Raw genomic sequence first — 57,069 nt, 5'->3', positions numbered from 1 at the left:
TGAATGCGACCGAACTCGGTGGGGCAGGTGACGCGCAATACGCCGGTAGGGCGAGTCGCGGCGCCGCTGACGCCATCCTCCGCTGCCTGAAGCTCCGCCAGGATGCGCCGTGCATCCGCCAGATACCGCTCGCCGATCTCGGTCAGGCGCACGCGCCGAGTGGTGCGCGTGAAAAGGCGCGCACCCAGGCGGGCTTCCAGAGCATTGATGCCGCGTGTCACCGAGGGGGCACTCATGCCCAGCGCGCGGCTGCCTGCCGCGAAGCTTTCGGTATCCGCCACGGCCACGAAGACCTCCAGTGTCTGCAGTCGGTCCATTGCTGGCTCCTGTTCACGGCGATTATTGTCATCGGATGGAATAATGAATTCTATTTGGTGAGGATTCTAGCGCCATGTCGGGGAGAGTACCGTGGAGATGCGCCTATCCAATATGTGTCTGATCCCCCCAATCGCTGGAGTCGATGCCATGTCTGCCAATCTTCCACGTCATCCCTTGCCACCGTTCACCCCGGAAAGTGCTGCTCAGAAGGTGCGTCTCGCCGAAGACGGCTGGAACAGTCGCAATCCCCAGCAGGTTGCGCTGGCGTATACCCCGGATACCTGTTGGCGCAATCGGGCCGAATTCGTGACCGGGCGTGATGAGGTCGTGGCCTTCCTGACCCGCAAGTGGGCAAGCGAGCTTGAGTACCGCCTGATCAAGGAACTGTGGGCGACGACAGACGACCGCATTGCCGTGCGTTATGCCTACGAGTACCGCAACGACAGCGGCCTGTGGTTCCGCGCCTACGGCAATGAAAACTGGCAGTTTGATGAGCAGGGCCTGATGACCCACCGCCACGCAAGCATCAATGAACATCCGATTGCTGAAAGCGAGCGACAGTTCCATTGGCCGCTCGGGCGGCGTCCCGATGACCACCCGGGGTTGAGCGATTTTGGCTTCTGATTCGTCATCGCCAGTCACGTTTCCTGCAGCGCACTGCGCTTGCCGCTCTCGGCTCTTTCCTTACATTGTCAGGTGAATCATGAACCCACGCTTTGCTGCTACGTCAGCTCCCATCCGTCTGTTCCGCAATCCCAAGTCCGGCCACTGTCACCGCGTCGAGCTGATGCTGACGCTGCTGGACATTCCCTATGAGACGGTGGATCTCGACATGGCTAACGGCGCGCACAAGGCGCCCGATTTCCTCAAAATCAGCCCCTTCGGGCAGGTGCCGGTCATCGAGGACAATGGCGTCTTCCTGAGTGATTCCAACGCCATCCTCGTCTATCTGACCCAGCGCTATGACGGCGAGCGACGCTTCATACCCAGTGATGCGCTGGCAGCGGCCGAAGTGCAGCGCTGGCTGTCGGTGGCGGCAGGTGAAATCGCCGCTGGCCCCTGCACGGCACGCCTGGTAACCGTGTTCGGCGCCCCCTTTGACCACGAGCAGGCCATCGCTCGTGCCCATGCCCTGTTCGCCGTCATGGAGACCCATCTGGAACAGTGTCACTACCTGGTGGGGGAGCGTCTCACCTTGGCCGACATCGCGGGCTACAGCTATATCGCCCATGCTCCGGAGGGCGGTGTCAGCCTGAGTCCTTATCCCGCCATTCGTGACTGGCTTGCGCGTATCGAAGCCGAACCGGACTTCGTGGGCATGCCGACGAGCCCGATACTGGCCTGAGCCCCACCGTCATCTTGAGGGTTTATTCATGAATGAACATCGGCAGATGTTTCATGCAGGTGAGCGGCGTGTCCAGGCACGCGCAGGTGTGCCAGAGCATTATGTCGAGCAGGTCGCCCCCTATGTACGCGACCGAATGACCGAACAGCATGTCACGTTCTTCGCGAGCCTGCCGGTACTGTTCATGGGCGTGCCTGACAGTGACGGCTGGCCGTGGGCGGTGGTGAGCTTTGCGCCGCCCGGGCAGCTTTGCGCTGCCACGCCCGGTGAGCTGCAGGTGCATGCACGGCCGGCGCTGGAGGAATTGCTGGGACTCGAGTTCACTCCCGGTACCAAGATCGGCGTGCTGGGATTGGACCTCGCCACTCGTCGGCGCAATCGTCTGAATGGCACCTTGCTTGACTCTGACGCGGTGGCGGGCGTGGCGTCGGACGGGCTGCGGATCGGGGTCGATCAGAGCTTCGGCAACTGTCCGCAATACATCCAGCAACGTGAGATCGACTGGGCTGCCGAGCAGACCAAATCGCTCGTCAGCCGTGAGGTGGCACTGAACGATGAGGTGTCGCGTGTCTTGCTGGCCCAGGCGGATACCTTCTTCATTGCAACCCGCGCAGGTGAGCTGGATGACGCTGCGCCCAACGGCGTGGATGTCTCGCATCGTGGCGGCAGGCCAGGCTTTCTGCACATGAATGCCGATGGCAGCCTGTCGTTTCCCGATTTTGCCGGCAACCGCTTCTTCAACACCCTGGGCAATATCGAGCTGGATTCGCGGGTCAGCCTGTTGATTCCTGATTTCATCACGGGCGAGGTGTTGTTGCTCAAGGGGCATGCTCGGGTCGACTGGAACCCCCAGCGGGCAGCACTGGTCGAGGGCGCCGAGCGTATCGTGGATGTGGTGCCTGAGCAGGTACTGCATGTCGAAAATGCCTTGCCCACCCAGGCGCGACTGATCGAACGCTCGCCATCGCTTGCGCTTACCGGTGACTGGCCGGCAACGCGCGATGAACCATCGACGCTGCGACGTCTGCGTGTCATCGGCAAGGTGCGCGAAAGCGAGACGATCACCTCCTTTTATCTGACGCCATGGCCGCAAGCGGGGCAGGTTCGCGAATCGGCGGAAATCGCTGCCTATCAAGCCGGCCAGTTTCTGACCCTGCGTCTTGCTTCCACACCACAGCATCCTCTGTCGTCAGGCGAGATTGCGGTGATGCGCAGCTACAGTCTCTCGCAGGCTTGGCGGGCGGGACAGAATGCCTACCGCATCTCGGTACGCCGCGATCCCAAGGGGATCGCCTCACGACTGCTACATGATGAATTCGCGGTGGGCGATGTGCTGGAAGCGACACGACCGGCGGGGGATTTCATGTTGCAGGACTCCCCCGCGCCCATCGTGCTGCTGTCATCGGGTGTCGGCATCACGCCGATGATCGCCATGCTGGATGGCCTGGTTCAGCTGGCAGACGCGGGGCATCCTCCGCTCGGCGAGGTGGCCTTCGTACACGCCGCGCGCAATGGGCGTGAGCTGGCGTTTCTCGACACGCTGGAGCGCTGGTCGCGCGTGCATGCGTGGTTGCAGGTACATATCGCCCTGTCACGCCCGAGTAAGGCGGATCTCGTGGCCGGGCGGCATCAGTCAGTGGGCAGGCTGGAGCCAGTGAGTCTGGCGGGCAATCTGCCGGGCCTTGCCTCCAGCCATGTCTATCTGTGTGGCTCCGAGGGCTTCATGCGCGCCCAATACGCCGCCCTGATGGCGCTGGGCTTGCCGCGTGAGCGACTGCATCATGAATTCTTCGGCCTTGGCTCGCTGGAGGAGGAAAATCCCCTCGCGGTTGCGCTATCGGCAGACTTTCAGGCGAGCTTGCCGGAACGTACCCAAGTCACCTTCACGCCGCGCGGGGCGCCTGGCCAGCCGTCCTCCAGCGATGTGGACATTACACGCCAGTGGACGCCCGAACAGGGCAGCCTGCTGGAGCTGGCCGAGCAGTCAGGCGTGAATGCCATGTCCAGTTGTCGTTCCGGGCGCTGTGGTAGCTGCGCATTGCGACTCGTCGAGGGGCAGGTGCAGTATCCCGAGTCGCCACAGGCCGCCGTGGCTCAGGGACAGGTGTTGATGTGCTGTGCCTATCCGGCGGGAGAGGCGCCTCTGGTCATCCAGACGCTGTGAGCTATGTCGTCAGGCGCGAATGGCTCGGTGTGAATGACTGAGATTGAATGACTGGGCTCGATGACTCGCGCGGCTGACAAGCCTGATGGGAAACAATGAGATAGCGCCAGCGGGGTTCATGGTCCTGACAAGTGGTCAGCGGTATAGTGCGAGGCTTGTGTCATTTGTCCCGAGCCTCGTGCAGCCCGCGGCCTGCTCGGCATCACAGACAAGGATTCCCCCGATGGCTTCATTTCGTATTCTGACGCACCCCGAACACGGGACGCGTGCCGTCAAGATCGGCTGGTCCTGGCCGGCCTTCTTCTTCGGCCTGTTCTGGGCACTCTACAAGCGAATGTGGTTGCTGGCGGCGAGTCTGTTCGGCTTCATCGTGCTCAGCTCGGTCTTCATTCCCGCGACGATGGAAGGGCAGCTGATTTCCAATGTCCTGTTCCTGGGTTTAAACCTGACCATCAGCATGAAGGGCAATCAGTGGTACGCGAGCCTGCTGGAAACCCAGGGCTTCACCCAGCAGACCCAGGTCGAGGCGCGCAACCCCGGGGATGCGCTGGCCGTGCATGCCAACTCGCAGAAGGCGTCTGCGGCTGACATCCGCGACCATGAACAACGCGACACTCACGAGCAGGACCTCCCCGTGGATCACCGTGATGAGCAGGAAAACAAGCCCGACCGTAATGATGGCAGGGGTGATGACGATAACGGTGATGGTGGCGCAGGCGGCAAGGGGGGCGGCAACACCTCTGGTACCTTCATCGGCTAGGGGTCGGACCAGGAAGAGATGAGACAATGAACCTTCAAGGACGATTGACGCGCTGGAACGATGACAAGGGCTTCGGCTTCATCACGCCTGAGTCGGGGGGCAAGGATGTCTTTGCCCATATCAGTGCGTACCAGGGGCGCGGACGGCCGAAAGCCAGTGCGCAGGTGCAGTATCAGTTGGGCATGGATGAGAACAACCGCCCACGTGCCACACGCTTTCGCACGCTTGGGGTAGGAGCTTCCACTACTCCTGCTGGAGTGGGGCTTGCATGGTTGATGCTGCTGGTCGTGATAATCGTGCTCGGGGCAGGCTGGCAGCAGGGGCGTCTGCCCTGGATGTTGCCAATGGCGTATCTGGGCATGAGTTTGGTGACGTACCTGGCCTATCGAATCGACAAGCAGGCCGCGACATCAGGGGAGTGGCGCGTGTCCGAGGGGAAATTGCACCTCATGGAGTTGCTGTGTGGCTGGCCGGGCGCGCTGATCGCCCAGCAGAGCCTGCGCCACAAGACGCGCAAGACAAGCTACCGAGTCGTGTTCTGGTGTGTGGTATTGATCAACATCGCTACCGTGAGCTGGCTGACGCTCTCGCCGGAAGCCGCGTCCCTTCGCGATCTGCTTGGCTTTCCTGTCATTGCCAGAGAGGCCATGATCCGCTGGTCATGAGCGGGTATCGTCTGTACCTATCAACGACAAAGGGGCCTTGAAAGGCCCCTTTGTCGTTGTGGATCAACCCCATCCAGCACACCGTTGTCTGCGTCTCCACGGTAGCTGCTGAAGTGCCTGTTCTAGCGCATCAAGCCATCCACCACGCCCAGGCCATGGAAGGCGATCATGCCGATGATGCCGGCGAAGATCACGTAGTAGAGCGTCGGCAGGATCGTCTTGCGCAGCGTGATGCCTTCACGCCCCAGTAGTCCGACGGTCGCCGAAGCGGCGACCACGTTGTGGATGGCGATCATGTTGCCGGCAGCAGCGCCGACGGCCTGGAGGGCGACCATCATGGCGCTGGAGATGCCCAGCGCGCCTGCCACGTTGAACTGGAAATCCGCCAGCATCAGATTGGAGACGGTGTTGGAGCCGGCGATGAAGGCCCCGAGGGCCCCGACGCTGGGAGCGAACAGCGGGTAGATGTCGCCCACGCTATCGGCGATGAATTGCGCCATGGCCACCGGCATCGATACCAGATCTGCCTCGTTCACGCCGGAGTTGATCAGGATGCGCACCATGGGGATCGTGAACAGCAGCACGAAGCCTGCGCCCAGAATCGTGCGGCTGGATTCCGTGACGGCAGCACTGACATCCTGCATGCGCATGCGGTGCAGCACGACGGTCAGCAGTACCACGACCACCAGGATACCGCCGGGTAGGTACAAGGGCTGCAGACTGCCGGAGATGTCACCTTCTCCGAGAATGCCGCTCCAGCCGAAGCTCCATGAGGTCAGCGCTTCCTTGATCGGGGCGATGACGCGCGACATCACCAGCAGCATCGCGAGCAGCACATACGGCAGCCACCCCATGCCGACCGAGAGCGGCTTGCGACCCTCGACGGGATCAAGTGTCATGTCCAGCTTGCCCACCCATTCCTCGGGCCAGCTGTCTGCGTTCGGGAAGTCCCAGGTCCGGCTGGGTAGCAGAAAGCCCTTGCGCGCCGCGGGTACCACGATGGCGAGGCCCACCATGGCACCGATCATCGAGGGGAACTCGGGCCCGAGCAGCAGGCCGGCCAGTACATAGGGCACCACGAAGCAGACACCCGCGAACAGCGCGAAGGGAGCGACTTCGAGTCCCTCGCGCCAGGAGCGATTGGCCCCGAAGTAGCGCACCATCACCGCCACCATGATGAGTGGCATGCAGATACCGATGATGCCGTGGGTAATGGCGACTTCCGAGGTGATCAACTGGAAGTAGCTGTCCCAGCTTGACCCGTTCGCGGCCAAAGCGTCACTGACGCCAGCCTTGTCGAGCCCTCCCGAGACACCGACGACGATGGGGGTGCCGACAGCACCGAAGGAGACCGGAGTGGATTGCACCATCATCCCGACCACGACGGCGGCCAGTGCCGGGAAGCCCAGCGCCACCATCAAGGGGGCAGCGACGGCAGCGGGTGTGCCGAAGCCTGAGGCACCCTCGATGAAGCAACCGAACAGCCAGGCGACGATGATGGCCTGTACTCGCCGGTCTGGGCTGATGCCGGAGAAGCCATTACGGATCGCGGCAATACCGCCGGAGTGCTTGAGCGTATTGAGTAGCAGCAGGGCACCGAAGATGATCCACAGGATCGCCACCGTCAGTATCAAGCCTTGCAACGATGAGGCCATGACGCGTGTGAAAGTCATGTCCCAGGCAAGCAGGGCGATCAGGGCCGTGACCACGAAGACGATGGGCATGGCAATGCGGGCAGGGATTCTGAACCCTATCAGCAAGATACCAGCCAGTATCAATGGCGTGAACGCCAGAAGCGCCATCCATGATGCATTCATGTCAATACTCTCCTTCGCATGAAAGGGTGATTGTCTTTTTGTTGGTTTTTGTCACGGCAATGTGAAGGTTGATCCAAAGTTTGGCGTTGAGCTTTCATCCACACTGCGGGAAATCACCGTAGGGCTCACCAGATCAAGGTAAGCGAGGAAAACATTCTTGGCGACGTCATGTTGACTGGTAATACCAGTGTCAAACACCGTTTTAAAGACGAGAATATTCGAAGTTTTTCATGAGGTTATGAAAGCCCTGGCTAGGCAGTCATGGAGTTTCAGAGACTCTGGTTACGACCAATGAGGGATGGGTTTATGTGTCTTGAGGACTCTTGTTACGCTGCGATTGCGGCTGATAAATCATCGAAGATCTGATTTTTCCTGAGACAAGGGAGCATGAATGGCAAAGCTGGGTAGTGTGTTGGTCGTATTGGCCGCTTTTCAATGGGGGCTGACAGGTGGGATTGGCAGCTTGCTGATGTCCTGGGGCTGGGAGGCTGAAGTCATTTCCTTCTGGCGTGCCCTTGTCGGGTTCATCTGCATGCTGGCCTGGATGGTATTGCTGGGCTACCACAAGGTGCCGGCCAGAAAACCGCTCGCGTTGATGGGGTGGTCGCTGCTGGCGGGGGTAGGGGTCGCCGGCAACTTCATGTTCTATTTCACGAGTGTCAGCATGAGTGGTGTCGCCGTTGCCGCGACTCTCATGTATAGCGCGCCGATTTTCGTCTATATCACGTCATTCCTGGCCCGGGTGGAACGCCCGACACCGGTGAAGCTGATTTCCATCGTCGGTGTGATGATCGGCATCGTACTGCTGACGGGGGTGCTGCAATCCGGGAGTGGCAAGGTGACTCCCCTGGGTGTCCTGTTCGGACTTCTGGCGGGTGTGTCATACGCCATCTTCATCTTTGCCTTCAAGTCAGCCACGCGTAATGGCAGCACCCCTGGGGTATTGGCCATCGCGTTGGGCGTGAGCAGTCTGGTGATGTTGCCGTTGACGAATCTTTCACAGGCAGTGGCGGTCCCCTTCGCCGATGAACTGTGGCTGATTCTGATATTCGGCCTGGTGGGGGGAGGGTTCTCCTTCTACTGCTATGTGATCGGCCTGAAGAATACCTTGCCGTCGGTGGCTTCCATCATCGCCATGATAGAACCGATCACGGCCACCTTGTTCGGGGTGTTCGTGTTGGGAGAAGGCATGGACATGATGCAGCTGGCAGGGATGGCGCTGATTCTCGTGGCGATCACGACCCTGAGCCTGGCGCAGAATGGCCCTGAGGTATTGCTTCGCCTGCCGTTGGGCTTGCGGGGCGGAAAGCCGCGCAACATGACGGCCTCCACCCGTGAGGAAGGTGGCGGTACTCAGGACAGCTAGAGATGAGGCTGTCGGAGACTAGCCTGGCCCGACGATGTCGCTTGCCAGGATGAAATGATCTGAGCGAACCAATGGATGGCATGGCCATGCAAGAACGCCTCGACCCATGTGATCGAGGCGTTCTTGTACAAGAGGCTGACGGCAGGCTCAGACGGCGGGTGAAGAAACGACCGCGACGTGCCTCAGTGAGGGTTGGCTGGCCTGGATGAAGAAGTCATTCATCGTCAGCTGAAGGTATTTCTTCATCATGTCGCGGGCAGGCATCAGCATGCGATCCCCGAGATCAAAGTTGCCGGTCTGATGAGGTACGGAGTCCTTGACCGTGTAATCCTTGCGATAGAGGAGTTGATCATCCTTGTCATAGAGGCTGTACACCACCTCGAAATCGGCAATCACATCGAAGTCTTCATTGGCGATGCCGAAAGTGAGCAGATTCATCGGCAGATTCTTTGCCATCAGATAGTCGAGGTAGACGGGGCCACGGTTCTCGTGGGCCTGAATCTCGACCTTGAGGCGATAATCCTTCTCGCGGGCATCATGCGTGATCATCGAGGTGCTGGGTAACTGTTCGCGCAGCAGCAGGTCGAAATTCTTCATGGGCGGTGAAGAGGCGCGCGGCAGTTTCGCGCTACCCAGTGGGCGCATGGCCTGGGTCGCGGCACCCGAGAACAGATTGGCCTGAGGCTGGCTGTAATAGATGTCGGGATAGAACGTCTTGTGTTCATAGGCCAGAGACTGCACCGGCTGGATGATGGGCATATCGATCTCGGCACGCGAGGCGCAACCGGCCATCATCAGCAGCGCGAGACCTGCCGTCGCGAATTTCAACATTGTCATGGAGGCATCCTGCGCTTTCGGGGGCTCGTAGGCATGAAGATATGACTTCACGGTAACACGCACGGTGTCACCCGCTAAACGAGCGCTCTACACGGCATTCAACACTGTTGTCACCCTGTACATCACGAAGAACTCATGGCCAGTAGGCCGTGTGCCGTCACGAGGGGGGCGCTGCCAGGCGCGTCGCCTGCCGTCAATCGAACCAGCGCTTGAGCACCTTGTCCGCGCGTGCGCGATGTTCCGGCTTGATATGGGCCGCTACGATGGCCACTGCGCCCGCCATCAAGGTGATGTCGTCGGTGTAACCCAGCAGGGGGGTGAAGTCCGGCAGGGCATCGATGGGGGAAATGAAGTAGCCCAGCGCGCCATAGATGGTGGTTCTGGCCCAGACAGGGGTATCGGAGTCCTGCGCCGCGAAGTACATGCGCAGGGCGGGATTGAGTGCTGTCTGGCCGGCCTTGCGGGCGACCGACGAGACCTTGTGCCAGAAACCTTCCTCGCTGTACTCGGAGGCGTGGGCCGTGAGGGGCTGTGCATCCGGTGCCGGCAATCTGGGTGTCTCGGGTGGAGTGGACGTGATGGTCGTGTCCTTGCTCATGGGGTTTCCTCCGTCAGCTCACGAGGATGTCGATGACGACCAGCCTCGCGCTTGATCGTATCATGCCTCCCTATGACAGATGTCGCCCAGCCACGTTCCCTGCCAGGTGTCCTCCCATGCGGACGTGCCATAACGACGCCTCCCCGCCGACAGTGATGTGGGCGGGGAGGCGTCGTGGGTCTAGAGGCCATCGGAGGCCGGCTCAAGCGGGCAGGTCGAACAGCAGCGCATGCAGACCTCGCGCCTCAGCGAGAGTGGCCTCGGGTTCATGGTCCAGCGTGACGGCATCCCCCGCGGACAGGGGCAGGCTCTGCTGATCCTTGCCCTTCAGTGTTGCCATCCCGTCGATGACGTGCAGGTAGTAGCGGCGCTTTGCGTCCAGTGGCAGTTCCAGTGCTGTGGGCTGCTCGTCATCCCCTTGCAGGCCGATGCGATACATCCGGGCATCCTGATTGATGGACAGGATGCCGTCCACGGCCTCTTGTGGCGGGGCTATCAACAGGTCGAGTCCCTCGCGTGCCGTGAAGGGTTGCTGCTGATAGCGCGGCGTCAGGCCCCTGGCATCCGGGGTGATCCAGATCTGCAGGAAATGCAGTGGCTGACGAGTCGAGGGATTGTACTCGCTGTGCTCGATGCCGCTGCCGGCACTCATCAGCTGGACTTCGCCCACTCCCAGGGTGCGATGTGAGCCCATGGTGTCACGATGCTCGATGCTGCCTTCCAGCACATAGCTGATGATTTCCATGTCACGGTGCGGATGCGTCTCGAAGCCTGCGCCGGGTGCCACGGTGTCATCATTGAGCACGCGCAGTACGGAGACGCCCATGTGATTCGGGTCATAGTAGCTGGCGAAGGAAAAGCTGTGGCGGCTCTCCAGCCAGCCAAATCGAGCATGACCGCGTTCTGCCGCTGGACGTAACGTGAACATGGCAACCTCCTCAGAGTGTCGTGGTGTCTGCCGGTGAGTGAAGCAGGCTTCAGTCTTCGCGCACGGCGTTGCTGCCCGGTTGCAGTACCCGATCAAGGGACAGCTTGCCGCCGCCTGTGATCATGAGGCTGGCCGCGATGGTCAACAGGGCCAGCGCGTACTCGAAGCCGTTGTTGCTCATGAACAGGCCATTGCCGATATGCACGGTCAGGATGGCGATCAGCATCGTGAAGACCAACACGGCAGCTGCCGGGCGCGTCAGCAGGCCGATGAGAATGGCCAGTCCGCCGAAGAATTCACCACTGCCGGACAACAGTGCCATCAGGTAGCCGGGCTCGATGCCCATGGAGGCCATCCACTGCCCCGTGCCTTCCAGACCGTAGCCGCCGAAGGCGCCGAACAGTTTCTGTGACCCGTGGGCCATGAAGATGATGCCGGTGGGCACGCGCAGCACCAGGCTTGCGAGGCTCGTGTCAGTGGACATCAGGCGAGAGAGGGCGGACTTGAACATGAGTGGCTCCAGTGATCAGGTAAGGGGTGGATTTTCAAATCAGTGTGTCTGATCGATGGCGCTACTATAAAATGCGGTGTCACAGAAAAATAACGGAGGATTCTGGTCTGATTGATCAGAATTTTTGAATCATGGTCTCACCCATCACGCTGGACGCGCTGCGCGTACTGGATGCCATTGACCGACGTGGCAGTTTCGCCGCCGCCGCCGAGACACTGCACCGCGTGCCCTCGGCGATTTCCTACTCGGTGCAGAAGCTGGAGGAAGAGCTGGGCGTGCCGCTGTTCGACCGTTCGCGCCGCAAGGCCGAACTGACCGATGCCGGACGCCTGGTGCTGGAGCATGGGCGACGCATTCTGCTGGCCACCGATGAGATGACGGCGCTGGCGCGTCAGGCGGGGGCGGGCTGGGAGGTCGAGCTGCGTATCTGTGTCGATACCATTCTTGATCCGGACGCGCTCTATCCGCTGTTGGAGGAATTTCAGGCCATTCAGCCGCGTACCCGGGTGGTACTGGGTGAGGAGGTGATGGGAGGCGCCTGGGAAGCGTTGCATGACAACCGCTGTGATCTGGTGATCGGAGCGCCCGGTGAGGCACCGGTGTCGGGGTTGTCGAGCCGAGTGTTCGGGGCGATCGAGCCGGTCTTCGCCGTGGCGGCCGGCCATCCGCTGACGCATCTGCCACAGCCGCTGTCCGCCGCCGCCCTGCGTGACTATCCCACCGTCATCGTGGCCGACAGTTCGCGCAGCTTGCCCGGGCGCTCTTCGGGGCTGCTGGATGGTCGCAGTCAGATCATCGTTAAGACCACAGCGCAGAAGATAGACGTCCAGCGCAGGGGGCTTGGCGTCGGCTATCTGCCGTTGCACCGGATTCGTCAATCACTGGAAGACGGCAGTCTCACGGTGCTGCCACTGGAGACGGATCGTGCGCCGATCGATCTCTCCCTTGCCTGGCGCAGTGGCCGTCAGGGCAAGGCGCTCAAATGGATTCTCCAGCGTCTCTCGGCTCCCGGCATGGGCGAGGCCTTCGGGCTGTTGCCCCGCGAGGCGACGACTGACCGGCACGCGCTCTGACGATCGGGGGCAGAAGATCGGGAGCTGACAGGCGTTGGGGAGCAATCGAGCAAAAGCCCTCAGTCCCAGTCGAGCACCACCTTACCCGACTGACCGGAACCCATGATCTCGAAGCCTCGCTGGAAGTCACCGATGGGCAATCGGTGCGTGATGATGGGCGAGAGATCCAGCCCTGACTGGATCAGGCTGGCCATCTTGTACCAGGTCTCGAACATCTCACGGCCATAGATGCCCTTGATGGTCAGCCCCTTGAAGATGACCTTGGTCCAGTCGATGGCCATCTCGCCGGGGGGAATGCCTAGCATGGCGATCTTGCCGCCATGATTGATGACATCGAGCATCTGACTCACGGCTGACGGCACGCCGGACATCTCCAGCACCACATCAAAGCCCTCATGCATGTCGAGCTCCGCCATCACCTCCTTCAGGGATTCGCGGCTGACATTGACGGTGCGGGTCGCGCCCATCCGCTCGGCCAGTGCCAGTCGATAGTCATTCACGTCGGTGATCACCACGTGGCGAGCCCCGATATGGCGGATGACCGCCGCCGCCATGATGCCGATGGGCCCGGCGCCGGTGATCAACACGTCCTCGCCGACCACATCGAAGGCCAGCGCCGTATGCACGGCATTGCCGAAGGGGTCGAAGATGGCCGCCAGGTCATCGCTGATCTCATCCGGCAGCTTGAAGAGGTTGTAGGCGGGCAGGGCGAGATATTCGGCGAAGGCGCCCGGACGGTTGACGCCCACGCCCTCGGTATTGCGACACAGATGGCGACGCCCCGCGCGGCAGTTGCGGCAATGGCCACAGGTGATGTGCCCTTCGCCTGAGACACGGTCACCGATCTCGTAACCCCGCACCTCGCTGCCCAGCGCGACGATTTCCCCCGCATACTCATGACCGGTGACCATCGGCACCGGCACGGTCGCCTGTGACCACTCATCCCACTGATAGATGTGCATGTCCGTGCCGCAGATCGCGGTCTTGCGGATCTTGATCAGCACATCGTTGTGGCCGATTTCCGGCACGGCCGTCTCGGTCATCCAGATCCCGGGTTCGGGCTTGAGCTTGGCCAGCGCCTTCATGCATCACCTCCCGTCGCAGACCCGATTACGCCCATCTCGCGGCCGATGCGCGTGAAGGCCGAGACGGCCGTGTCGATCTGCTCCGGGGTATGCGCCGCCGACAGCTGGGTGCGAATGCGCGCCTGTCCCCTGGGCACCACAGGATAGGAAAACCCGATCACGTAGATGCCGTCCTCCAGCAGGCGATTGGCGAAGTCGCCCGCCAGGCGCGCATCGCCGATCATCACCGGAATGATGGCGTGGCCGGCACCCGCGAGGGTGAAGCCGGCGGCCTGCATGCCGGTGCGAAAGCGTTCGACGTTCTCCCACAGCTTACGGCGCGGCTCGGCGCTGTCCTCGATTCTGTCCAGCGCCTTGAGGGTCGCCGCCACGATCGGCGGCGCCAGCGAGTTGGAGAACAGATAAGGGCGCGAGCGCTGGCGCAGCCACTCGACGATGGGTCCGCGCGCGGCCGTCACGCCTCCCGAGGCACCGCCCAGCGCCTTGCCGAAGGTGGTGGTGATGATGTCGATCTGATCCATCACGTCATGATATTCGTGGCTGCCACGCCCGTTGGTGCCGACGAAACCGGTGGCGTGGGAGTCATCCACCATCACCAGCGCGTCGTAGCGGCGGGCGAGCTCGCAGATGCCCTTGAGATTGGCGATCACGCCATCCATCGAGAAGACACCGTCGGTGGCGATCAGCTTGAAGCGTGCACCGGCGGCGTCCGCCTCCTTGAGACGGGCCTCGAGTTCACTCATGTCATTGTTGGCATAGCGATAGCGGCTGGCCTTGCACAGCCTCATGCCGTCGATGATCGAAGCGTGATTGAGCGCATCGGAAATGATGGCGTCTTCAGGGCCGAAGAGTGTCTCGAACAGGCCACCATTGGCATCGAAGCACGAGGAATAGAGGATGGCATCGTCCATGCCGAGAAAGGCCGCGAGGCGCTTTTCCAGCACGCGATGCTGATGGTGAGTGCCGCAGATGAAGCGTACCGAGGCCATGCCGAAGCCATCACGCTCCAGTGCCTGTTGCGCGGCCGCGATCAGCTCGGGGCTGTCGGCCAGGCCCAGATAGTTGTTGGCGCAGAAGTTGATGACCTGGGCGCCTTGTCCCTCGTCTTCATCACTGGCGGAAACCTGGATGCTGGCACGCTGGGGCGAGGTAATCTCGCGCTCCTGCTTGTAGAGGCCTTCTTCATGCAGCGCATTGATCTGACGGCTGAGGTGGTCGTGGAAACTGGCTGGCATGCGTCGCTCCTGTCTGTCGTGATCCTGTTCGCTTCCGGTGGACGCTGTACGCCTTGGGGAAACGTGGTGACACACACTTCAGCCTAGTAGCTCGTTGTCAGCACAGCAGGGCTCTGTCGGTGTCGAGGGCGCAAGACCCGCCATTCCATTCCTGGCAGGTGACGAAAAAAGGCGGGCATCAGACGTGACACGGCCCTGCACCTCATTCGAGGGCAGGGCCGTTGTGCTGGACAGATTGCGTCGCGCCAGATCGTTGTCCCGGATTGCGTCGGCACGCGCTGCGGCGTACCTCACGCCATGGCGGTTCAGCGCTGGGTAAGTGGCACCGATGCCGGGATGGCCTGGGAGGCGCGATCACGGCGTACGCGGACCACGAAGGCGATCACCAGGGCGAAGATGCCGAAGGCGACCGGTATCGCGGCGACCGAGATCAGGCTCAGCAGGGTCTTGTAGACATCGCCGCCCAGCCAGCTGACCACGATGGCCAGGGCGGCCATGGCGATGATCCAGAAGGCGCGTGAGCGCTTGACGGTCAGCATCTCGCAGACCAGTCCTGCCGAATCGGCACTGGTGATGAAGAACAGCAGGATGTTGAGCGTCAGTATCACCGAGAGGATGCCGGTGGTATCGATGGTATCGATCAGCTTGAACACGTCCTCGACGCCCAGGCTGAGGCTGCCGAGACCGAACACCACGAACCACAGGCACGAGAACAGGGTCGGCACCAGCATCACCCCCAGCACCATGCCACGCAGGGTACGGCCCTTGGAGATGCGCGCCACGAAGACGCCGGTGAAGATGAACCAGCCGTACCAGGCAGCTTCGAAGGCATACAGCCAGTCGGCCAGCCACGCCTTGCGCTCCGGATCACCCAGGCCGATGTCGGTGGCCATCGCCGGGTACTTGAGCAGGTATTCCGGCACCAGACGCACGAAGGTGGAAACGATGTCGCCGGGGACGGTCAGCACCAGCACGCCGATCATCAGAATGATGGCGAACAGGGTGTTGTAGTTGCTCAGCCACTTGATGCCGCGCTTGAGGCCAGAGGCGGAGGAGATGATGGCGCATACGGCCAGCACGCTGATGATCAGGGTCGGGCTGAACTCGATGCCGACCAGCTTGACCAGCCCCTGCTGGATCGGGGTGGTCGCGTAGGTGAAGGACAGCGACAGGCCGATGACGGTGGAAACGACGAGGCTGACCAGGTTGAGCTTGCTCCACAGGCCATTGCCCAGCAGTTCTTCGGCGGGCTTGGTCATCTTCATGTTGTACATGGCATGCGCGAACAGCGCGCCGATGGCCAGATAGCCCGCCCAGGCAAGCAGGCCCCAATGATTGAAGGCGTTGAGCAGTGCCATGTCGGTGCTCTGTCCGGCATCGGTATGGTACTTGGGTTCCAGCACGCCCCAGGTGAGCAGGCCGATGCCCATGCCGGTGGCAAACAGCATGCCCATCCAGCTCAGGGTGTGGAATTCCGGTTCGCCTTCACCGAAGCGCAGCTTGCCCAGCGGCGTGAAGCACACCGCGACCATCACCAGCGAGATGGCGAAGGCCGGCCAGGTGAAGATGAAGCCGAGATTGCCGATCACCGAGGTCTTGACGGTATCGAGGGCCGCGAGGAATCCCGTCGGGAAGAGGGCGGCGGCGCCGATCAGCAGCATGATGACCGCGACGGTGGCGATCGAGGTCAGGTACTTGCCCTTGGCGGAGTCTGTGTCCCCCAGGCCGCAGACGGAATCCGTGGTGGCCTCGGGCTGGCGGGAGGAGGAAGTGTCGGTCGTCATGAGAGCGCGATTCCTGAAGTTGTTGTTGTCGAACTGGCAAGCTGACGGCAGCAAGAAGTCGTCAAGAGAGGGCAGATAACGATGGCTGACTCCTGTGGGTGGCAAGGACCTCATAAGCCTATCTTGCCCTCTGGTTAATTTTTGGTTATTGGCGACCAGTATTTGCCATAACACGACATTATGAGTCTCGTGGGACGCCTGACGTGAAGGCATGCCTCAAGGCCCGTCGTTGCCTGTTGGCACGACGGGCCCGGGTCGAGTGAGGGGCTTTGAGCGGGCTCAGGGGCCTGTGTGATGCTGGGCGGGTTTCTTGAACCTTTTCAGTGCGTTGCCGGATTCCTGATAGAGCGCCACCAAAAGGCCCATCGTCATTGCCACGATCACGAAGCTCATCGGCAAGGCGGCGGCCATCAGGATGGTCTGCAGTGCCTTGAGGCCGCCTGCCATCAGCAAGGTACCGGCCACCAGTCCGATGCAGATGCCCCAGAAGATGCGGTGACGCGCCAGCGGCTCCTCATCGCCCAGCGACAGGATGGTGGTGACCACCAGGGTGCTGGAGTCTGAGCTGGTCACGAACCAGCTGATCAGCAGGAAGATCAACAGCGAGGAAAGGATGACTCCCAGCACGCCGTTGCCGGCCAGGGCATCGGCGGTGGCGAACAGGGCTTCCGGCAGATTCCAGTTGCGCACCAGCGTCATCAGCTCGCCGGTCCCCGGGCCCATGGCGGCCGTCAGCTCCTGATGCAGACCGGTACCGCCAAACAGCGCCTGCCAGAGGAAGATGATCAGCGGTGGGGCGATCAGCACGCCGAGGATGAACTCGCGCAGGGTGCGTCCCTTGGAAATACGCGCGATGAACAGGCCGATGAACGGGGCCCAGGCCAGCCACCAGGCCCAGTAGAAGATGGTCCAGCCTTCCTGCCAGCTGCTCTCGCCCGGGGTCTGGGCGACCCAGAGTCCCATCGGCACCACGTCGCGCAGATAGGCCAGCAACGTCTCGCCGAACAGCGAGATCAACCACAGGGTGGGGCCGCCGATCAGGAAGCTGCCGACCACGAGCACCGAGACGCCGATGTTGAGCTCGGAGATGAAGCGGATGCCGCGCTTCACGCCGGAGACGGCAGATGCGATGGAGATCACGCTGATGACGGCGATCAACGCCAGCTGAGTGCCGAGCCCGGCATCCAGTCCGGTGAGGCGGTTGAGCCCGACGGCGATCTGGCTGACGCCGAGGCCCAGCGAGGTCGCGATTCCGAAGACACAGCCCAGTACGCCCATGATATCCACGGCGTGACCGATGGGGCCGTAGATGCGCTCGCCGATCAGTGGATAGAGCGCCGAGCGCAGCGCCAGGGGCAAGTGATGGCGGTAGGCGAAGTAGGCGAGTGTCATGCCGACGACGCCATACACCGCCCAGCCATGCAGGCCCCAATGGAAGAAGGCCACCTTGAGGGCCTCGACGGCGCGGGCATGGTCCATGCTGGTAGCGCCGGCCAGATCCGCGTGCGGGTTGTTGGGGTACCCGAAGCCACCGGAGTCGTCGAAGTAGAACAGTGGCTCGGCGACCCCGAAGAACAGGATGCCGATCCCGACGCCTGCCGAGAGCAGCATCGAGATCCAGGTGAAACGCGAGAACTCGGGTCTGCTGTCCCTGGGGCCGAGTCGCAGGCTGCCCCAGGGAGACACCACCATGACCAGTGACAGGGCGATCATGCCCACGACCAGGATGAGATAGTAGGTGCCGAAGGTGTTCTCGATCCAGGCGCGGGCGGCGCCGAACAGGGCAGAAGAGGCCTGCGGACTCAGGCCGGCACCGACCACGAAGGCCAGCAGCAGGCCGGCAGCGGTGAGTGTCATGCCCTTGTGCATGCCCTTGAGCGGGCCGCGGGTCTCAAGGCGCTGCGTCAAATCAGGGGGGATGCCGCGGTGAGCGGACTCTTGCGAGTCCTGTTGGGCGGGTGTCATGGGAACACTCCTTTATTGTTGTGATTGTTGTCTCGCACTACCTGTGTGGAACGTTCTGGACATCAGACATCGACACGTTCTAAGGCTAGAGCGTCGTCCCCGATCATTTTCTCCTCAAACGAAGTCCAGTTAGCTGAACGCGTCATGCGGCAAGCGTCAGGCCGGCTTTTCGGATATTTTCTCGCTGGAAGCCTGCAGTGCCTCGGCGCTCAGAGGCCCTCCGGGAGAGGCTGGAAGAGGATGTCCGGGAGCCAGAAACGCCAATCCCCGCCGGGCCTTGTGGCCTCAAGCGGGGATTCGTGTCATGCGGGTGCCGGCATCAAGTCATGGCAGGAGCCGTGACCGGCATTGGTCAGACTGACCGGCGGATCAATTCAGGCCCGTGTCGGGGGAGGCTCGGCGACGTGCCTTGAGCGCCATGCGCGATTCCTCGATCAGGGCGATCAGAAGACCCAGTGTCATGAGCAGAATCACCAGGCTGACCGGCAATGCCGCCGCCATCAGCACGGTCTGAAGGGCTTTCAGGCCGCCGGCCATCAACAGGACGGCAGCGACCGAGCCGATGCAGACGCCCCAGAAGATCCGGTGGCGCGCCAGCGGCTCCTCATCGCCCATCGACAGGATGGTGGTGATGACCAGGGTGCTGGAGTCGGAGCTGGTCACGAACCAGCTGATCAGCAGGAAGATCAGCAGTGAGGACAGGATGACGCTCAGGGTGTCATTGGCCACCAGTGTATCCGCCGTGGCGAACAGCGCCTCCGGCAGGTTCCAGTCGCGGATCATGCCCATCAGTTCGCCGGTTCCCGGGCCCATGGCTGCGGTCAGTTCCTGGTGCAGCGCGGTGCCACCGAACAGCGCCTGCCAGATGAAGATGATCAGCGGCGGCGCGATCAGCACGCCCAGCACGAATTCACGCACGGTGCGGCCCTTGGAGATACGGGCGATGAACAGGCCGATGAACGGCGCCCATGCCAGCCACCAGGCCCAGTAGAAGATGGTCCAGGCATCCTGCCAGTCGCGTTCCAGCGGCGTGCCCGCCACCCACAGGCCCATTGGGATGACGTCACGCACATAGGAGACCAGCGTCTCGCCGAACATGCTGATCAACCACAGCGTCGGCCCCCCGATCAGGAAGCTGCCCACCACGATGACGGAGACGCCGACGTTGAGTTCGGAGATGATGCGGATACCCCGGCTGACACCCGAGACGGCAGACGCGATGGAGATGGCACAGATCACGGCAATCAGTACCACCTGGGTGTAGATGCCGGAATCCAGCCCGGTCAGACGATTGAGGCCGACGGCGATCTGGCTGACGCCCAGGCCCAGCGAGGTGGCGATACCGAACACGCAGCCCAGTACTCCCATGATGTCGACGGCGTGGCCGATGGGGCCATAGATGCGATTGCCGATCAGCGGATACAGCGCGGAGCGCAGGGCCAGCGGCAGGCCGCGGCGATAGGCGAAGTAGGCCAGGGTCATGCCGACGATCACATAGACCGCCCAGCCATGCAGGCCCCAGTGGAAGAAGGCCAGCTTGAGCGCATCCACGGCGCGCGCATGGGTCATGGCGGTGTGGCCGGCGAGGTCCGCGTGGGGGTTGTTCGGGTAGCCGAAGCCGCCGGAGTCATCGAAGTAGAACAGCGGCTCGGCGACCCCGAAGAACAGGATGCCGATGCCGACGCCTGCCGAGAGCAGCATCGAGACCCAGGTGAAGCGTGAGAATTCGGGACGACTGTCCGGTGCGCCGAGGCGCAGGTTGCCCCAGGGAGAGAACACCAGGGCGATGCACAGCCCGATCAGTCCGACGATGGTGACGAGATAATAGGTGCCGAAGGTGGACTCGATCCAGGCGCGGGCGGCGCCGAACAGACTGGCGGACATGTCGGGTGCCAGGCCCGTGGCCAGGACGAAGAGCAGCAGCAGGCCCCCTGAGGTCAGGGTCATGCCCTTGTGCATGCCGGTCAGCCAGCCTGAGGTCTCGACCTGCACGCTGGAACTGGCGTTGGGATAGGGCAGAGGGGCGGTATTCGTGGAATCGGGAGAGGACGCGGGGTCGGATTGGGAAGGGGTCACGCAGTAACTCCTGTTCGAGCTGGTCAAAGGGCCAGCGATCCCTGTCTCGGTCGAGGCATCGGGGATATCGACCGCTCATCCGGCACCATTATTGTTGTCGTGTTGGCAACGAGAAGAGGTTAGGAACGCATTTTGGAAAGAGCAGTTCTTGGCTAACTGCCTAAAAACATTACGATATATTATGGATGGGATTGTTTTTGATGGCTACAGCTTCTGGAAAAATCACGCTACGCCAGAAGCGGGTCGGGCAAGCGGGACGCGAATCACCACGACATGATCACCAGACGCTCGCACTGAGGCCCTGGGGATGCCCGGGAGGCGGCATGGTGAAGTCTCGACGACAGGTAAATTTCAACAGTCTGTTTTGTCGTCAGGCGAATTATTGTTAACGTAATGCGTCGTTTTTGACGGACGTCGTCATGTCACGCTCTCGGGTGATGACCCATGACACCTCTCTTTCCCTGTCACGGAGGCTCTCGCGTCATGCGTCTCGACTATTCCGGCCCCTTGCCCGAAACGATCGGATTTCTGCTGCTGCCGCGTTTTTCGATGATGGCCTTCTTCGCGGCGGTGGAGCCGTTGCGCATCGCGAATCGCATCAGTGGCAAGCCGCTGTTTCGCTGGTTGCTGATCAGTGAGGATGGCCAGCCGGTCACGGCATCGAGCGGCATGACGCTGGTAGCGGATCACAGCATTCTGGATATCCGCTCGCTGCCTTCGCTTGCGGTATGCAGTGGCTTCGAGCCGGAAGCTCACCTGAATCGCGCTCTCACTGGCTGGCTGAATCGCCTCGATGCCGGTGGCTGTGTGCTGGGCGGGCTGGATACCGGGTGCTTCCTGCTCGCCGCGGCCGGACTGCTCAATGGTGAGCGCGTCACACTGCACTGGGAGAGTCTGCCGGCGTTTCGCGAGCGTTTCCCTGCCATCAGCACCTCGGATGAATTGTTCGAGCTGGGCGCACGGCGTTTCTCGTGTGCCGGGGGAGCGGCGGCGATGGACATGGCATTGGACGTGATTGCCCGGCGGCACGGCACGGCCCTGGCAGTCGATGTCTCCGAGCAGCTTGTCCATGACCGCATGCGGACGCGTACCGATCAGCAGCGCATGACGCTGGCGCGGCGACTCGGCACTCACAAGCGCCAGCTGGTCGATGCCGTCGCCTTGATGGAGCAGCATCTGGACACCCCCCTGTCGCTGGAGGAGCTGGCCCGACGCTGTCGCATCTCGCTCAGACAGTTGCAGCGTCTGTTCGAGCAGGAACTCGCCACGTCGCCGCGAGCCTGGTACCTGAGGCTGCGGCTGGAGCGTGCTCGGCATCTGCTCAAGGAGACGGATCTCGATATTCTCTCCATCGGACTGTCCAGCGGCTTCACGTCGAGCTCAAGCTTCTCGCGGGCCTATCGCAATCACTTCGGACACTCCCCGCGAGCCGAGCGCTAGGGCGACCGTTACAATCCTTACGGATTGTTGCCGTGTAAAGTATGGTGGTAACAAAGGGATAGGGAGGTCTCAAGGAATGGAGCACTTATGCCGTTCGTAAAGAATGCCAAGGAACTGGCGCGCAATCCGCTCGGCATCATCGCGCTGTTCATCTCGTTGATCTACGGCTTCGCGAGCCTGTTGCTGAATTCATCCGCAGACAAGCTGACAGAGGTCGAGCGTTCGCCGCTGATCGCCTTCATCGTCATCTTTCCGCTATTGGTGCTGGGCGTGTTCTATCGTCTGGTGACCAGGCATCATGGCAAGCTCTATGCCCCCGGCGATTACCACAAGGACCGCTCCTTCATGCGCACCCTGTCGCCCGCCGAACAGGAGGAGCGCCTGACGGCCGAGGTACAGGACTCACTGGGCGGAGAGCCTGGCATCGAGATGCCGCCAGCCAAGGCGTCGTCTGCCCAGCCACCCGTGGATGATGCCGACGTGGCGCAACTGCTCCATGACGACAGTGACGATACGTCAATGGCGTCACCCGCCGGTGGGGCGGTGACATCGCATGAGATGTCGCGGGAGAAGATGACGCGAGAGCATCGCCATGAGCTGCGCGCATTGAAGACCGCACTGGTAGAACAGATCGTCCGCGAGTCCGGGGCAGAGCCGTCCGGCGAGGTACGTCATGATGTCCAGGTAGGGGATACGCGGTCATGCTTCGATGCGGTGTTTGCCGGCAAGGCCTCCACGACTACCTTCGTGGATGTCAGAGTGCTCAAGCATCACGCCAGGGCCGAGCGTATTCTCGACAGCATTCTCTATGAAGCTCTCATCGCACAGCGGGCGCTGGAGGGTGATTTTCGTCTAATGGTCGTGGTCGTGATCTACGGAGACGCGAACCTGCGTGAGCGACTACAGGCTCGCTGGCAGCCGCGGGTCTCACACTGCCCGGCGGATGTCGAACTGCGTGTCCTTCGACGCGATGACGTGCGCTGTGAGTCAGCGTGATGTGCCGAGGTGTGAATCACCGTAGCCATGAGAATCTCTCGTCCAGACACGGCAGATGAGGGTGCACCTCGGGCCGGCCAGTGTTTGAGGTGGATCACGACGAAAAGAGGCCCGTACCGATGCCATCGGTACGGGCCTCTTTTCATGGCACGACCGCCCGGGGCGGCATCATGCCTCGCCAAGACGGCGCGTCAAGGCGTCACAGAAACCACGCCAGGCGATCCCCATCTCAGGCAATTCATGATGAGCGTGCAGGGCGGCGTGGACCATCCCCGTCGCGCAGTGATAGCCGACTTCCGCCCCCTGGGCCTTCCAGGTGGTGACGGCCGCCTCCAGCGGCGCCGTGAGAGGGTCATGCTCGACCGAGAGCACTTCGATGACCTGCGCCGGTGCCTGCCGTGAATGGGGTGGCGTCATGGCGTAACTGTGCGAGGGGTCACCCTCGGCCACCAGCTGCCACATGGCGACGATTTCTTCACGGCTCAGCAGTGGCGCCGTCGGCCCCAGTGTGGCGAGGTCTTCATTGTCGAGGCTCAGTACCGGGTCCATCGGCGGGTAGATGAGGCCCAGCACATAGGGCGATTGTGTCTCGTGATGCAGGCGTGAGACATCCATGACCAGGCGACCGCCAGCACTGTCGCCGACGACTGCGACAGGAGTCAGTTCACGCACGGCAACCTCACAATCCATCAGCGCCTGTTGATAGGACGCTTCCGGCAACAGCCGGTAATCCACGCTAATGACCTCACGATTGAGCCGTGACGCCAGGCTTGAGGCCACGCCCTGATGGCTATCCAGCGAACCGACCTGCCAGCTGCCACCGTGCAGATAGACGACACAGCCGTCCTTGCGTGGCGCCTCACGCGTCGGGCGGAAACGTCGCAGGGCAATGACGTGGCCATCATCGGAATGCAGTGTCTCGTCGCTTGGCGTGACGCCGTCTGCGAGTGGCGCGGCCAGGCGCGCGTAGAGGGCTTCGCACTGAGGCCGGCTCTCGGCGACTGACAGGCCTGCCAATTCGGCCATGCCGTCGGCGAAGGCGTCGATGAACGCCTGGCAACGCAGCGGTGAAGATGTCTCGTGTGTCATGGTCTCTGGCCCGAAAGGAAAAATGTCATGCATACGATAACACCCCGTCAGAAACTGACGGGGTGTCGGTCCATCCTTCGAAAGGACGATCTACCTCTTGATGCTGTCGGTGCGCGTATCAGGCCGTCTTGCGACGGATACCGATACGCCGGCCGGCGGCCTTGGGCCAGTCATCGTCGCCTGCCGGCTGGGGCAGGGCGGCAATGCGCTCCGCCACCGCTTCCGGGCAGGGGGTCGGACGACCGCCACTGATGCTCATCGCCATCAACATCTGCTCGCTGGTGGCAATCTCGCCGCCGTCGGCATCGGTCAGAGTGAACAGCACGTGCTGACGCTTGGGGTCGTGATCCAGCAGCAGGACCTTGACCTTGAGTGTCTGGCCTTCGTGCGCCTCCGCCAGGTAGCACAGGTGCGTCTCCAGGGTGTAGATGGTCAGGTCGTGTTCGCGACGACCCTCGGCATCCAGGCCCACGTGCTCCATCAGTGCCTCGACTGCCATCGAGAAGGCACGCGCGTATTCGGCATCATTCATGTGGCCGTTGTAGTCGACCCATTCATGCGGCACCGTGATCTTGAGCAGGTCCATCAGATACGTCCCTCGAGACCTTCGGCTTCCGGCCAGTACTTGCGCGTAAGCGTCAGCAGCTCGACCAGGAAGTCATCGCGACGACGATCCAGCTCGGCAACCGGGCGACCCGCTGCTTGGTATTCGCAGCCTTCCACGACCTTGTCGATCAGCTCGTCGGTCAGCTCCGGCGCTTCGAGTTTGGTCCACGGCAGTTTCAGGGCCGGGCCGAACTGTTCGAGCATGTGACGCATGCCCGGCTCGCCGCCGGCGAGGTGGAAGGTCAGGAAGGTGCCCATCAGCGACCAGCGCAGACCACAGCCATAGACGACAGCCGCGTCGATCTCTTCGGTGGTGGCGACGCCATCGTTGACCAGGTGCAGGGCTTCACGCCACAGCGCTTCCATCAGACGATCCGCGATGTGACCTTCGATCTCGCGACGCACGATCAGCGGACGCATGGCCAGTGCTTGATAGTCTTCGCGTGCGCCTTCCAGCAGCGCCGGGGAGGTGTGCTCGCCACCCACCAGCTCGACCAGCGGCAGCAGATAGACCGGGTTGAACGGGTGGGCGACGATGACGCGGCCCGGCGCCTTCTTGCAATCCTGCTGCAGATCGGTCGGCTTGAAACCGGAGGTGGAAGAGCCGATCACCACGTGCTCTTCTGCAGCGGCATCGATGGCGCTGAGGATTTCCTGCTTGAGCGGCAGACGCTCCGGCACGTTTTCCTGGATCAGATCAGCACCGACGACAGCTTCTTCGAGGGTCGCGGCGAAGCGCAGACGATCGACGGAAGCGCCTTCCGCCAGGCCATCCTTCTCCAGTGCATGCCAGGCATTCTCGACGAAGGCGCGCGTGCGGGCTTCGGCGTCCGGGGCCGGATCAAAGGCGACCACGTCCCAGCCATTGGCCAATGCACGGGAGATCCAGCCATTGCCGATGACACCGGTTCCTACGACAGATAACTGGCTCATGCGACACCTCCAGCGGTTTCGAGGGCTGCCACGTCGCCGGCGGTCTTGCCGGTGGACGGATCACGCAGCTTGAGGAAGGCGCGAGTCTCGGCCGGGGTCATCACGCTGGAGCCCAGGTTCTCGATGATGCCAGAGGACTTCTCGACCAGCTGTGCATTGGTCGCCATCACGCCCTTGGACAGATAGAGGTTGTCTTCGAGACCGACGCGAGCGTGACCGCCCAGCAGCACGGCCTGTGCGACCATCGGCATCTGCATGCGACCGATACCGAAGGCTGCCCAGTTGGAGTTGGTCGGCAGCTTGTTCTTCATGGTCAGCATGGTTTCGGTGTCGGCTTCGGCGCCCCACGGAATGCCCAGGCACAGCTGGAACAGCAGGTCGTCGTCGAGCAGGCCTTCCTGCTGCAGCTGGCGGGCGAACCAGACGTGGCCCAGATCGAAGCACTCGAGCTCCGGCTTGACGCCAGCCGCCTGGACCAGACGAGCGTGCTCGCGCAGCCAGTCAGCGGTGTTGATATAGACCATGTCGCCGAAGTTCAGGCTACCGCAGTCCAGGGTGCACAGTTCCGGCAGCAGTTCCTGGATCGGCGCGTGACGCTCGGCCGGGGTCTGGATGTCGGTGCCCGGGCCACCACGAGTCGGGTCGTTGACGTCCGGAATCCAGTCGCCGCCGCCACCGGCGGTGATGTTCATGACGATGTCGGTGTCGGCGGAACGCACACGGTCCATGACTTCACGGAAGTGCTCGGTGGAGTGGCTGATGCCGCCGGTCTCCGGATCACGCACGTGAATGTGGGCCACGCTGGCGCCGGCCTTGGCCGCCGCGATGCAGTCATCGGCGATCTGCTTCGGTGTCACCGGGACATTCGGGTTCTTGCTGGCGGTATCACCCGCGCCAGTGATGGCGCATGTCAGGATAGTCTTGCGATTCATCGTCGAGCCTCACGTATCAGGACACTTGTCTGCGGTAAGTCGCAGCGGCCATGTCACCAGACGTCAACCTGCACGCCCCGGTCGCATTGCCTCTGCGCCTTTGTTGAACACAGTGTCGTGAAGTTGGGGGTGGCGAGATGATCAGAACGCGCCGGATACTTTGCGTTTTACGTCAACTTTGACGAGGCTGGGTACCAGCCCGCCCTGAATGACGTAAATGCACCTTTGAGAGGCCTCAATCGTGAGTCAACCGGACTGCGCCTTGAGAAGCTTCGCGGCTTCAAGTGCTGTCACCGACCCGCAGCGTGAACCCCAGGTCATGACTCAGTTCCCCGACGGGGTCACCGTTGATGCGTGCCAGCAACTTGCGTGCGGCCACACGGCCTATCTGCTCCCGCGGTGAGACGATGGTGGTGAGGCGCGGCGTGACATGCTCCCCGATTGGCAGGCCATTGAAGCCGGCGATGGCGATATCCTCTGGGATGCGCACCCCAAGCCGCGCGGCGGCGAGAATCGCGCCACAGGCCATGTCATCGTTGGCGAAGTGGATGGCGTCGCAGTCAGGGTGGCTCTCGCGGATGCGCTCGAGCGCCTGCGCACCGCTGGTCATCTGCTGACGCACGGGCAGGTCGAGCAGGGGAGCCTCCTCGATGCCGGCCGCCGCCAGCGCCTCACGGTGCCCGGCGTAGCGCATCGCCGCACGATAGTCGCGATCGAGTTCGGCACCGGCGAATTGGATCGTGCGATACCCGCGTGCCAGCAGATGCTCGGTCATGGCGCGTCCGGCGGCGACATGATCCATCCCCACGTTCAGATCCAACCCTTCCCCCAGCTCCATGATCTCCACGATGGGCTGATTCCAGTGCTCGAGTATCTGGCGCGTCGCCTCGTCATGGTGCAGTCCCGTCACCACCAGGCCCGCGGCTGACCAGCCCAGAAAGGTTCGGATCAGCTGGGTTTCGCGAGCCAGATCGTAGTCCGTCTTGCCCAGCAGCAGCTGATAACCGTGCGCCTCGAATTCCTCCTGGAGCCCCTTGATCACGTCGATGAACACCACGTTGGACAGCGAGGGCACGATGACCGGAATCACGCGACTGGTGGCCGAGGCCAGGCTGCCGGCAATCAGGTTGCGCACGTACCCGACCTTCTCGATGGCCGCCTCGACCTTGAGGCGTGTCGCCTCGCGCACGCTGTCGGGACTGTTGAAGTAGCGCGAGACGGTGATCGACGAGACACCGGCTTCCCGGGCCACATCATTCAGGGTCGGCTGCATGGCCCCCTTGCGGCTGCGTCGGGATGATTCTGATTGATTAGACATTTGTCGCGTTTTCTCATCTGCCGCTTGTCGTGGCTTGGAGCCTAATCTATTAATGATGTTAGCGCTAACATGGTAGCGCTAACATTTAGGAGAGTGTTGATCGGTGTGCCGCATGAGGTCGCCTTGATCATCACTTGAACAGCTTCCGCGGGAGACGCCAGATGACAGCAGTAACGACTTCACCAGTGATCGGCCTTGTCGGCCTCGGCGCGATGGGAATGGGCAGTGCGCGCGCCATGCTGGAAGCAGGCCTGGACGTGATCGGCTGTGATATCTCGCCCGCCGCCTGTCAGGCCTTCGAAGCGGCAGGGGGGCGCACGGTGGCCTCGCCGCTGGAACTGGCGGCCGAGTGTCAGGTGGTGGTGCTGGTCGTGGTGAATGCCGATCAGGTCGAGCAGGTGCTGTTCGGGGCCCAGGGCGAGGGGGGACTGGCCGAGCGACTCGCGCCGGGCAGCCTGGTGATCCAGTGCGCCACCGTGGCGCCGAGCTTCGCGCGTGAACTGGAAACCCGCCTGAACGGCATGCAGCTGGAGCTGCTCGACGCTCCGATCAGCGGCGGTGCCGTCAAGGCACGCAGTGGTGAGCTGTCCGTGATGTCCTCCGGCAGCGACGCGGCTTACGTCAAGGCGGAACGCGTGCTGGCGGCGATGGCGGCCAATGTCTATCGGCTGGGCGACTGCGCCGGCCCGGGCTCCAGCGTCAAGCTGGTCAACCAGCACCTCGCCGGCGTGCACATCGCGGCGGCGGCTGAAGCCATGGCGCTGGGCATGAGCATGGGGATTGACCCCGACACCCTCTATGACGTCATCACCCACTCCGCGGGCAATTCCTGGATGTTCGAGAATCGCGTGCCGCACATCCTCAAGGGCGATTACACGCCGCTGTCGGCCGTCGACATCTTCGTCAAGGACCTGAACATCGTGCACAGCACCGGGCGTGAGCTGAAGCTTGCCATGCCGGTGGCGGGCAGTGCCCTGCAGCAGTTCACCGCCGCCAGTGGCGCCGGTTTCGGGCGCGAGGACGACTCGGCGGTCATCAAGGTCTATCAGCGTCTCGGCAGCTTCAGCCTGCCGGCCGCCAATGATGAAGGAGCGCAGTGATGCCGATCGTACTGGGCGGAATCGCCGATGACTTCACCGGCGCGACGGATCTTGCCAACAACCTGGTACGGGCCGGCATGCGCACCGTGCAGGTGATCGGGGTCCCTCAGGACGCGCTGCAGGAAGGGGCGGCGAACGGGCTGGATCTGACTGAGGTAGATGCCGTCGTGGTCGCGCTCAAGTCGCGTAGCTGCCCGGTGGATCAGGCGATCAGTGAATCCCTCGCGGCGCTTGAATGGCTGAAAGCCCAGGGGGCTCGCCAGCTGTTCTTCAAGTACTGCTCGACATTCGATTCCACGCCGGAGGGCAATATCGGCCCGGTCGCCGATGCGCTGCTGGAGGCGCTGGACAGCACACAGACCGCCTTCGTGCCGGCGTTCCCGATCAACGGGCGCAGTGTCTATCAGGGGCATCTGTTCGTGGGTGACCGCCTGCTCAATGACAGCGGCATGCAGCATCACCCCCTCAACCCGATGACCGATGCCGACATCGTGCGCGTGCTGTCACGCCAGACGCCCCATGGTGTGGGGCTGCTCAACCACGCCATGTTGAGTGAGGGAGCGCAGGCCGCTGGTGAGCGACTTGCCACGCTGAAGGCGCAAGGAGTGCGTCATGTGGTCTGCGACAGTCTCGACGAGCGTGATCTCGAGGTACTGGCCGAGACGCTGGTGGAGCACGCGCTGGTCACCGGTGGCTCTGGCCTCGCGCAGGCCTTGCCTGCCCAGTACCGCCGCAAGGGCTGGCTTGCGCAGATCGATGATGCGGCGGTCTTGGCCCCGGCGCAGGGCGCCGCGATGGTGCTGTCCGGCAGTTGCTCGCGCATGACGCTCAAGCAGGTGGCGCACTTCACCCAGCAGCATGCCGCCTTCGCGCTGGACCCCGTCAAGCTCAACGCGAGCGATGCCCACTTCGAGGCGGCACTCGACTTCGCCCGTGAGCAACTGGCGGCGGAGGACCCCAAGCCATTTCTGATCTACGCCTCGGCCGAGCCGGAAGGCGTCAAGGCGGCGCAGGCGTCACTGGGCGTCAAGCAGGCCGGTGAACTCATCGAGTGCGCCCTGGCCAGTCTGGCCAGCACGCTGGTCGCGGAAGGGGTAGGTCGCCTGCTGGTGGCGGGGGGAGAAACCTCCGGCGCGGTGGTCTCGGCACTCAACATCCGTGAGCTGCGTATCGGCGGTCAGATCGACCCCGGCGTGCCCTGGACACAGGCACCGCACCCGGCCGCCGGCCCCTCGCAGCCGGAGGCGATGCTCTCGCTGACCCTCAAGTCCGGCAACTTCGGCGGCGAAGACTTCTTTACCCGGGCATTCGATGTCCTCGATGCCATGAATCCTCGCGAGGAGACCGCATGAGTCAGTCACGGCACGACATCAACGTGTTGCGCGAGCAGATCGCCACCTACGGCAAGTCACTGTTCGACCGCGGCCTGACCATGGGCTCCAGCGGCAACATCAGCCAGCGGCTGGACGATGGCGGCTGGTTGATGACGCCGACCAATGCCTGTCTGGGGCGCCTGGACCCGGCGCGCATCTCACGCCTGGATGCCCAGGGCGTATTGATCGATGGCGACGCGCCGACCAAGGAGCACTTCCTGCATCGCGCCATGTATGACGAGCGCCCGCAGTCGGGTGCCATCGTCCATCTACATTCGACCCACTCGGTGGCGGTGTCCTGCCTGCCGGATGTGAATCCGTGTGAGTGCATTCCGCCGCTGACGGCCTATTACGTGATGCGGGTCGGCAAGCTGCCGCTGGTGCCTTACTACATGCCGGGCGACCCCGCGCTGGGCGATGCCGTGCGTGGCCTGGCCGGCAAGCATTGTGCCGTGCTGCTGGCCAATCATGGCCCCGTCGTGGCCGGCAAGACCCTGGAAGCGGCGGTCTATGCCACGGAAGAGCTTGAGGAAACCGCCAAGCTGTTCCTGCTGCTGCAGGGCAAGAATCCACGTGGGATGACCCCGGAACAGGTGGCGGAACTCGAAGCCAAATTCGGCCGCCCCTGAGTGATGACCTCTTCGTCTGTGACATCCAAGGATTTGACATGACCCGATTGGCCGCCAATCTCAGCATGCTGTTCACCGAGCATGACTTTCTTGATCGCTTCGCGGCTGCGGCCGACAGCGGTTTTCGCGGGGTCGAATATCTCTTCCCCTATGCCTATGCCCCTGAAGAACTGCGCGCCAGGCTCGATGCACACCAGCTGTCGCAGGTGCTGTTCAATCTGCCGCCGGGCGACTGGGAGGCCGGTGAGCGTGGCCTGACCTGTCTGCCGGGGCGCGAGGAGGAGTTCCGGGCCTCGGTGGCAGAGGCGATTCGCTATGCCGAAGCGCTCGACTGTCCCCGCGTGCATGCCATGGCGGGGCTGGTGCCGGAGGGGGCGGATGACGCCATGCGCGCGCGCTGCACCGAGACCTACCTCAGCAACCTGCGTTACGCCGCCGCAGAGCTTGAGAAGGTCGGCAAGACACTGCTGATCGAACCGATCAACCCGCGCGACATGCCCGGCTTCTATCTGAGTGGCCAGGCGCAGGCACGCGAGATTCTCGCCCGGGTTGGCGCCGCCAACCTCAAGGTGCAGTTCGATCTCTACCACTGCCAGATCGTCGAGGGTGACCTGATCCGCAATCTGGAGGCGCAGTTCGCGCACATGGGCCATGTGCAGATCGCCGGCGTGCCGGACCGTCACGAGCCGGATGTGGGGGAAGTGCACTATCCGGCGCTGTTCGCCCGGCTGGAAAGCCTGGGCTACGACGGCTGGATCGGATGTGAATATCGTCCACGCGGTGAGACGCGCGCAGGCCTCGGCTGGGGACAGGCTTTCGGGCTCAACGACGGCCTGTCCGGCACCGCCTGATCATCAGACAAGCCAGCAACAACGCCGATAACGCCAACAACCATAACAACGACAACACGCCATGGGCCGTCATGCCGACGGCTGGCAAGGAGTCCACACGATGCACGTCATGATTACCGGCGCCGCCGGATTCCTCGGTCAGCGCCTGACCGAGGCCCTGATCGACAAGGGCAGCCTGAACGGCCAGCCATTGTCACGCCTGACCCTGCTGGATCAGATCGAGGCGCCACGTCCCGAGGCGGCGTCATGTCTGGCAGCCGAACCGGCCATCTCGCTGGATGTCGCGATCATCGCCGGCGACATCGCCGACGCCGAGGTGCTTGATCGCTGTCTGGCGGGCGAGCCTGCGGTGATCTATCACCTGGCAGCCGTGGTCAGCTCGGCGGCCGAGGCGGATCTTGCACTCGGCATGCGCGTCAATTTCGACGCGACTCGCCTGCTGCTGGAAGGCTGCGCGGCGCGCGGGTTGAGCGATACCCGACTGGTGATGGCCAGTTCGGTCGCCGCCTACGGGGGCGATCTCCCCGAGACGCTGAGCGACATGACTGCCCTGGTGCCGCAGAACTCCTACGGCACCCAGAAGGCGATGTCGGAACTGCTGATCAATGATTACAGCCGTCGCGGGCTGGTGGATGGCTGCGTGCTGCGTCTGCCCACCATCATCGTGCGTCCGGGGCGCCCCAACGCGGCGGCCTCGAGCTTCGCCTCCTCCCTCCTGCGCGAACCGCTCAATGGCGAAACCGCCATCTGCCCGGTACCGACCGAGCTTGAGATGTTCGTGATGTCGCCGCGTCGCGTGGTCGCGGCCCTGATCCAGGGCGCGGAAGTGCCGGCGGCTGATTTCGGCCTCTCGCGCTGCTTCATGCTGCCGGGCATCACTGTCAGCGTCGCCGAGATGCTCAAGGCGCTGGCGGATATCGCCGGCGAGCAGGCGCTGGCCCTCGTCAAGCATGAGCCTGACCCGCGGATCACCGCCATCGTCGGCAGTTGGCCGGCGCGCTTTGACACCCGCAAGGCGCGTTCGCTGGGCTTCGTCGGCGATACCGACCTGCACGAGATTCTCAATGCGTATCGCGACGAGAGCGCCATCGCCTAGCCAGCGTTCGGGCATCTCATCCAGGACGAGCTCGCCAGACACCTTCGCCAGACCTGCTCGTCACACCCGTACGTCAATAACAACGATCGGTGACATGCCAGACGGCAGCGCCGACACCGCACGCCACACAATAACAATCGACAGGAGCATCACCCATGACAGACGCCGCCGTCGCGGGGCCACAGGTCATCATCGGCCTGGGTATCGCCATCTTCGTCATGATCTATCTGGTATTGAAGACCCGCGTGCATGCCTTGCTGGCCTTGATCATCGCCGCCTCTCTGGCGGGGTTGATCGGTGGCATGCCGCCCAATGAGGTCATCAGTGCCATCACCACCGGCTTTGGCAAGACGCTTTCCACCATCGGTCTCGTGATCGGCTTCGGCGTGATGATGGGGCGGGTGCTGGAGGTGACCGGTGCCGGACAGCGCATGGCCTATGCCATCCTCAATCTGCTGGGCAAGAACAAGGAAGAGGCCGCGATGGCGCTGACGGGCTACATCGTCTCCATCCCGATCTTCTGTGATTCGGCCTACGTGATCCTCAACCCGCTGGTGCGTTCACTGGCCCGCAACAGCGGACGTTCGGTGATTGGTCTGGGCATCGCGCTGGCGGCTGGCCTGATCATCACCCACTCTAGCGTGCCACCGACCCCGGGTCCGCTGGGCGTGGCGGGTATCTTCGGTGTCGACATCGGTCTGATGATCGGCTGGGGCCTGGTGATCACCGCTCCTGCGCTGATCGCACTGGTGATCTACGCCCGTATCATGGGCCCTCGCATCGAGGCGATGCTGGAAGCCCAGCCGGGTGGCTTCGAAGGTAGCGTCAAGCATGACACCGACAGCATGCTGCCTGAATCGGAGCTGCCTTCCCTGCTGATGTCCTGCATGCCGATCGGCCTGCCCATCGCGCTGATCTTCCTCAACACGCTGGTCAGTGCCGTGATGGGCGATACCAGCAATGCGCTTACCAGTACCATCGCCTTCATCGGCAATCCGGTGATCGCCGTGGGCATCGGGGTGCTGGTCGCCATCTATGGCCTGATGCCGAAGACCCCCAAACAGGAAGTGTTCGATCATCTGGAAAAGGGCGTCGAGACGGCGGGGATCATCCTGCTGGTCACCGGTGCCGGTGGTGCACTGGGCTCGGTACTGCGTGCCAGTGGCGGCGGCGATTACATCGCCATGCAGGTCGCGGCACTGGGGCTTCAGCCGCTGTTGATCCCGTTCATCATCGCAACGCTGGTGCGCTTCATCCAGGGGAGCGGCACGGTGTCGATGATTACCGCGGCCTCGATCTCCGCGCCGATCCTGATGGGCATGCCGGACGTCAACATGGTGCTGGCCGCGCAGGCCGCCTGTATCGGCGCGATGTTCTTCAGCTACTTCAATGACAGCTATTTCTGGGTCGTCAATCGCATGCTCGGCGTCAAGAGCACCAAGCATCAGATGCTGGTGCTGACCCTGCCGACGACACTCGCCTGGGCCATCTCCATCATCACGCTGTTGCTGCTCAACGCTATCGTCGGTTGAGCCTGTCAGGACAGTCTGCTGCAACAAAAACGCCGGGCCTCATCGAGGTCCGGCGTTGCTGTGTTGAGCTGCGTGTTCTTGAGCCGTGTATCCATCAGCCCTTGAGCTGCTACTGATAATCGATCATGTCGCTCTCGCCGATCAGCGCCGTTGGGTCTTGAGATAGATCACCGGGAAGGACAGCACCAGGCAGAGACATGCGGCCCACCAGGGGTAGTCAACCCGGGACCCAGCCCCTCGGAGAAGTGTTCGATGAGGACGATGATGAGGGAGGAGAGGAAAGGCTGCATGAGCAGAAGCACCATGATCAGAGCCAGCAGAGGTTTCCTCATCCTGCGCCGCCAGGAGAAGTGCTTGCCGTACTTCTCGAGGACACCATCGATGTCGATCTTGTCGTCATATTGCAGCACGACCATGTAGCCGTGGTCAGGGCTTCCCTGGTGCGCGAGTCTCAAGAACGGGAAGAGAGTCCGAAACGGTGGCGATACGCCGTCAGGGACATGGGCACCAATGACGTATATCTCTTCGCCGAGGGCTGGACAGACGATGGCGTCAGCCCCGGGCGGCAAGATCAGGCGGGTATTGCTCAGATAATAGTGGCGAGTGGTGATCTTTCTGGGGTTGCTGGAGTGATAGCTGATGCCTTCATGTGTCTGTTTCCATCCCTGTCTTTGAAATCTGTCCTCGATGATCGAGTCCGGAGGGGTAGTGGGGGTCGAGGATGTCACTTCCTCAAGCTGCCCGGTCATCCGTTCTGCCGTCGGTGGCATGCCATGACGGGCGTGGTAGGGCCGGCTCATGAGAAAAAGGCCCACCCACACGATGACGATCACCACCAGGACGGCAGGCTAGGGAAGACTATCCTTCTCCGGGAAGAGCAATGGCGCCATCAGGAATACGCATGAAAGACCCACCAGCAGGATGCCTACCAGCGCCAGGCTCCAGGCGGTATACCGCTGGCGTCTGCGGATTGGGGTGACATATTCCTGTTCGTGTTGAGTGAAATATCGAAAGTCCTTTTCGAAGATGGGGGGCACGGTACCAATGCCTTGTCGGTAGATGAGGGAGAGCTCGCTCAGCGTTCTGCAAGTGAGCGAGGCGTCTCAGGAGGTGGCTCTCGGCAGAATTTCTGCACGGGAGGCCTGGGGATCAAGCACCTCTCGATGCTCCTCGGTTGAATGCGTCTTGTCTGATGAAAGATCGCGCGAACGCTATCACAGCCAGCCGATGCCCTCCATTCAGCGCTGGTGGAGACTCATCGCATCCGCATGACCGGACTCTGCCCTGACTCTGACCTGACTCTGACCGGATGAGGAGATCGAGCATGGCCACTGACATCCCCGGCGGTCAGACCTTTTACCCTCATGGCAACTCCCCAGCCGCGCTTCAAGCGGCTACACTGCGCGCCGAGATTTTTCATTCACTCCCTATTCATATCGGAGTTTGTCTTGGCTACGCCTGACACCTCGTCGTCTTCCTCTCCTTCCTCCGCGCCGGACACCGGCGAGGCTGCCTCCACGTCGTCACGCCTGCCATGCGTCGTCGTGCCTGCCAGTTGGCGGGGCTGGAGTCTCTTGGCGGTCTTTCTGCTGTTGATCGCGCTGGGTATCTGGCCGGTGATCGGCTGGGTCAATCAGCAGAGCTCGCTGTGGGGCATGCCGTCGTTGATCCTCTGGAGCTACCTGATCATCTTCGCCTGCAGCGGGGCCATGCTGCTGGGCAATCGTCTGTTGCCGGATGAGGAGGATGGCGCACCGCGCGAGGATGAGAGGGCGTCACATGAGTGAGTCACTGACCCTCACGTCCTGGCAGGGCAGCGTGCCGCTGATGATGACTCTGGGCTATATCGCGCTGGCGATGCTGATCGGGTTGGGCGCGCGCGGCGGCCGACGCATGGATTCGCTGGAGCAGTGGGGTGTGGCCGGCCGCTCGATGGGGCCGATGACGCTGTATCTGTTGATCGCGGCGGGCAGCGTGAGTGCCTACACCTTCATGGGCGCGCCGGGCTGGGCCTACAGCAAGGGAGTGCCGGTCTTCTATGTCGCGATCTATCTGGCCTATCTGGCGCTGGTGGCCTGGTACTTCGGGCCCAAGGTGTGGAAGTTCGGTGAGCAGTTCGGGCATGTCACCCAGGCAAGCGCGATCGCGGATCGCTATCAGAGCCCCGCACTCGGCGCGCTCTCGGCGCTGGTGATGTCGATCGCCTCGGTGGCCTATGCGGTGCTGCAGACCATCGGCTCGGCCTACATCCTGCTGGTGATGAGCGGGGGGCGTATCCCGCTGTGGGCCGGCGTGCTGCTGGTACTTGCGGCGATCGCCGTGTATCTGTTCGTCAGTGGTCAGCGCGCCATCGGGCGTACCAATGTCTTCCAGGGCGTGCTGATGGTGGTGGTGGCATGGGTCATCGGCCTGTGGGCGGCGCACCTGGCCACGGGGGAGTGGGGCTTCAGCGGAGTGTTCGAGCGCCTCGAGCGGTCACATCCCGAGTATCTCCGCCTGCCGGGGGCGGGGGGCGACATGAGCTTCAGCTTCTGGACCACCTCGATCATCGTCTCGATGCTGTCCTTCATGCCGCCGGTGTGGACGCAATGGATGAGCGCCTCCTCCGCGCAGACTATCCGCCGCAGCGCCAGCTGGCTGCCGACCTACTACGTGGTGATCCTGCCGCTGGTGGTGGTGGGCTTCATCGGCATCTTCAGCCTGCCCGAGCTTGAGCGTGCCGATACGGTGGTGCTGGAGTACGCGATGGCCAACATGCCGGTCTGGCTGGTGGGGCTGCTGGGGGCGGGGACGCTGGCTGCCTCGATGTCCTCCAGCGAGCCCTTCATCCATTCGGTAGCCCTGAGCCTGAGCCGGGATGTGCTGCAGCCCGGGTTCAAGCTCAGTGATGCGCGCGCCGGCCAATGGGCACGGTGGCTGATCTTCCCGGTGATGTTTCTGATCATCGCGCCGCTGGCTATCATCGAACCGGGTAATCTGGTGATGATCCTGCTGATCGGGCTGGGCTTTGCCTCCCAGGTGCTGCCGGCGTTTCTCGGCATGTTCTTCTGGCCGCGTGCCTCGGCCGCCGGGGTGTCTGCAGGCATCTGCGCCGGCTTTGTCGTCACGGTGCTGTTGACCATCGTCTGGCCGCATCCGCTCGGGATTCACGCCGGTTTCTGGGGCTTGATGCTCAATCTGCCGGTCTTCGTGCTGGTCTCGCTGATCACGCGTCCCGTGGACGAGGCCGTCACGCGGCGCTTCTTCCGGATTGCCGCGCCGTGGCGCTTTTCATTGCCTGCCGATCGCTGAGGGCGCACTGCCGATTGTCGCCTGCAGGGGGAGAATCACGGATGACGAGCGAGACGGGAGGGACCCCGTCGCCTCGTCCCACCCGCCGGGCGTGGGGGCAATGTCCGTGGTCTCGAATATTTGGACAATCGTTTGACAAGCGTGAACGATTGTCACGTTTGGCCCTCATGCCTTATTCACCGGTGTCGCCTTGTATAGAGTGAGATCATTGATTGACTGTCCTCAAGGGAGGGGGCGTGGATGAATGATCTGATGGTACAGGTGGACAGGCAGATACACCGCAACGGCGGGCTGGGTATCGATTTCCCGGACGAGATCGAGGCGCGGTTCGAGCGGGACATCCACGCAGAGCGCAGTCACAAGCTTGTCTGCATGGGGGCGGTGGCGATCAGCATCTACCTGCTGTTTCTGATCAATGACTGGCGCTTTCGGCCGGATCACATGCTGGAAGCCATCATCATCCGGGTCGGAGTGATGACGCCCATCGCGTTGCTCTGCATCTACCTGCTCAAGCGCGGTGTGTCGCCGGTCTTGCGCGAGATGCTGATGACCGCTCTGGTGTGCTTCGCGATGATCTTCACGGCCCTGTTGATCCAGTTGTCAGTGTCACCGCATTCCTTTCTGGATCTGTTCGCGCTCGGGCTCATCGTGCTGGTGGGAAATGTCCTGTTCCAGCTGCGTTTCTGGTACGCCCTGTGTTCCTCGGCCTTCCATTTCTGCGTGATGCTGTACCTGGTCACCGCCCATCCTGCCCCCTACGAGTCGGCAGGGTTCATGGCATTGATGGTGTTCTTCTCCATCACGCTGTTTTCCATCATCTCCAATCTGCGCAGCGAGAAGGCTGAGCGGCTTTCCTACCTGTTGCTGCTGCGCGAGCAGTTGCGGGTCGAGGAGTTCACGGAGAAGAATGAAGAGTTTCGGCGACTTGCCTCCATCGACCCCCTGACGGAAGTCTACAACCGCCGCCACTTCGACAGCCTGGTGAGTTCTCTGATCGGCAAGCAGGTCGATCGTCGACTGCAGTACGGCGTCGCCATGATCGATGTCGATCATTTCAAGGCCTACAACGATCACTACGGTCACGTGAAAGGCGATGTCTGCCTCAAGCGCATCGCGACGGCCATCTTCGAAAGCGTGCACCCCGATGTCGACATCGTGGCGCGTTTCGGGGGGGAGGAGTTCGTGGTGCTGCTGCCATCCTGCTCCCCGCAAGCGGCGCTGGCGCGAGCGGAGGAGATTCGCGAGCATGTCAGCGGACTGGCGCTACCGCATGCGGGCAATTCGCAGCAGGGGATCGTCACCATCAGCGTGGGGGTCTCCGCCGCAGGCAGCGAGGAGGATTACGACTTCGAGAATATCCTGAATCAGGCGGATGAAGCGCTCTATCACGCCAAGGCCAGAGGCAGGGACCGCTGCGTGCTGTCACCTCGCTCGCTGCCCGAGACCCCGGTCACCGCTGACGCCTGATGGCGTACTTCTGCATCTTCTTGACCAGTGTCGATTGATTGATGCCCAGCGAGGAAGCGGCAGCACGCGTCGTGGCATGTCGCTCGAGCGCCCGGTGGATCAGTTCCCGCTCCAGGGCCTGGGTGCATTGCGTGAGAGTGGCGTGGTTCTCGCGCACTCCGGCGGGTATCGTCGCAGCGACAGAGGGGGCTGCGAGACCGCCTGGCCCCAGGCATTCGGCGGGCAGCATGTCCGTCGTGATGAGCGTCTGGTCGGTGGTGACGACCAGTCGCTCGACCAGGTTGATCAGCTCACGGATGTTGCCCGGCCACTGATGCGAGGCCAGCAGTTCCAGCACCTCGGGATCGAAGTGGCGAACGCGGGCATGGCGTTGGCAGAAGTGACCCAGATAGTGGCGTAGCAGCGGGATGACCTCACCACGGCGCTCGCGAAGCGGGGGCAGCGTGATGGGGACGACGCTGAGGCGATAATAGAGGTCTTCGCGAAAGCGCCCCTCCCTCACGCGAGCGGCCAGGTCATGATGTGACGCGGTCAGCAGGCGCACGTTGGTCCGCCTGAGTTCGGTTCCCCCCACGGGCATGAAACGTTGCTCCTCGACGACCTTCAGCAGCTTGGCCTGCAGCGAGAGTGGCAGGTCGCCAATCTCGTCGAGAAACAGCGTGCCACCATTGGCCACATCCAACAGCCCCTGTTTTCCCCGGGCATTGGCACCGGTGAAGGCCCCGGGCGCATAGCCGAACAGTTCCGCCTCCAGCAGTCCTTCGGGCAGGGCGGCACAGTTGAGTTCCAGAAACACGCCGGCAGAGCGTTCGCTGTGCTCGTGAAGGTAGCGGGCCAGCAATGTCTTGCCCGTGCCCGTCTCGCCCTGGATCAGGACCTTCACGTCGGTGGCGGCCACGCGTTCTGCCAGCGCGAAGCAAGCGGCCGTGGCCTCGCTGGTGACGAGTTCCAGTGCCTGCTCGTCGGTACCGGCGTTGACGCTGTAGGTCTCGTGCAGGGAGTGCAGCTGGCGAAGCTGCTCCTGGGCATGCTTGGCGCGCAGCAGCTCGGTGATATCACGCACGCTGGTGACGACGTGACTCAAGGCGCCATCCCGCGCGTGCATGGGCAGGCCACTGACCAGGATCTTGCGGCCATCGTGCAGGCTCTGGACCAGAGTGACGGGCTTGCCGTCCCGGATGACCTCCAGAGAGACCGACTTGGAGATATAGCCTCTGCGCACCAGTTCCTGCATGTGCCGGCCCAGCACATCACTGCGCTTGAGCCCCGTGATGCGCTCATAGGCCTGGTTGATGGCCACGGTCACCCCGAGGGCGTCGGTGATGTAGACCCCGTCGTGCAAGGCATCCAGCACTCGCTGCACCGGAACCTCGGCCAACAGGTTCGTGGCGGTGTCCGGTGGGCCGTCCGGCCCGGCGGCGAGGGTGCGCTGATTCGACCGGGCGAGGCGTTCCTTGCGCTCGGCGGCGGATTCCACTTCCTGGCGCGTCAACACGCCGATCACCTCGCCGCGGGTGTCGATGACCTCGACGGCCTCCAGTGACTGACGTTCCAGCAGTGCCAGCGCCGCTTCCAGCTTGAGATCCTGTTCCACGTTCTGCATTGAGGGTTCCCCTGACAGAAGCCCCCGCGCGCTCAGGCGGCGGGGGGCCATGGGGTTACGATACGTCAATGCGAGGATGTCGTGGAAACGGTTGGCGTCACGTCACTGGCGGGAGCGTCGATATCGCCCTTGCCGAGATCGCGGCTGAAGGTCTCGTCGTTTTCCCCCGAGAAAAAGCGCTTGCCGTAGATCAACAGGCACAGGGCGATCCCGATTCCGAAGGCCCAGGCGGCGCCCTTGATCACCAGAACGGCGGCGATCACGCCGGCAATGCCGAGGTCACGCTGGCTGCGGGCTTCGAGAATCCCCAGCCGTACGCTGACATAGCCCTGGATCAACAGGGTCAGTGCCAGCGCGATCCCCAGAATGGGCTGGACCAGACTGACGATGGGCAGCAACAGCAGGCCGGTATTCGTGCCCCAGCGGAAGGAGCCTGAGCCCCCGAACAGCGAGTGCATCGCCTGCTTGCCTTCCTTGTAGCGCTCGACCACGACGACCTGCATGGCGGCCCACAGCGGCCCGCACATGGTGACGTCCGGACCGAACAGACTCATCAGCGTATTGCGGCCACCGAAGATCATGTGGGCACGGTTGGCGTCGTAGTCGATCTTCTCGTCAGGCCGTGACTCATCGGCTTCCTCGACCAGCGCCTTGGATTGCAGGACATCGCCGAACAGCACGATATAGGCGGCCAGAACTGTGGGCAGGGCGGTCAGGAACATCGACAGCGGCGGCAAGCCCACTCCAAAGACGGTGTACTGGCTGAACATGGTCACGAAGTCCGGCTGACTGAAGCCCCACTGCACGTCAGGCCAGGCGGCCTCGCCGACCAGCGGTGCGACGATGATCGCCAGCAGGATGATCGGGAAGATCCCCAGCTTGCCCAGGTTGCCCCAGAACGGATTCGAGGTCTTCAGCCTTGCGAAGTGGCGCGAGAAGATGATGTAGAACGCCAGACCCACGGCGATGCTGATGGTGATGGGATAGGTGTCGAAGCGTCCGCCTTCCTTGAAGACCACGCTGATCGCGGCCAGGCCTGCCCCCATGATGATGCCGGCCTTGATGGCCGAGGGAATCAGGTTGACCACCTTGCTGGCCAGCCCCGTTCGCCCGAGCACGATGGCCAGTATCCCGAGCATCAGCTGGAAGGCGATCAGGGCATGCACCCGCGTTTCGCCCTCGGGGAAGGTGGCCACATAGGCCATCAGCAGAGGGATGGCCGGCGTGATCCAGCCGGGAATGACCGGGTCGCCCAGCAGATGGTGAACGAGATACAGCAGCCCGTTGAGCATCACGATGGCCAGTGCGGCTTCAAACGGCATGCCCAGCAGCTCCGTCATCAGCGGGATGGCGGCGAGATCCACCGCGCACATCAGAAGTCCCTGCAGATAGTCGGGCAGCTCGAATCGGTAGTGCAGGAAGGGCAGGCGAATCTTGAAAGGCCCCAGAGCGTAGTAGGGGCTTTCCTCTCCGGGTTGGCGGGTTTTCCAGTGGCTCATGATGGCGTTCCTGTTGTTATCGTTATTCATCTTCACCTGGGGTGGAGATGGTGTTCACGAGAAGGGGCAGTGCTCATGCCTGGCGGGCTTCACCAGGCAGCGCGATAGATGCACTCGATGTCGTGCTGGGTCAGTTGACGCGGATTGTTGCGCAGCAGGCGTTCCACCTTGACGGCATCTGCCGCAAGCGAAGGAATATCCTTTTCGGAAATGTCGAAATGGCGCAGGCCACTGGGGATGTCCACGTCTCGGCACAGCTGGTGCAGGCGCTCGACGACCAGCTCGGCCGCGGCCTCATCCTTGAGCGCATGATGCGCAGTATCCAGTGCCTCTGCGATATCCCGGAAGCGTTCGACGCAGGCCAGCGCATTCCAGCGCATCACATGCGGCAGCAGCAGGGCGTTGGTCACGCCATGGGGCAGGTGGTAGCGCCCGCCCAGCGGGTAGGCCAGGGCGTGGACCGCACCGACCCCCGCATTGCCGAAGGCCATGCCTGCCAGCAGACTCCCCGTGGCCATGGCTTCACGCGCCTCGAGATTGCCGGGATCGGCATAGGCCTTGGGCAATGCCTTGATGATCAGGCGCATGGCCTTGATGGCCAGCGCATCGGTGATGGGCGTGGCGAAGTTGGACAGGTAGGCCTCGATGGCATGCACCAGGGCATCGACGCCGCTGGCGGCAGTGACATGGCGGGGACAGCTGACCGTCAGCTCCGGGGCGACGATGGCGACGTCCGGCAGCAGGTAGTCATTCACGATACCTTTCTTCATGCGTGCTTCGGTGTCAGACAGAATGCCGATGTTGGTGACTTCGGAGCCGGTGCCTGCCGTGGTCGGCATCGCGATCAGCGGTGCACCACGCACACGGGCCTTGTCTTCCCCGAACAGGCTTTCCAGATCGCCGTCATGGGTGGCGTATACCGCCACGCATTTGGCGATGTCCATGGCGCTGCCGCCGCCCAGCGCGATCAGGCCATCGCACTGCGCCTCGAGGTAGACGCTCATGCAGTCCTCCACGATGTGCACTTCCGGCTCGGCACTGACCTCGCTGAAGATGCGGTAATGGGTCAGCTGACCATTGGCCTTCAATACATCGAGCTGATCCGTGATCGGCTTTAGGGTACCCGACCCCAGCACACCGGGGTCGGTGACCACCATCGGGCAGCGCATGCCCAGGCGAAGGATTTCTTCACTGAGGCGTGATGAGGCCTGTTGGCCCGTTATCAGGCGGTGGGCGGATTTGAAGCTGGCGATGCTCATGGCGATATCCTGTCCTGGATGACATGGGGAAGGGCGCTGGTTGGCGTCTCCTGTCATGATGGATAGCAAATGGCATGCCAGTTTCTTTCTCTTTACAAGTCACTGAATTCAATGGGTTTTTATTGAGTTTTCGCCTAAGGTCGCTACGCCCAAGGTCGATGTTCTGATGCCATATGGAATCACTCGCGTGGCTTGAGTGATGCGTTCTGTCATCAAACGCGATGCGATGATGGCAGGCGACAGACGATCGAAAGCCGCGATTCTGCACAGGTCACTGGTCTCTTTTCCCCAATGTCATTATCGTTTGATGAAAACCGCCGAAGGATTGATGAAAATCGCCATATGCCTGATACCCCGACCGCGCTGGACATGAGCCCTTGAGCACTGGCGCGCATCCCTACCCGCGGCCGGACTCACCGCCCGTGCTGGCGCCCGGCGCCGCCGAGAATACGCTGAATGTTTGGCTGGTACCGCGTTTCTCGATGTTGACGCTGTTCTGCCTGCTCGAGCCCTTGAGGGTCGCCAATCGCTTCGGGCGGGATCTGTTCGCCTGGCGGCTGTTGTCAGCGGATGGTGAGGCGGTGGTGGCCAGCAATGGGGTCCGTATCGATGTCGATGGTCGCCTCGATCAGCTGATGACGTGGGAGCCCCGGCAGGCATCGGAAGCGGTGTGTGAACAGACCTCGGCATCCATGGCCCGGATGCGCCTGATGGTGGTGTCGTCCTATGAGCCAGAAGCGAGTGTCGACAGTGAGTCGCGTGCCGTGCTGCGTTGGCTGGCGGCCCATGGTGCCTGGCTGGGGGGACTGGATACCGCCCCCTTCATTCTGGCGCGGGCCGGTGTGCTGGCGGGGCATCCGGTGGCGTTGCACTGGGAAAGCGTGCCGGCCTTTCAGCAGGAGTTTCCTGAGCTGGACGTCAGCTCGGCCCCTTATGAATGGCAGGGTGAGCGTCTGACCGGCTCCGGCGGGGCGGCCAGCATCGACATGATGCTGGCCTGGATCGAGCTGCTCTATGGCCCTTCGCTGGCCGATGCCGTGGGACGTCAGATCATGCACCAGCGCACGGCCGTGAACGTGGAGAGCCCGACTCCGCGCGATTCGTCGTTGCCGCGTAGTGTCGTGCGGGCGCTGGCGGTGATGGAGGCCAATCTTGCCCAAGCCCTGCCCATTCCGGTGGTCTGCCGGCTCGCGGGGCAGTCACAGCGCCAGCTGACGCGCCTGTTCGTGGCGCAATTCGGCGAGACACCCAAGCAATGCTATCTCGGCATGCGTCTGGATCATGCGCAGAGGGTGCTCGCCGACAGTCGGGTCAGTGTCTCCCAGGCGGCCTTTGCCACGGGATTCACCCATCTGGCGCACTTTTCTCGTGCCTATCAACAGCGTTTCGGTGAGGCACCCAGCGTGACGGCGCGTCGCGGACTGGCCGCTGAATGAACGGCCATCACGCTCGCGTGTGGCGCATGAATGACAGTTTCGTCGTCTGAGGATGCTATGGGTATGAACTGGATAACCTGGCTGGATCTGGCCGGTGTGATGATCTTCGCGCTGACAGGCGTCGTCGTGGCCTGTCGTTCGCGGATGGACCCGATCGGCATGCTGGTGCTCGGCGCCGTGACCGGTATCGGCGGCGGCACCCTGCGTGATCTGGTGCTGGGCATCAGGCCGGTGTTCTGGGTCGAGCAGCCGATCTATCTCTGGGTGATCCTGCTCACGGTGGGCGTGGCGACATTGGGCTTTCACTACATTCACCGCCTGACGCGGGTCTTTCTGCCCGTGACGGATGCCTTCGGCCTTGCGCTGTTCACCGTGCTGGGCGCTCACAAGGCCCGCACGATGGGGGTAGACGGCATCGTTGTCGTGGTGATGGGCACCATGAGTGGCGTGGCAGGCGGCATGATCCGGGATGTACTGGCGCGCCGCGTGCCGATGGTGCTGCGTCAGGAAATCTACGCCTCGGCGTCGCTGGCGGGCGGGATTCTCTATATCGCGCTACTCGAGCTCGGGATGCCGCTTGCCTGGGCGACAGGCGCGGCCATCGTAATGGTATTGATGATTCGACTTCCGGCCATCTACTGGAATCTGACGCTGCCGACCTTCGCCTGGGTCATCATCCCGCCACCGGACCTGTCAGCGAGTGGTGAACCCCGCACGTCGGGCACGCCCGCAGACAATCAGCGCGAGCAGGGTGATGCCGAATTCGCCACCACCCTGGGGGGCTCAGTGGGGCTCAGCAAGCTCGAGGCCTCGATGAAGATCGACCAGCCCCCCGAGCCGCCGATGCTGCCTCGTCGTACTCCCAAGGCGCGGGTGCGCATGCTGCGCCCCGGCGAGAGCCGGCGAGGCAGGAACTGAGCACGGAAGGCCATGGCGTGATCGCTTGGAAGCGGTGCGTGATTATGGTGCAAGAAGTGCCTGACAGGTGCCGATCATTGCGATTTCTGCAAGGATTCGGGCCGAACAAGGGGTCATCAAGGTCTGACAAGGGCCATCGTCTTCTGGGAGAAGTTTCATCATGCGCAGTCGCTCACAAGACCTTGAATGGTTGCTGGCGGTGGTCGACAGCGGAGGTTTCAGTGCTGCCGCCAAGCAGCGGGATGTGCCCGTGGCCAAGGTGTCGCGGGCCATCCAGCGGCTGGAAAGCGAGCTTGAGACACCGCTGTTGACTCGTACCACTCGCAGCGTCGCCCTGACGGACGAGGGGCGTGCTTTCGTCGAGCGCATCAGGGAAGGGCTGCAGCAGTTGAGCGAGGCCGAAGACGTCTTGCGTCAGCAGCGTGATCAACCCAGCGGCCGTCTGCGGGTCGATGCCGCCAGTCCTTTCGTCCTGCATCAGCTGGTGCCGCTGGTAGGAGAGTTCGAACGTCGCTATCCCGGCATTTCCCTGGAGCTTTCGGCGGGTGACGACATCATCAATCTGCTGGAGCAGCGCACCGATGTCGCCATTCGCATCGGCGAGCTCGAGGATTCGACCCTGCATGCCAAGGTACTGGGGCGCTCGACCCTGCACCTGGTCGCCAGCCCCGCTTATCTGGCAAGACATGGCACGCCAACGAGCGTCGCGGCGCTGGCGGCGCATCGCCTGCTGGGATTCCTGCCGCCCAGTCGCCTGAATCGCTAGCCACTCAAGGGTGCGCCCCGGGAGCTGGAAACGACGCCGCACCTTTCCACCTCCAGCGGTGAAGTCATGCGCCAGCTATGCCTGGCCGGTCACGGCATCGCGCTGATCTCCCGCTTCATGCTCGCCGATGACCTGGCGTCGGGCGCTCTGGTGGAAGTGCTGCCGGGGCAGGTCCAGTCGCCCAATCCGCGTGAGCTGATCCAAGCGGTGTATTACCGCAACAGCACGCTCTCGCCACGCATCAGTGCCTTTGTCGAGTTTCTTGCGTCGCGCCTGGCGTTGTAGGGAGCCGAGGGGGGCTCCCCAGTCGCTTCAGCTCCTGCCAGCGGGTGGTATAGCGTGAGCTGCGATGCGCGCAGCGCAGCTGCCAGGCGGCATCCGGGCGCGCGACGCCCAGACGCACGGTGCCACGGCCCATCTTCTGATTCATCGCATCCAGTGTCGCCATCAGCTGCTGGTTGCGTTCTCGTCTGGCGATATCGGCTTCGCTGTCGAGCAACGAGAGCTGCTCTCGGGGCTGGTCGATGAGGTCCAGCAGCATCACGCCTGCCTTCATGAAGCGATAGCCGCGCAGATAGATACGCTCGAGCGCCTGATGGGCGGCGGCGAGTATCTCGCGGCTGTCGCTGGTCGGTTCGGGGAGTTCGATGATGGTGCTGGGCGAGTATTGCGGGAGATCCGGGCGGTGGCGGTTGCTCTTGAGGAAGACCAGCACGGCACGTGTCTGGCTGCCCTGATGGCGCAGCTTCTCGGCGCCGCGCTGGGCGTGCTGGCGAATGGCATCCTTGAGCTCATTCATGTCATCGGTCATGCGGCCGAAGGAGCGCGAGGTCATGATGCGCTGACGGGCATCATCGGGGTCGTTCATCTCGAAGCAGGGCGTGCCTTGCAACTCGCGCACGGTGCGCTCCAGCACGACGGAATAGCGCTGACCGATGGCGCGCGGGTCCGCACAGCGCAGGTCCCAGGCGGTATGCAGCCCTTGTAGTGCCAGTCGTTCGACTAGGCGATGGCCCACGCCCCAGACATCGCCCAGCGGTGTGTCTTCCAGCAGGCGCTGGGTGCCGACTTCGGTAGGTTCCAGCACGCAGACGCCGCCGAATTCCGGCCGCTTCTTGGCGGTACGGTTGGCCAGCTTGGCCAGGGTACGAGTGGGGGCCACGCCGACACATACCGGGATGCCGGTGAACTTGCGCACATTGCGGTGCAGGGTACGACTCAGCGCCAGCATCGCGTTGCGGTCAAAGCCATCGAAGCGCACGAACATCTCGTCGATGGAGTAGGGTTCGACCCCCGCGCTGTATTCCTCCAGCACGTCGCGCACGCGCGCCGACATGTCGCCATACAGCTCATAGTTCGAGGAGAGCAGATGGATGCGTCCCTCGCGTACCAGGGATTGCAGCTGGAAGGCCGGGGTCCCCATCTCGATGCCCAGCGCCTTGAGTTCCTGAGAGCGCGCGATCACGCAGCCGTCATTGTTGGACATCACCCCCACGGGGCGGCCTTCCAGGCGCGGATCAAAGACTCGCTCACAGCTGGCGTAGAAGTTGTTGCAGTCGACCAGCCCGATCATCGGCGCGCTCATACCGCGTATTCGTGGATGACGGAGCGCACCACCCCCCAGACCTGACACTCGAGATCGACGATGGCCACCGGCGGATACAGGGCATTGCCGGAGCACAGATACGGCCGCTGGCCGATCAGTTCGTAGCGCTTGACCACCACCTCGCCCTCGACCAGCGCTACCACGATATGTCCGGGGCGGGCGTCGATGGAGCGATCCACGACTAGGGTGTCATTCTCGTAGATGCCGAAGCCTTCCATGCTGTCACCTGCCACCGTCATGAAGAAGGTCGCTGCCGGACGCTTGATCAGCCGCTCGTTGAGATCCAGCGTCCGGCCAGCGTAATCCTCGGCCGGTGACGGAAAGCCGGAAATTCCCGCACGCCCCGTGATGTAGGGGTATGGCAGCTCACATGGCGCAGGAGCGGGATGAGGGCGAGCCAACGTCTCGTGAGTGGCAAGGGGAACAGATGCGGTCATGGAAAGCTCTCCTGTCATGGCTGTATTTATATACAGTATCCGTGGCAGGCAAGCGTTAGGCAACCGCTAATATGCAAAGCCGCCTCAAGTGAAAGTGACTGCTGCGAAGCCCGGATGGTGAGGGTATTATGCTCGGCATCGGCGAATGCCATCGGGCGCAAAGTCCGGTGTCTATGTGAGAGGCGGGTTCACTGTAGAGAGCCATGAACGAACTGACCCAACGACTGCGCACCTTTCTCAAGGTGGCGGAGCATCAGAGCTTCAATGCGGCCGCGCGTGAGCTGGAGATCGCCAGTTCCACGGCGACGCGTCACGTCAATCATCTGGAGCGACAGCTGGGCGAGCCGTTGCTGGTGCGCACCACGCGCCATGTGCGGCTTACGCCTGCCGGTGAGCGAGCCGTGATCCGTTTTCGTGCCATCCTGGGCGAGGTGGCTCAATTGACGGATGAGCTCGAGACGCTGAGTGAGCGAGTCGCGGGGTCGCTGCGCATCTCGGTGCCGTGGCGATATTCGCGCCTCTATCTTGCGCCGCTGGTGAGCGAATTCATGCAGTGCTACCCCGAGGTGGCGCTGGAGATCGTCAGCAGTGATCAGCGCGTGGATCTGATCGAGGAGCAGTTCGATGTCGCCATCCGCATCGGTCATCTGGAAGACTCGAGTCTGATCGCACGGCACATCTGTGACCAGCGTTTCGTGCTGGCTGCCGCGCCGTCCTATCTCAGTGCCCAGCCGTCCATTCGTCAGCCTGAGGACTTGGAGCAGCACCGCCTGCTGACCTTCAGCTATACCACCGCTAATCATCACTGGCGGCTGGTGCAGGGTGAGCGGGAGCACCGCATCTCGGCGCGAGCACGCGCGCTGCGTACCAACAACGCCGACATTCTGACCCAGGCAGCCCTCGAGGGAGCTGGTGTCGTGGTGCAACCGCTCTGGGCCATCCGTGAAGAACTGGACCAGGGGCGCCTCGTGGCGGTGCTGGAGGACCATCAGGTCACGTCTTCGGATTTCGACACTGGCATCCATGTCGTCTTCGCGCGCGAGAATCAGCACAACCCGCGCGTGCGTGCCTGGGTCGACTTCCTGCTCGCCCGCCGCGAGCAGCTGGCCGGTCGCTAGCAGGTTCTCGGCAGGTGGTTATCAGTAGAGAATATCGCTGCGGATGATGTACTTGGCACCATCGCGGATCGGCTCGCCTGCGTGCACGCAGTGCTGCGGGTGCGAGCCATGCGGGAAGCACAGCACACCACCCTTGGGCGTTGCGACCGAGACTGTCTGGATGTCGTCCCGTGACTGAGCAGGCCTTTCGGGGTCGCGACGGCTGACCAGAAACTCGGTGCGCCCGCCGGTATAGCCATCGCTCAGGAAGATGAGGAAGGTGTACTGGCTCATCAGGCCCGGATAGGCGTCCTGGACGATCTCGCCATTGATGACGCGACTGCCCGGCCAGGCACCATCGGTATGCGGCTTGAAGAAGTCGCCGGCCTCGTAGCGATAGACACGAAAGCGCGCATTGATGCCTTTTGCGCCTTCGCCCTGGATCTGCTCGGTCACCAGTGGCGCCGAGCGCGCCCAGATGACCTGATCGATGGCGTCACTGACGACCCAATTGACGTTGTGGTTGTGGCGTACCGAACGCGGCAGGGAGACGGGCGCATCCTCCTCGAAGCCCATTTCCTCCAGGGTGGCGACGAAGTTGTCGGCCTCGGCAGGCGTCAGCACATTGAGCAGCTGGAAGGCGCCCGGGACACCCTCGACCTCCTGACGGACCACCTCGGGTGTCGCCTCGGGCTCGAAGAGGTCAGACACGTCACCGTTGTCCGTCCAGATGGGCAGGGGCGTGGGAGAGAAGCCGCGCTCGTGACTGACGGCGTAGAAGGACAGGCTCATGGCAAGACTCCTGAATGGCACGATCACGAATGTTGCCCGAGAGGCTAGTGCACTGCCAAAGACAGAAAAAGGCACCTGACGGCAATTGGCCATTGCACGAATGGCAATGATCAATGTCCGCCTGTCAGGTTGAGGCCGACGATCGACAGCACGATGAGGCCGATGCAGGCCATGCGGCGAAACGAGAAGTGTTCGCGCCAGAACAGCACGCCGATGATGGCGCTGACCACGGTACCGATGCCGGAGAATACGGCATAGGCGATGCCCAGGCTGATGGTGTCCATGGCCAGATACAGCAGGCTCAAGGAGGCGCTGAAGCCCAGCGCGACCAGCAGCACACCCCGTCGGCGGCGGTGGTTGGCGTATTGATTGAAACCGGTGACGCCGACGACTTCACAACAGCCGGCGGCGATCAGATAGACCCAATCCATGTCATCCCTCCTGCTCATTCACTGATGGTGGTCTGTGGTGTGGCACTCGCGCGAGGCTGTTTGTGGCCGGGCGCGCCGGGGGCCGTCTTGAGCACGATGATGCCGATCAGCATCAGCACCACGAAGCCCAGCGTGGACCACTGGAACTCGAGATCGAAGAACAGCAGATCAGTCACCACCGTCCCCAGCGTGCCCAGGCCGACGAAGATGGCGTAGGTGGTGCTAGCGGGCAGTGTCCTGGCGATCTGGGTGACCAGACTCAGGCTGATGATGACCAGCAGCACCGTCAGTGCCCATTCCAGAGGAGTATCGGCGACCTTCAGGCCCGTGGCCCAGCCGATTTCGCACAGGGTCGAGATCAGGAAATAGAGCGTGATGCGCATGGTGATCGGGCGTCCTTGTGGGGTGTCGGGAAAATGAGGCGTTCAATCGCCAGCGAAAGACATGCGTTGCATAAAGCGAGTCTATATGAGTTTTTGTTGATGTTTCTGGCCATGAAAAGGCGGAGGGAGCCCCTCCGCCTTTTCATGGCGAGTCGTTGGTGCAGCCTCGTCTGACTTGCATCCCTGTGAACAGAAGCTCTTGTGAACAGTGACCAGAAATCGTCAGGAGGCCATCGGCGTGGTCGTCGCCTGAGCAGCTGACTCCTCGTCGGATGGCGCCTCGGCCTCGGCCGGCTGGGCCAGATAGGCTTCCAGCGAGTCATCCATCGCCTCAAGCCACGGCGTGTGATGTCTGGGTGCCAGGGTGCCGGTCATCAAGGAGCGATAGCCGTGATCGCGGAAGGTCATGATGTTCTCGTGCTTGTGGTGCTCCCACTCGAGGAAGGTACGATTCACGCCATCGATATCGAAGCTCGGGTAGTCGGTCTCGCTGATCAGCGATTTCACGTAGTCACCCTGGAAGACGATCATCGCCTCGTCGCTATCCAGCGTTTCCTCACGCTCGCGCCATGCCTGGCTCTCGGCTTGCATCGCCGCTTTCGCCGGCAGTGTCTGGGTGCCGAGAATCGCATCGCGCACCCACCAGGCCTGGGCATCGAACATGTTGAAGGTGTACCACTGGTCCTGCATGCCGAGATAGAACAGGCGCGGATTCTCTTCCCACACCACGCCCTTGTAGAGCCCCAGCGGCCACATGCGGTTGGCAGTCTTGAGGCGCAGCGACTCCTCGAGGAACGGGAAGTGATGCAGATAGCCGGTGCACAGGATGATGGCATCGACTCGCTTGTGGCTGCCGTCACTGAAATAGGCGGTATCGCGATCGACCTTCACCAGCAGCGGCTTCTCTTCCCAGTTGTCCGGCCATTTGAAGCCCATCGGAGCGGTGCGATAGCTGGTGGTGATGCTGCGCGCACCGTATTTGTAGCACTGCGAGCCGATGTCCTCCGCGGAATAGCTGCTGCCGAGCAACAGCAGATCCTTGCCCTTGAATTCCAGTGCATCGCGGAAGTCATGCGCATGCAGAATGCGGCCATTGAAGGTCGCGAAACCGGGGAATTCCGGCACGTTCGGAGTCGAGAAATGCCCGGAAGCCACGATGACGTGATCGAATTCTTCGCTGGTCACCAGATCGAGCGCCTGATCATGCACGCTGACCGTGAATTGCTGGGTAGTCTCATCGAAGGTGACCTGACGGACCGGACAGCCGAAGCGAATGTACTTGCGCACGCCAGCCTTCTCGACACGCCCCTTGATGTAGTCGAACAGCACGGCGCGCGGCGGGTAGGAGGCGATAGGGCGCCCGAAATGTTCTTCAAAGGAGTAGTCGGCGAACTCGAGACACTCCTTGGGACCATTCGACCACAGGTAGCGATACATGCTGCCGTGGACCGGCTCGCCGTGGGCATCCAGGCCGGTGCGCCAGCTGTAATTCCACAGACCACCCCAGTCATCCTGCTTCTCGTAACAGACAATCTCGGGAATCTCGATGCCCTTGTCGGCTGCGGATTGAAAGGCGCGCAATTGAGCCAGTCCACTGGGGCCTGCGCCGATGATCGCGATACGTTGGGTCATGGATACCATCCTGTTCTTGTTGTGTCTTGATGCGTTACCTGAGGTTTCGTGACGTGATGACGTCGAGAAACACTGACAATGAAACAGGCTAGCGAGATGTGACCTGGCTGCACATTGCTCGGAAAGGGTAGCCATAAAGGAGTATGCGATGCCGGTGCCATACCCACCGGATCATGCGGAATCCCCTGCCAAGTCCGAGGTGTCGACGGCGAAGATGATGCCTTCCACGGCCAGCGGCGTGCCGTCAGGTGAATAGATGCCGTGGCCCTTTTCCTGTACCCGGCGCACGTCGCCATCGCGGTGGCGAATGCGGTAGGCAAGGGTGAAGGGCGTGTGTGCCTGAAGGGCGGCCTGTACCTGGTCCCACACGCGGTCGGCATCCTCGGGGTGGATCATGTCGCCGTAGGTGAGGGAGGGATGATCGAGCAGGTCGCGCGGGCTGAGTCCGGTGATGGCCAGGCAGCCGTCACTGATGTACTCCATCGACCAGTGGCGGTTATTGCGCGCGCGATAGACCATCGCGGGCAGGCCCTTGATCAGGCGCGTCAGGCTGCGCAGGTTGGCGGCGTCGATCTGCTCCTGCTGCACGCGCTCGCTGATGTCATGCAGAGTGAGCGTGGCGGGCCAGGGCGAGGCCAGCGAAAGTGACTGGCTACGGACTTCACACCAGCGATAGTGGTGGTCCGGCCCCAGAATGCGCAATCGCCAGCAGTCAGGCCGCTCACGGCGTGACACGTGCCGGGCCAGCACGTCCCAGCGGGCGTGATCTGCGGGGTGCAGTGCTTCCCGCAGGCGTTGAGGGGGCGCGACCAGCCCCGTGGTCTGCCCCCGGGAGATGGCTTTAGTGATGTCCCGCTGACTTTCCGGCAGGTGTCCGCTCAGGGCCTGCCAGCCACGCGAGGCATAGAGCAGCGTGCTGTCAGCATCCACCACGACCACGGCATCACTCAGGCTGTCGAGAATCGCCTGTGCGCTGAAGGGCGAGGCAGTCGAGGCGGGTGAGGCGGAGGCGAACTGTTCGAGGAAGCGCATCATCTCAGGCTCTCCTTTTCGGCCCGTGTCATGGCCTCTTTGGCGCTTGTCGCGTCCTCGGCGGGCGCTCGGCTGGCATCTCTCGCTGGCGTCAGCGGGTGGGCGTAGACCCAGGCGGCCAACTCCAGTCGCGAATGCAGATCCAGCTTGCGCAGCAGATTCTTGACGTAGACCTTCACCGTGCTGTCACTGATGCCCAGCTCGCGCGCGATCAGCTTGTTGCTGAGGCCGCGCCCGATCCATTTGAGGGTATCGCGCTCACGTTCGGTCAGGCCGCGATGCCAGTCCGCCGTCTCGGCCTCAGCCATGCCGTCAGTCAGGGCAGCATCTTTCGCCTCGGTCAGCGGCATGGCCGAACTCGGCGTGGGAACGCCACCCTCCGGCGGTGCATGTTCGCGTGCCGAGCGCTGGCGATGGTCCTGCTGCAGGCGCCTGGCCAGCAGCAGCAAGGTCTCTTCCTCCAACCCCAGCTTGCCGTCGATGACGGCCTGCAGGCGCTCGAGAATGCGTTCGGGGGCGGTGTCCTTCATCAGGTAGCCATCCGCCCCTTGCTGGATGGCATCCAGCAGGTGGCGGCTGTCGTCGGAGGCGGTCAGCAGCACCACCTTGAGGGCGGCATCACGCTGCTTGAGATGGCGCATCAGGGTCAGGCCATCGAGTTGCGGCATCTGCCAGTCGACGATCACCAGCTCGGGGGCGAGGGCGGGGAGGCGCTCGAGAAGATGCGCACCATCATCGAAGTCGGCCACGACCTCGAACAGGCCACCTTCACTCAAGAGCTCGGCAAGCCCGCGCCGAAACAGCGGATGGTCGTCGACGAGTACCACTCTTGTCGGGAGTGTCTGACGTGTCGGGTGCGTCGAGGGTGACGAGGGTGTCTGTCGTGTCGCGGTCATGTGTCGCGGCGCTCCCAGCTCAGTGTCACGCGGGTACCGCCCTGGCGGGGCTGGGTGATGGCGAACTCGGCCCCGAGGTGGCGCGCACGATCCTGCATGATGCCCAGCCCGAAATGCGCGGCGGGGATCTCGGCGGGATCGAACCCGCAGCCGTTGTCCTCGACGGTCAGCAACACCCGCGCCGCCGGCTGCGGCCCAGAGGACTGATAGAGCAGTTGCAGGCGCAGGTGGGTGGCCCGGGCATGACGCACGCTGTTGGTCATCGCTTCCCGCACGATGAACATCACCTGCAGGGACTGGGCATCGGAGAGGTGCAGTGACTGGATGCGATTGTCGAGCTCGAACACCATGCTGGAGCGGGTCTCGAATTCCTCGATCAAGGCCTCCAGCACACAGGCAAGTGGCGCGTCTCCCCAGGTGGCGTGCGCGCCATTGATCAGTTCACGGGTCTGGCGGAAGGCGCGCCGGGCCTGGGTATGCACCTCCTCAGCCAGTGCCTGCACCTCCTGTGGCGCATGGCGGGCGGCACGTGTCAGGCGTGCGCTCTGCATCTGCAGGTAACTCAATTCCTGGGCGAGGGTGTCGTGCAGCTCCGCCGCCAGTTGTCGGCGTTCGTTCTTCAGAGCCTGTGCCACCGCTGCCTGCCTGTCTTCAGCGTGACGCGCCTGTTGCTGCTGCTGCAATGCCAGGCCACGGCTCAGAGCGTCGATGACGGCGTGTGCCAGCGGTGTCTCGCGGGAGGGGGCTGCGGCTGTCGGCTCTCCAAGCCACAACCAGCCATCGCCCGTCGCCCCTCTGCCCGTCTCCCCGCTGTCAGTGGCGTCCGTGAGGGCGATCAGCACGCCACCTGGCGTGCCGGCTATGCCAGACGCCTGCTGTCGGGCGCCGGGATCGCGACCGATATCCCTGACGACTTCCTGCAATCTCTGGCGCGCAGCGGCTGACAGAGCGATGCCGGCAGGGGAAATCACCGCATGGGTCGCCTGACCGGGTGCGCGATGCACGACACAGAGTTCGCAAGTCGCGGAGTGCGCCATGCCGCTTTCAGGACAGCCGTTCAGCATGTCCAGCAGCTCTCTCAGCACGGATGGCAACGCCTCCTCAAGGTCAGCGCAGGTAGCGATGCGCAAGGTGATGGCATCGAGGTGGTGTCTGTCACGCAGATCAGGCGGCGGGATGGCAGCAGGGCGAACGGGAGTCTCGGTATCGGCGGGGCAGCCTCGTGCGCGCTGGACATCAAGGCGATGCGCTATCCCTTGCGATGCAGGCGCCTTGCCTGTCTTCGATGCGCCGAGACTGAGTGCCATGCGAGTTCCTCTGTCGTTTCGCCGCCCCTGCGGCGCGCCCTGATTCGAGTGTCACACCAGCAAGCTTCATGCCAGCGAATGGATTACTCCTTCATGGGTACCTCTCTTGATGGATTGTCGTCGCATCTACTGAGAGTAAATTTAATTAACCATGAAGAACGTGGTGCGCGACGCAAGGGGTCATGCACCATCCAGGCACATCTGATCCAGGCTTGCCCTTCGAGGACTTCCTTCGACTGGCTCGCCTGCCATGACAACAAGAGGTATCACCAGGATGGGACTTGCAGTCGAGATACCCTCTGCCACGCCGAGCCAGCCGTATCGTTACCGAATCGCCGGCCTGGAGGTGTTGGCACTTGATCTGTCGCCTGGCGATAGCGTGCAGGTGTCATCCGTGGACGGTGCGCAGTCCTGTGAGTGGCTGGCACTGAAGGCCACGGGTGGTGAAGTCGCCGAGGCGGCACAGCAGAGCGGGGAAAGCCCCCGCGAAGCGGTGAAGGGGGCAGGCACGACAATCGAGGCGTCGCTTGCGCACTTCGCGAGCGTCGTCAGTCCGGGAGATCACGCCTTCGCCAGTCAGCCTCAGGCCAGCGAGGCGCAGGAGACGTCCGGCAACAGGAGTCCGCACACTCAGGCACGCCTGGAGGCGCTGGGGGTCGCGCATTGCCCGCCATCGTACTGGCAGCGCCTGTCAGCGGCCGGATTGCCGGCCGAGATTCGCTGGCCGCTGGAAGCGCCTGCCGCACGCCTGATTCTGCTGGCCCCCGGCAGTGACATGACGATCGAAGGAGAGCG

Annotated in this window: 51 protein-coding genes and 1 pseudogene (2 of these 52 cut by a window edge); 23 read left to right on the top strand and 29 right to left on the bottom strand. The window is 62.7% G+C overall.

Translation table 11 applies throughout. The features are described 5' to 3' along the window. A protein-coding gene (locus AC26AR_RS09565) for a LysR substrate-binding domain-containing protein (protein ID WP_279854814.1) crosses the window boundary here: on the bottom strand, window positions 1-317 show its start. It extends 607 nt beyond the left edge of the window; only the first 317 of its 924 coding nucleotides appear in the window; its start codon is at window positions 315-317; the stop codon falls past the left edge of the window. Window positions 318-465: 148 nt separating this feature from the next. Between AC26AR_RS09565 and AC26AR_RS09560 the strand changes: the two genes are divergently transcribed. The 5 genes from AC26AR_RS09560 to AC26AR_RS09540 all read left to right on the top strand — a co-directional run bounded on the left by AC26AR_RS09560 (window position 466) and on the right by AC26AR_RS09540 (window position 5,252). Continuing rightward, entirely contained in the window at window positions 466-942 is a 477-nt protein-coding gene (locus AC26AR_RS09560) for a nuclear transport factor 2 family protein (protein WP_279854813.1), read from the top strand. Between the two features lie 79 nt (window positions 943-1,021). Then, the gene (locus AC26AR_RS09555) at window positions 1,022-1,663 is read left to right on the top strand and encodes a glutathione S-transferase family protein (protein ID WP_488106854.1); all 642 of its coding nucleotides are present in this window, start codon (window positions 1,022-1,024) and stop codon (window positions 1,661-1,663) included. A gap of 46 nt (window positions 1,664-1,709) precedes the next feature. Continuing rightward, window positions 1,710-3,827, top strand: a complete 2,118-nt coding sequence (locus AC26AR_RS09550; RefSeq protein WP_488106853.1) for a 2Fe-2S iron-sulfur cluster-binding protein — start codon at window positions 1,710-1,712, stop codon at window positions 3,825-3,827. A gap of 223 nt (window positions 3,828-4,050) precedes the next feature. After that, on the top strand, window positions 4,051-4,587 hold the full coding sequence (locus AC26AR_RS09545; protein WP_488106852.1) for a DUF2628 domain-containing protein: 537 nt from the start codon (window positions 4,051-4,053) through the stop codon (window positions 4,585-4,587). Between the two features lie 26 nt (window positions 4,588-4,613). Further along, complete coding sequence (locus AC26AR_RS09540) at window positions 4,614-5,252, top strand: DUF1294 domain-containing protein (RefSeq protein WP_488106851.1); 639 nt, start codon at window positions 4,614-4,616, stop codon at window positions 5,250-5,252. Window positions 5,253-5,374: 122 nt separating this feature from the next. Here AC26AR_RS09540 and AC26AR_RS09535 read toward each other — a convergent pair whose 3' ends face one another. After that, window positions 5,375-7,069, bottom strand: coding sequence for an L-lactate permease (locus tag AC26AR_RS09535; RefSeq protein ID WP_488106850.1), 1,695 nt, complete (start codon window positions 7,067-7,069; stop codon window positions 5,375-5,377). A 391-nt stretch (window positions 7,070-7,460) separates the two neighbouring features. Here AC26AR_RS09535 and AC26AR_RS09530 point away from each other — a divergent pair, with 391 nt between their 5' ends. After that, window positions 7,461-8,435, top strand: a complete 975-nt coding sequence (locus tag AC26AR_RS09530) for a DMT family transporter (protein ID WP_488106849.1) — start codon at window positions 7,461-7,463, stop codon at window positions 8,433-8,435. A 147-nt stretch (window positions 8,436-8,582) separates the two neighbouring features. Here the strand turns inward: AC26AR_RS09530 and AC26AR_RS09525 are convergent, their stop codons facing one another. From AC26AR_RS09525 to AC26AR_RS09510, 4 genes are all read right to left on the bottom strand, one after another. Continuing rightward, window positions 8,583-9,272, bottom strand: a complete 690-nt coding sequence (locus tag AC26AR_RS09525) for a hypothetical protein (protein WP_488106848.1) — start codon at window positions 9,270-9,272, stop codon at window positions 8,583-8,585. A 193-nt stretch (window positions 9,273-9,465) separates the two neighbouring features. Next, window positions 9,466-9,870, bottom strand: coding sequence for a YkvA family protein (locus AC26AR_RS09520; RefSeq protein WP_077377519.1), 405 nt, complete (start codon window positions 9,868-9,870; stop codon window positions 9,466-9,468). A 202-nt stretch (window positions 9,871-10,072) separates the two neighbouring features. Next, the gene (locus AC26AR_RS09515) at window positions 10,073-10,798 is read right to left on the bottom strand and encodes a pirin family protein (protein ID WP_488106847.1); all 726 of its coding nucleotides are present in this window, start codon (window positions 10,796-10,798) and stop codon (window positions 10,073-10,075) included. A 49-nt stretch (window positions 10,799-10,847) separates the two neighbouring features. Beyond that, complete coding sequence (locus tag AC26AR_RS09510; protein WP_084208395.1) at window positions 10,848-11,309, bottom strand: DoxX family protein; 462 nt, start codon at window positions 11,307-11,309, stop codon at window positions 10,848-10,850. Window positions 11,310-11,440: 131 nt separating this feature from the next. On the opposite strand from AC26AR_RS09510, the gene AC26AR_RS09505 reads away from it, so the two are divergent. Further along, complete coding sequence (locus tag AC26AR_RS09505; RefSeq protein WP_488106846.1) at window positions 11,441-12,382, top strand: LysR family transcriptional regulator; 942 nt, start codon at window positions 11,441-11,443, stop codon at window positions 12,380-12,382. A 59-nt stretch (window positions 12,383-12,441) separates the two neighbouring features. On the opposite strand, the gene tdh is transcribed toward AC26AR_RS09505, so the two are convergent. From tdh to AC26AR_RS09480, 5 genes are all read right to left on the bottom strand, one after another. Further along, window positions 12,442-13,467: an L-threonine 3-dehydrogenase gene (tdh, locus tag AC26AR_RS09500; RefSeq protein WP_488106845.1), complete on the bottom strand. Its 1,026-nt coding sequence runs from the start codon at window positions 13,465-13,467 to the stop codon at window positions 12,442-12,444. Further along, window positions 13,464-14,702 (bottom strand): glycine C-acetyltransferase, encoded by a 1,239-nt coding sequence (locus AC26AR_RS09495; protein ID WP_488106844.1) that lies wholly within the window; start codon window positions 14,700-14,702, stop codon window positions 13,464-13,466. Before AC26AR_RS09495 ends, tdh begins: the two co-directional genes overlap by 4 nt. Before the next feature lie 305 nt (window positions 14,703-15,007). Next, the gene (locus tag AC26AR_RS09490) at window positions 15,008-16,486 is read right to left on the bottom strand and encodes a BCCT family transporter (protein ID WP_488106843.1); all 1,479 of its coding nucleotides are present in this window, start codon (window positions 16,484-16,486) and stop codon (window positions 15,008-15,010) included. 279 nt (window positions 16,487-16,765) lie between these two features. Continuing rightward, on the bottom strand, window positions 16,766-18,451 hold the full coding sequence (locus AC26AR_RS09485) for a BCCT family transporter (RefSeq protein ID WP_176494142.1): 1,686 nt from the start codon (window positions 18,449-18,451) through the stop codon (window positions 16,766-16,768). A 369-nt stretch (window positions 18,452-18,820) separates the two neighbouring features. Beyond that, window positions 18,821-20,527 carry a BCCT family transporter gene (locus tag AC26AR_RS09480; RefSeq protein WP_488106842.1) on the bottom strand — a complete coding sequence of 569 codons (1,707 nt, stop codon included), beginning with the start codon at window positions 20,525-20,527 and terminating at the stop codon, window positions 18,821-18,823. 483 nt (window positions 20,528-21,010) lie between these two features. Between AC26AR_RS09480 and AC26AR_RS09475 the strand changes: the two genes are divergently transcribed. Beyond that, on the top strand, window positions 21,011-21,967 hold the full coding sequence (locus AC26AR_RS09475; RefSeq protein WP_176494141.1) for a GlxA family transcriptional regulator: 957 nt from the start codon (window positions 21,011-21,013) through the stop codon (window positions 21,965-21,967). 87 nt (window positions 21,968-22,054) lie between these two features. Continuing rightward, window positions 22,055-22,963 (top strand): hypothetical protein, encoded by a 909-nt coding sequence (locus AC26AR_RS09470; protein ID WP_488106841.1) that lies wholly within the window; start codon window positions 22,055-22,057, stop codon window positions 22,961-22,963. Window positions 22,964-23,131: 168 nt separating this feature from the next. On the opposite strand, the gene AC26AR_RS09465 is transcribed toward AC26AR_RS09470, so the two are convergent. From AC26AR_RS09465 to AC26AR_RS09445, 5 genes are all read right to left on the bottom strand, one after another. Beyond that, on the bottom strand, window positions 23,132-24,052 hold the full coding sequence (locus tag AC26AR_RS09465) for an alpha/beta hydrolase fold domain-containing protein (protein ID WP_488106840.1): 921 nt from the start codon (window positions 24,050-24,052) through the stop codon (window positions 23,132-23,134). Window positions 24,053-24,170: 118 nt separating this feature from the next. Next, the gene (locus AC26AR_RS09460) at window positions 24,171-24,638 is read right to left on the bottom strand and encodes a thioesterase family protein (RefSeq protein ID WP_488106839.1); all 468 of its coding nucleotides are present in this window, start codon (window positions 24,636-24,638) and stop codon (window positions 24,171-24,173) included. Next, window positions 24,638-25,591 (bottom strand): L-carnitine dehydrogenase, encoded by a 954-nt coding sequence (locus AC26AR_RS09455; RefSeq protein ID WP_176494133.1) that lies wholly within the window; start codon window positions 25,589-25,591, stop codon window positions 24,638-24,640. Before AC26AR_RS09455 ends, AC26AR_RS09460 begins: the two co-directional genes overlap by 1 nt. Beyond that, complete coding sequence (locus tag AC26AR_RS09450; RefSeq protein WP_024952191.1) at window positions 25,588-26,523, bottom strand: beta-keto acid cleavage family enzyme; 936 nt, start codon at window positions 26,521-26,523, stop codon at window positions 25,588-25,590. Before AC26AR_RS09450 ends, AC26AR_RS09455 begins: the two co-directional genes overlap by 4 nt. A gap of 280 nt (window positions 26,524-26,803) precedes the next feature. Beyond that, window positions 26,804-27,841, bottom strand: coding sequence for a LacI family DNA-binding transcriptional regulator (locus AC26AR_RS09445; protein WP_488106838.1), 1,038 nt, complete (start codon window positions 27,839-27,841; stop codon window positions 26,804-26,806). Window positions 27,842-28,002: 161 nt separating this feature from the next. Between AC26AR_RS09445 and ltnD the strand changes: the two genes are divergently transcribed. From ltnD to AC26AR_RS09415, 6 genes are all read left to right on the top strand, one after another. Continuing rightward, window positions 28,003-28,941, top strand: coding sequence for an L-threonate dehydrogenase (ltnD, locus tag AC26AR_RS09440; RefSeq protein WP_488106837.1), 939 nt, complete (start codon window positions 28,003-28,005; stop codon window positions 28,939-28,941). Further along, a complete protein-coding gene (gene otnK, locus AC26AR_RS09435; protein ID WP_488106836.1) occupies window positions 28,941-30,293 on the top strand; it encodes a 3-oxo-tetronate kinase in 1,353 nt (450 codons plus the stop codon). The genes ltnD and otnK overlap by 1 nt, the downstream gene beginning before the upstream one ends. Continuing rightward, entirely contained in the window at window positions 30,290-30,943 is a 654-nt protein-coding gene (gene otnC, locus AC26AR_RS09430) for a 3-oxo-tetronate 4-phosphate decarboxylase (RefSeq protein WP_077371185.1), read from the top strand. The genes otnK and otnC overlap by 4 nt, the downstream gene beginning before the upstream one ends. Before the next feature lie 38 nt (window positions 30,944-30,981). Beyond that, window positions 30,982-31,794: a 2-oxo-tetronate isomerase gene (otnI, locus tag AC26AR_RS09425; protein WP_271302872.1), complete on the top strand. Its 813-nt coding sequence runs from the start codon at window positions 30,982-30,984 to the stop codon at window positions 31,792-31,794. A gap of 100 nt (window positions 31,795-31,894) precedes the next feature. Then, the gene (denD, locus tag AC26AR_RS09420) at window positions 31,895-32,890 is read left to right on the top strand and encodes a D-erythronate dehydrogenase (protein ID WP_404626818.1); all 996 of its coding nucleotides are present in this window, start codon (window positions 31,895-31,897) and stop codon (window positions 32,888-32,890) included. Window positions 32,891-33,045: 155 nt separating this feature from the next. Then, complete coding sequence (locus AC26AR_RS09415) at window positions 33,046-34,422, top strand: GntP family permease (RefSeq protein WP_488106835.1); 1,377 nt, start codon at window positions 33,046-33,048, stop codon at window positions 34,420-34,422. A gap of 167 nt (window positions 34,423-34,589) precedes the next feature. Here AC26AR_RS09415 and AC26AR_RS09410 read toward each other — a convergent pair whose 3' ends face one another. Continuing rightward, window positions 34,590-35,258, bottom strand: a complete 669-nt coding sequence (locus AC26AR_RS09410) for a hypothetical protein (protein ID WP_488106834.1) — start codon at window positions 35,256-35,258, stop codon at window positions 34,590-34,592. Between the two features lie 612 nt (window positions 35,259-35,870). Between AC26AR_RS09410 and AC26AR_RS09405 the strand changes: the two genes are divergently transcribed. The 3 genes from AC26AR_RS09405 (at window position 35,871) to AC26AR_RS09395 (ending at window position 39,180) form a co-directional block, all read left to right on the top strand. Further along, complete coding sequence (locus AC26AR_RS09405) at window positions 35,871-36,209, top strand: hypothetical protein (RefSeq protein WP_404626824.1); 339 nt, start codon at window positions 35,871-35,873, stop codon at window positions 36,207-36,209. Next, the gene (locus AC26AR_RS09400) at window positions 36,202-37,713 is read left to right on the top strand and encodes a sodium:solute symporter family protein (RefSeq protein ID WP_077371197.1); all 1,512 of its coding nucleotides are present in this window, start codon (window positions 36,202-36,204) and stop codon (window positions 37,711-37,713) included. Before AC26AR_RS09405 ends, AC26AR_RS09400 begins: the two co-directional genes overlap by 8 nt. A gap of 240 nt (window positions 37,714-37,953) precedes the next feature. Beyond that, window positions 37,954-39,180: a GGDEF domain-containing protein gene (locus AC26AR_RS09395; RefSeq protein WP_488106833.1), complete on the top strand. Its 1,227-nt coding sequence runs from the start codon at window positions 37,954-37,956 to the stop codon at window positions 39,178-39,180. Here AC26AR_RS09395 and AC26AR_RS09390 read toward each other — a convergent pair. From AC26AR_RS09390 to AC26AR_RS09380, 3 genes are all read right to left on the bottom strand, one after another. Further along, the gene (locus tag AC26AR_RS09390) at window positions 39,164-40,783 is read right to left on the bottom strand and encodes a sigma-54 interaction domain-containing protein (RefSeq protein ID WP_488106832.1); all 1,620 of its coding nucleotides are present in this window, start codon (window positions 40,781-40,783) and stop codon (window positions 39,164-39,166) included. The genes AC26AR_RS09395 and AC26AR_RS09390 overlap by 17 nt on opposite strands. A 65-nt stretch (window positions 40,784-40,848) precedes the next feature. Then, window positions 40,849-42,282, bottom strand: coding sequence for a hypothetical protein (locus AC26AR_RS09385; protein ID WP_077371203.1), 1,434 nt, complete (start codon window positions 42,280-42,282; stop codon window positions 40,849-40,851). 89 nt (window positions 42,283-42,371) lie between these two features. After that, window positions 42,372-43,541, bottom strand: coding sequence for an iron-containing alcohol dehydrogenase (locus AC26AR_RS09380; protein WP_488106831.1), 1,170 nt, complete (start codon window positions 43,539-43,541; stop codon window positions 42,372-42,374). A 377-nt stretch (window positions 43,542-43,918) separates the two neighbouring features. Here AC26AR_RS09380 and AC26AR_RS09375 point away from each other — a divergent pair, with 377 nt between their 5' ends. The 3 genes and pseudogenes from AC26AR_RS09375 (at window position 43,919) to AC26AR_RS09365 (ending at window position 46,946) form a co-directional block, all read left to right on the top strand. Beyond that, window positions 43,919-44,977, top strand: coding sequence for a GlxA family transcriptional regulator (locus AC26AR_RS09375; RefSeq protein WP_488106830.1), 1,059 nt, complete (start codon window positions 43,919-43,921; stop codon window positions 44,975-44,977). Window positions 44,978-45,040: 63 nt separating this feature from the next. Continuing rightward, the gene (locus AC26AR_RS09370; protein ID WP_479399600.1) at window positions 45,041-45,895 is read left to right on the top strand and encodes a trimeric intracellular cation channel family protein; all 855 of its coding nucleotides are present in this window, start codon (window positions 45,041-45,043) and stop codon (window positions 45,893-45,895) included. 160 nt (window positions 45,896-46,055) lie between these two features. After that, a pseudogene (locus AC26AR_RS09365) lies at window positions 46,056-46,946 on the top strand (LysR substrate-binding domain-containing protein). Here AC26AR_RS09365 and AC26AR_RS09360 read toward each other — a convergent pair. After that, on the bottom strand, window positions 46,903-48,234 hold the full coding sequence (locus AC26AR_RS09360) for a Y-family DNA polymerase (protein WP_488107896.1): 1,332 nt from the start codon (window positions 48,232-48,234) through the stop codon (window positions 46,903-46,905). The pseudogene AC26AR_RS09365 and the gene AC26AR_RS09360 sit on opposite strands and share 44 nt — an antisense overlap. Before the next feature lie 8 nt (window positions 48,235-48,242). Next, on the bottom strand, window positions 48,243-48,704 hold the full coding sequence (locus AC26AR_RS09355) for a LexA family protein (RefSeq protein WP_488106829.1): 462 nt from the start codon (window positions 48,702-48,704) through the stop codon (window positions 48,243-48,245). A 203-nt stretch (window positions 48,705-48,907) separates the two neighbouring features. On the opposite strand from AC26AR_RS09355, the gene AC26AR_RS09350 reads away from it, so the two are divergent. Continuing rightward, window positions 48,908-49,822: a LysR family transcriptional regulator gene (locus AC26AR_RS09350; protein WP_404626841.1), complete on the top strand. Its 915-nt coding sequence runs from the start codon at window positions 48,908-48,910 to the stop codon at window positions 49,820-49,822. A gap of 21 nt (window positions 49,823-49,843) precedes the next feature. Here the strand turns inward: AC26AR_RS09350 and AC26AR_RS09345 are convergent, their stop codons facing one another. The 7 genes from AC26AR_RS09345 to AC26AR_RS09315 all read right to left on the bottom strand — a co-directional run bounded on the left by AC26AR_RS09345 (window position 49,844) and on the right by AC26AR_RS09315 (window position 56,274). Continuing rightward, the gene (locus tag AC26AR_RS09345; RefSeq protein ID WP_488106828.1) at window positions 49,844-50,593 is read right to left on the bottom strand and encodes a 2OG-Fe(II) oxygenase family protein; all 750 of its coding nucleotides are present in this window, start codon (window positions 50,591-50,593) and stop codon (window positions 49,844-49,846) included. Between the two features lie 110 nt (window positions 50,594-50,703). Then, entirely contained in the window at window positions 50,704-51,024 is a 321-nt protein-coding gene (locus tag AC26AR_RS09340; RefSeq protein ID WP_136939268.1) for a DMT family transporter, read from the bottom strand. Between the two features lie 14 nt (window positions 51,025-51,038). Further along, window positions 51,039-51,407, bottom strand: coding sequence for a DMT family transporter (locus AC26AR_RS09335; protein WP_404626847.1), 369 nt, complete (start codon window positions 51,405-51,407; stop codon window positions 51,039-51,041). A 222-nt stretch (window positions 51,408-51,629) separates the two neighbouring features. Further along, entirely contained in the window at window positions 51,630-53,039 is a 1,410-nt protein-coding gene (locus AC26AR_RS09330) for an NAD(P)-binding domain-containing protein (protein ID WP_488106827.1), read from the bottom strand. Window positions 53,040-53,210: 171 nt separating this feature from the next. Next, a complete protein-coding gene (locus AC26AR_RS09325) occupies window positions 53,211-54,074 on the bottom strand; it encodes a PAS domain-containing protein (RefSeq protein ID WP_488106826.1) in 864 nt (287 codons plus the stop codon). Continuing rightward, window positions 54,071-54,967, bottom strand: a complete 897-nt coding sequence (locus tag AC26AR_RS09320; protein WP_488106825.1) for a response regulator — start codon at window positions 54,965-54,967, stop codon at window positions 54,071-54,073. Before AC26AR_RS09320 ends, AC26AR_RS09325 begins: the two co-directional genes overlap by 4 nt. Next, complete coding sequence (locus AC26AR_RS09315) at window positions 54,964-56,274, bottom strand: sensor histidine kinase (protein ID WP_488106824.1); 1,311 nt, start codon at window positions 56,272-56,274, stop codon at window positions 54,964-54,966. The genes AC26AR_RS09320 and AC26AR_RS09315 overlap by 4 nt, the downstream gene beginning before the upstream one ends. 274 nt (window positions 56,275-56,548) lie before the next feature. Here AC26AR_RS09315 and AC26AR_RS09310 point away from each other — a divergent pair, with 274 nt between their 5' ends. Further along, window positions 56,549-57,069: the start of a DUF1989 domain-containing protein gene (locus AC26AR_RS09310; protein WP_488106823.1), read on the top strand. The gene runs 1,891 nt beyond the window's last position; only the first 521 of its 2,412 coding nucleotides appear in the window; it begins with the start codon at window positions 56,549-56,551; its stop codon lies beyond the right edge, outside the window.

The organism is Cobetia sp. PS-4MA (genome assembly GCF_057670765.1).
This window is presented reverse-complemented; position numbering and strand designations above follow the sequence as displayed.

Coding starts and splice junctions, on each gene's coding strand:
- AC26AR_RS09560 (WP_279854813.1), top strand. CDS start 466: ATGTCTGCCAATCTTCCACGTCATCCCTTGCCACCGTTCACCCCGGAA.
- AC26AR_RS09555 (WP_488106854.1), top strand. CDS start 1,022: ATGAACCCACGCTTTGCTGCTACGTCAGCTCCCATCCGTCTGTTCCGC.
- AC26AR_RS09550 (WP_488106853.1), top strand. CDS start 1,710: ATGTTTCATGCAGGTGAGCGGCGTGTCCAGGCACGCGCAGGTGTGCCA.
- AC26AR_RS09545 (WP_488106852.1), top strand. CDS start 4,051: ATGGCTTCATTTCGTATTCTGACGCACCCCGAACACGGGACGCGTGCC.
- AC26AR_RS09540 (WP_488106851.1), top strand. CDS start 4,614: ATGAACCTTCAAGGACGATTGACGCGCTGGAACGATGACAAGGGCTTC.
- AC26AR_RS09535 (WP_488106850.1), bottom strand. CDS start 7,069: ATGAATGCATCATGGATGGCGCTTCTGGCGTTCACGCCATTGATACTG.
- AC26AR_RS09530 (WP_488106849.1), top strand. CDS start 7,461: ATGGCAAAGCTGGGTAGTGTGTTGGTCGTATTGGCCGCTTTTCAATGG.
- AC26AR_RS09525 (WP_488106848.1), bottom strand. CDS start 9,272: ATGACAATGTTGAAATTCGCGACGGCAGGTCTCGCGCTGCTGATGATG.
- AC26AR_RS09520 (WP_077377519.1), bottom strand. CDS start 9,870: ATGAGCAAGGACACGACCATCACGTCCACTCCACCCGAGACACCCAGA.
- AC26AR_RS09515 (WP_488106847.1), bottom strand. CDS start 10,798: ATGTTCACGTTACGTCCAGCGGCAGAACGCGGTCATGCTCGATTTGGC.
- AC26AR_RS09510 (WP_084208395.1), bottom strand. CDS start 11,309: ATGTTCAAGTCCGCCCTCTCTCGCCTGATGTCCACTGACACGAGCCTC.
- AC26AR_RS09505 (WP_488106846.1), top strand. CDS start 11,441: ATGGTCTCACCCATCACGCTGGACGCGCTGCGCGTACTGGATGCCATT.
- tdh (WP_488106845.1), bottom strand. CDS start 13,467: ATGAAGGCGCTGGCCAAGCTCAAGCCCGAACCCGGGATCTGGATGACC.
- AC26AR_RS09495 (WP_488106844.1), bottom strand. CDS start 14,702: ATGCCAGCCAGTTTCCACGACCACCTCAGCCGTCAGATCAATGCGCTG.
- AC26AR_RS09490 (WP_488106843.1), bottom strand. CDS start 16,486: ATGACGACCGACACTTCCTCCTCCCGCCAGCCCGAGGCCACCACGGAT.
- AC26AR_RS09485 (WP_176494142.1), bottom strand. CDS start 18,451: ATGACACCCGCCCAACAGGACTCGCAAGAGTCCGCTCACCGCGGCATC.
- AC26AR_RS09475 (WP_176494141.1), top strand. CDS start 21,011: ATGCGTCTCGACTATTCCGGCCCCTTGCCCGAAACGATCGGATTTCTG.
- AC26AR_RS09470 (WP_488106841.1), top strand. CDS start 22,055: ATGCCGTTCGTAAAGAATGCCAAGGAACTGGCGCGCAATCCGCTCGGC.
- AC26AR_RS09465 (WP_488106840.1), bottom strand. CDS start 24,052: ATGACACACGAGACATCTTCACCGCTGCGTTGCCAGGCGTTCATCGAC.
- AC26AR_RS09460 (WP_488106839.1), bottom strand. CDS start 24,638: ATGGACCTGCTCAAGATCACGGTGCCGCATGAATGGGTCGACTACAAC.
- AC26AR_RS09455 (WP_176494133.1), bottom strand. CDS start 25,591: ATGAGCCAGTTATCTGTCGTAGGAACCGGTGTCATCGGCAATGGCTGG.
- AC26AR_RS09450 (WP_024952191.1), bottom strand. CDS start 26,523: ATGAATCGCAAGACTATCCTGACATGCGCCATCACTGGCGCGGGTGAT.
- AC26AR_RS09445 (WP_488106838.1), bottom strand. CDS start 27,841: ATGTCTAATCAATCAGAATCATCCCGACGCAGCCGCAAGGGGGCCATG.
- ltnD (WP_488106837.1), top strand. CDS start 28,003: ATGACAGCAGTAACGACTTCACCAGTGATCGGCCTTGTCGGCCTCGGC.
- otnK (WP_488106836.1), top strand. CDS start 28,941: ATGCCGATCGTACTGGGCGGAATCGCCGATGACTTCACCGGCGCGACG.
- otnC (WP_077371185.1), top strand. CDS start 30,290: ATGAGTCAGTCACGGCACGACATCAACGTGTTGCGCGAGCAGATCGCC.
- otnI (WP_271302872.1), top strand. CDS start 30,982: ATGACCCGATTGGCCGCCAATCTCAGCATGCTGTTCACCGAGCATGAC.
- denD (WP_404626818.1), top strand. CDS start 31,895: ATGCACGTCATGATTACCGGCGCCGCCGGATTCCTCGGTCAGCGCCTG.
- AC26AR_RS09415 (WP_488106835.1), top strand. CDS start 33,046: ATGACAGACGCCGCCGTCGCGGGGCCACAGGTCATCATCGGCCTGGGT.
- AC26AR_RS09400 (WP_077371197.1), top strand. CDS start 36,202: ATGAGTGAGTCACTGACCCTCACGTCCTGGCAGGGCAGCGTGCCGCTG.
- AC26AR_RS09395 (WP_488106833.1), top strand. CDS start 37,954: ATGAATGATCTGATGGTACAGGTGGACAGGCAGATACACCGCAACGGC.
- AC26AR_RS09390 (WP_488106832.1), bottom strand. CDS start 40,783: ATGCAGAACGTGGAACAGGATCTCAAGCTGGAAGCGGCGCTGGCACTG.
- AC26AR_RS09385 (WP_077371203.1), bottom strand. CDS start 42,282: ATGAGCCACTGGAAAACCCGCCAACCCGGAGAGGAAAGCCCCTACTAC.
- AC26AR_RS09380 (WP_488106831.1), bottom strand. CDS start 43,541: ATGAGCATCGCCAGCTTCAAATCCGCCCACCGCCTGATAACGGGCCAA.
- AC26AR_RS09370 (WP_479399600.1), top strand. CDS start 45,041: ATGAACTGGATAACCTGGCTGGATCTGGCCGGTGTGATGATCTTCGCG.
- AC26AR_RS09360 (WP_488107896.1), bottom strand. CDS start 48,234: ATGATCGGGCTGGTCGACTGCAACAACTTCTACGCCAGCTGTGAGCGA.
- AC26AR_RS09355 (WP_488106829.1), bottom strand. CDS start 48,704: ATGACCGCATCTGTTCCCCTTGCCACTCACGAGACGTTGGCTCGCCCT.
- AC26AR_RS09350 (WP_404626841.1), top strand. CDS start 48,908: ATGAACGAACTGACCCAACGACTGCGCACCTTTCTCAAGGTGGCGGAG.
- AC26AR_RS09345 (WP_488106828.1), bottom strand. CDS start 50,593: ATGAGCCTGTCCTTCTACGCCGTCAGTCACGAGCGCGGCTTCTCTCCC.
- AC26AR_RS09340 (WP_136939268.1), bottom strand. CDS start 51,024: ATGGATTGGGTCTATCTGATCGCCGCCGGCTGTTGTGAAGTCGTCGGC.
- AC26AR_RS09335 (WP_404626847.1), bottom strand. CDS start 51,407: ATGCGCATCACGCTCTATTTCCTGATCTCGACCCTGTGCGAAATCGGC.
- AC26AR_RS09330 (WP_488106827.1), bottom strand. CDS start 53,039: ATGACCCAACGTATCGCGATCATCGGCGCAGGCCCCAGTGGACTGGCT.
- AC26AR_RS09325 (WP_488106826.1), bottom strand. CDS start 54,074: ATGATGCGCTTCCTCGAACAGTTCGCCTCCGCCTCACCCGCCTCGACT.
- AC26AR_RS09320 (WP_488106825.1), bottom strand. CDS start 54,967: ATGACCGCGACACGACAGACACCCTCGTCACCCTCGACGCACCCGACA.
- AC26AR_RS09315 (WP_488106824.1), bottom strand. CDS start 56,274: ATGGCACTCAGTCTCGGCGCATCGAAGACAGGCAAGGCGCCTGCATCG.